The following is a 55,426-nucleotide window of genomic DNA, read 5'->3' as shown; positions in this document are numbered from 1 at the left end:
TCCGCGTTCCGGTCCGAACAGCCCGTCGACGATGACGTCGCCCCAGTAGTGGATCTGGTCGACGAAGATACTGCAGGTGACGCCGAGATCGGCGGCCCGTCGGAGCTGATCGGGCCGGATGGCGCCGACGTGTTCGAGCCGCAACCGATGGTCGTCGCGCGGATTCCGTTGCAGCGCTTGCTCGTAGACGTCGAGGATGGTGTCGATGCCGGCGTCGCCCTGCACGTGGCAGGCCATCGGCCAGCCCAGCGGGAAGTAGGCGTCGACAATTTCGGTGAGCTGTTCGCGCGTGTAGTTGGCATGCCCGCACGATCCCGGCTCGACGCCGATGGTGCGGGTGGCGGCGGTGTCCAGATACGGAAACGACAGATCGATGTTGCCGATCCACGGCGAGCCGTCCACCCAGATCTTGATGCCGACCTGGCGCAGCATGTCGTCGCCGTCGCCCGGCTTGGCGTCGGTGTGCATTTGCGGGTTGGAGATCTCGTAGGTGCGCAGCCGCACCGTCAGCGCGTCGCGCAGCTGCTCGACCAGTGGCCGAAATGCCGGGTCAAAGGCCATCTCCGAGCAAGTGGTGAGCCCGGCGCGGTTGAGCCGGGCGCACTCGGCGAGCAGCATGGCCGGATAGTCGCCCGGCTGGATCGCCGGGCCGACGAGCGGGAACACGGCGCCGGTTTCCTCGGCGGTGCCGTCGAGTTCGCCGTCGGCGTCGCGGCCGTACTTCGCGCCTTTGGGGTCGGGGGTGTCGCGGGTCAGGCCGGCGCCTCGGGCAGCGTGCGAGTTGAAGAACGCCTTGTGCCCGGAGTTGTGCAGGATCACCAGCGGGCCGTCCGGCGCGATGTCGTCGAGCCAGCTCAGCGTCGGCTCCGGAAGCCCGGGTTGCAGCAACGGATCCCAGCCGTTGAGGTAGGCGCCGGCCGGTCCGCGTTTCGCGGCTTCGCGGCGGATGGCGTCGACGACGTCGTCGGCGCTGCGCATGGTGACCGGCCTGATGTCTACGATCCGGTCCGACAGCGCGACGGCCTCCATCAGCGGATGACCGTGTGCCTCAACGAATCCCGGCATAGCGCAGCCGTCACCGATATCGACGGTCCGGGTGGCGGGGCCGACCAGCCCGCTGACATCGGCCCGTGTGCCGACCCCGACGATTCGGCCGTCGGCCACGGCGAGCGCCTCGGCGGTGGGGCGCGCGTCGTCGACGGTCAGCACGGTTCCGGTGATCACCAGGTCAGCGTCGGCCATGCGTGCAGATTAGTGATCCCGCGATGAGAAATGGCGGTTCTGCGAGTCAGCCGTGATGAAACGTTCCCACCGAGAGGAGTTAGCGATGCGCTACATGATGATCATGCGGTCCACCGCCGAGGCGCAGGGAGCCGCCAAGGACGTCCCGTTCGACGAGATCCTGACCGCAATGGGCCGCTACAACGAGTCGCTGATCGAAGCGGGTGTGTTGCTGGCCGGCGAGGGGCTGGCCGGGCAGGACGAAGGCTTCGTCGTCGACTTCAGCTCCGACCCGCCGAACGTTTCCGACGAACCATATCCCGGTGAGCTGTTCAACGGCTTCTGGATCATCGGAGTGGCGTCGAAGGAAGAAGCTGTGGCATGGGCGACCCGCTGCCCGCTGGGGCCGGGCGTGACGCTCGAAGTGCGTCGCGTCCAGGAGGTCGAGGACTTCCCGCAGGACAACGAGTACGTCCAGAAGGAAATCCAGTGGCGCGCTGAACTGGCAAAATAGCCGATTTTCGGGAGGGGCTCGGCTATTTCTGTAACACGTTCTAGTCTTGAGCCCATGAGTGACGAGCTGCTGCGCAATCCCACCCATAACGGTCACCTGTTGGTCGGCGCGTTGAAGCGTCACCGCGACAAGCCCGTGCTGTTCCTCGGCGACACCACGCTGACCGGCGGTCAGATGGCCGACCGGATCAGCCAGTACATCCAGGCCTTCGAGGCGCTGGGCGCCGGCACCGGCGCGGCCGTCGGGCTGCTGTCGCTGAACCGGCCCGAGGTGCTGATGATCATCGGCGCCGGCCAGACGCAGGGCTATCGGCGCACCGCGCTGCATCCGCTCGGTTCGCTCGACGACCACGCCTACGTGCTGTCCGACGCCGGGATCAGCTCGCTGATCATCGACCCCAACCCGATGTTCGTCGAGCGGGCGCTGGGCCTGCTGGACAAGGTGCCGTCGCTCAAGCAGATCCTGACGATCGGCCCAGTCCCCGATCCCCTGAAGGATGTGGGCCGCGACCTGTCGGCGGAGGCGGCCAAGTACGCGCCGCAGCCGTTGGTGGCGGCCGACCTGCCGCCGGACCAGATCATCGGGTTGACCTACACGGGCGGCACGACCGGCAAGCCGAAGGGCGTGATCGGCACCGCGCAGTCGATCTCGACGATGACGATGATCCAGCTCGCCGAATGGGAATGGCCGGAACAGCCGCGGTTTTTGATGATCACTCCGCTGTCGCACGCCGGCGCGGCGTACTTCCTGCCCACGTTGATCAAGGGCGGGGAAATGTATGTGCTGCCCAAGTTCGACCCCGCCGAGGTCCTGAAAACCATTGAGGAGAAGCGGATTACGGCGACGTTCGTGGTGCCGTCGATGCTGTATGCGCTGATGGACCACCCGGATTCGCACACCCGCGACCTGTCGTCGCTGGAGACCGTCTATTACGGTGCGTCCGCGATCAATCCGGTGCGTCTGGCCGAGGCAATCCGCCGGTTCGGCCAGATTTTCGCGCAGAACTACGGGCAGTCCGAAGCGCCGATGGCCATCACCTACCTCGGGAAGAAGGATCACGACGAGAAGCGGCTGACGTCGTGCGGACGCCCGACGCTGTTCGCGCGGGTTGCGCTGCTGGACCTCGACGGCAAACCCGTCAAGCAGGGTGAGGTGGGCGAAATCTGTGTCAGCGGACCGCTTTTGGCGGGCGGCTACTGGAACCTGCCCGAAGCGACAGCCGAGACGTTCCGGGACGGCTGGCTGCACACGGGCGACATGGCCCGCGAGGACGAGGACGGCTACTACTACATCGTCGACCGGGTCAAGGACATGATCGTCACCGGCGGCTTCAACGTGTTCCCCCGCGAGGTGGAGGACGTGGTCGCCGAGCATCCGGCCGTCGCGCAGGTGTGCGTGGTCGGGGCGCCGGACGACAAGTGGGGCGAGGCCGTCACCGCGGTGGTGGTGTTGCGTGCCGACGCGCCGCGCGATGAGGCCGCTGTTGCGGCGATGACCGCCGAGATCCAGGCCGCCGTCAAGGACCGCAAGGGTTCGGTGCAGGCGCCGAAGCGGGTGGTGGTCGTCGACTCCCTGCCGGTTACCGGGCTGGGCAAGCCGGACAAGAAGGCGGTGCGCGCGCAGTTCTGGGAAGGGGCGGGCCGCGCCGTCGGCTGAGCGTGCGGCTGGCCGCACGCTCGCGACCCAACGTGCGGCTGGCCGCACGCTCAGCGGCTTAGCGAGCCACCCCGGCGACCAGTAGGTCGAGCATGCGGGCCGTCTGCTCCGGCGAACCGCTGGCCAGGAAGACGCCGATCAGGCTGGACACCACGTCGTCGGCCCGCACCTCGGCGCGCAAGCTCGCGTCGTCCGCGCCGGCCCGCAACAGCGTCTCGACGGCGCCGACGATGCTGTCGCGGGTTTGGCTGGGTTCCATTGCGCCCGAGGCGAAGATCGCCTGCAGGGACTCGGCCATTCCGCGTTTCGCGGCGACGAAGCTCGCATAGCGGTCCATCCAGCGTCGCAGCGCCGTCTTGGGCGGATGCCGTTCGAGCAGTTGCTCGGCGGCCGCGGCCACCTCAGCGAGCTCAGCGCGGTAAACGGCCTCCACGAGTGCCTCCCGGCTGGGGAAATGGCGGTAGAGCGTGCCGATCCCCACTCCCGCGTCGCGAGCGATCGACTCCAGCGAGACCGAAGCACCGTGCGCGGTGAACGCCGCGGTGGCGGCTTGCAGCAGCCGTTCGCGATTGCGGCGCGCGTCCGACCTTCGGACCAAAGCGGAGGCTCCTCCGTTTCTGCTAGGCTGACGCAAGCGGAGGATCCTCCGCATTTTTCTCCAGTGTTTCACAAGCCAGGGAGCATCATGACCGACAAACCACAGCCCGGCGGTACCGGCCGCATCGGCACGAAGACGGTTGCCCGCATGGGCTACGGCGCCATGCAGTTGGCCGAGGCGCCGTCCGTCGACGACGCGACCGCTGTCCTGCGCCGCGCGATCGAACTCGGCGTCAACCACATCGACACCGCGTCGTTCTACGGCCCCGGCGAGGTGGACCGGCGGATCCGCGCGGCGCTGGCGCCCTACCCCGACGACCTCGTCATCGTCAGCAAGGTCGGTGCGCGCTATACCGGCGAACAACCCATCCCGCTGGCCCCGGCGCAGAAGCCAGCCGAGCTGCGCGCCGCCGTCGAAGAGGACCTGCGCCAGCTCGGCCTCGAGCAGATTCCGGTGGTCAATCTGCGCCGCCTCGATCTCGGTCCGGGTCTGGCCGCCGAGGGCGATCAGATCGTCGACCTCGACGACCAACTCGCAGAGATGATCGCCCTGCGCGACGCGGGCAAGATCGGCGGAATCGGGATCAGCGCCGTGCCGCTCGAGGTCGTGCGACGCGCGCTGCCCGCGGGGATCGTCTGCGTGCAGAACGCCTACAGCCTGCTGGACCGCTCGCAAGAAGCCACGCTCGAGCTGTGTGAGGCCGCCGGCATCGCGTGGGTGCCGTACTTCCCGCTCGGCTCAGCGTTCCCGGGTTTCCCGAAGGTCGCCGACAACTCGGTGGTGGCCGACATCGCCGGCCAGCTGGGCGTTACCGGCGCCCAGGTGGGGTTGGCATGGATCTTGGCGCACGCGCCGAACACGTTGCTGATTCCCGGCACCCGGTCGATCGCCCACCTCGAGGAGAACATCGAAGCGGCGAACGTCACCCTCGACGCCGAAGCGCTCGAAAGGCTCGACGCAGTCGGGACCACCGAACCCCAGCCCCATGGTGTCGAACCCATTCAGAGGTAACGTCGCTGCCTATGGGAAGCGACAGATGCGTCAAACCGCCGTGGTGGCTGAAGCCGGCGGACAAGCTCTTCATCCGCCCGTCACCGGCGTCGGCTTCATGAAACGCTAGCGGGCGTGTGCCCGGTATTCCGGCTGGACCCGGCATAGGAGTTCAAAAACGTTGAGCGACAATTCTTTTGACGCCGACATCTGGCGACCGGTGGACGGGTTCGCCGATCTGACCGATATCACCTACCACCGCCACGCCACCGACGCCACCGTGCGCGTCGCGTTCAACCGGCCCGAAGTGCGCAACGCGTTTCGCCCGCACACCGTCGACGAGCTCTACCGCGCGCTGGACCACGCCCGGATGTCCCCCGACGTCGGCGTGGTGTTGCTGACCGGCAATGGCCCCTCCCCCAAAGACGGCGGGTGGGCGTTCTGCTCCGGCGGCGACCAGCGCATCCGCGGCCGCAGCGGCTACCAGTACGCCTCGGGTGAGACCGCCGACACCGTCGACGCGGCACGCGCCGGGCGACTGCACATCCTCGAGGTGCAACGGCTGATCCGGTTCATGCCCAAGGTCGTGATCTGCCTGGTCAACGGGTGGGCGGCCGGCGGCGGGCACAGCCTGCACGTCGTGTGCGACCTCACGCTGGCCAGCCGCCAGCACGCCCGGTTCAAGCAGACCGACGCCGACGTCGGCAGCTTCGACGGCGGCTACGGCAGTGCGTATTTGGCGCGGCAGGTGGGCCAGAAGTTCGCCCGCGAAATCTTCTTTTTGGGCCGCGAGTACACCGCCGAGCAGATGCATGCGATGGGTGCGGTCAACGCCGTCGTCGACCATGCCGAACTGGAAGCCACGGGTGTGCAATGGGCGGCCGAGATCAACGCGAAATCGCCTCAGGCACAACGGATGTTGAAGTACGCGTTCAACCTGCTCGACGACGGGCTGGTGGGCCAGCAACTGTTCGCCGGCGAAGCCACCCGGCTGGCGTACATGACCGACGAAGCCGTCGAAGGCCGCGATGCCTTCCTGGAGAAGAGGCCGCCCGATTGGAGCCGGTTCCCCCGGTATTTCTGATAACAGCGGGCCCCTAGACTCCCGACGTGAGCAAAAGTCCGCTTCGACGGCTAACCGAGGCCATCGCGCTGGCCGGGATGCGACCACCCATCGCGCCGCAGCTGCGGCTTTACGACCCGTCGGCCAAGCCCGTCGACCTCGACGGCAAGCGGATTTTGCTGACCGGCGCGTCGTCGGGAATCGGCGAGAGCGCCGCGGAAAAGTTCGCCCGGCGAGGCGCCACCGTCGTTGCCGTCGCGCGTCGGGAAGACCTGCTCAACGCGGTGGTGGACCGCATTCAGGCCCAGGGCGGCACCGCTTTGGCGATCCCCTGCGACCTGTCCGACATGGACGCCGTCGACGCCCTGGTCGCCGACGTCGAACAGCGGCTGGGCGGGGTGGACATCCTGATCAACAATGCGGGCCGCTCCATCCGCCGGCCGCTTGCCGAGTCGCTGGAACGCTGGCATGACGTCGAGCGGACGATGGTGCTCAACTACTACTCGCCGCTGCGGCTGATCCGCGGCATCGCGCCCGGCATGCTGGAGCGCGGCGACGGGCACATCATCAACGTCGCGACCTGGGGCGTGTTCAGCGAGGCGTCACCACTGTTCTCGGTGTACAACGCATCCAAGGCTGCGCTGTCGGCGGTGAGCCGGGTCATCGAAACCGAGTGGGGCACAAAGGGAGTGCACTCGACAACGCTGTACTACCCGCTGGTTGCCACGCCGATGATCGCGCCGACCAAGGCCTACGAGGGCATGCCGGCGTTGACGCCGCGCGAGGCCGCCGACTGGATGATCACCGCCGCGCGCAGCCGGCCGGTGCGGATCGCGCCGCGCATGGCCGTCGCCGCCAAAGCGCTGGACACGGTCGGCCCCGGCTGGGCGACCGCGCTGATGAAGCGTCAGCGCATCCAGCCCAGCTCGTGATAGACACGAGCCATGGAAATCCTGGCCAGCCGGATGCTGTTCCGGCCGGCGGACTATGAGCAGTCGCTTTCCTTCTACCGGGACCAGATCGGGCTGGCCATCGCCCGCGAATATGGTGCTGGCACAGTGTTTTACGCCGGGCAGTCGCTGATCGAGCTGGCCGGCCACGGCGCGCCCGACCATCCCGCCGGCCCGTTTCCGGGCGCGCTGTGGCTGCAGGTGCGCGACGTTCGCGCCACCCAAGCAGAACTGGAGGGGCGCGGTGTGCCGATCACGCGGGAGGCCCGCCGCGAACCTTGGGGACTGCATGAGATGCATGTCACTGATCCCGACGGCGTGACCCTCATTTTCGTGCAGATACCGCCGGATCACCCGCTGCGGCGCGACACCCGTGGTGAACGGCGCGCTGCCGAAGGTTAACTGGAAGGTAACATCAGGCGACGAGTCGAAATCCACCCGCGTTTCGCATCACCGTTCGTTAGACACCGCCCGAAGCTAGCCCCAGAATTGGCCCCGTGAACCTTGAGTTGTTCCTACTGATCATCGTCGTGATCACGGCACTCGCTTTCGATTTCACCAACGGGTTCCACGACACCGGCAACGCCATGGCCACGTCGATTGCCAGCGGCGCGCTCTCCCCGAAAGCCGCGGTGACTCTGTCCGCGGTGCTCAATCTGTTCGGGGCCTTCCTGTCCACCGCGGTGGCCGCAACGATCGCCAAAGGTCTGGTGGACGCTCAACTGGTGACGCTGGAACTGGTGTTTGCCGGTCTGGTCGGCGGGATCGTGTGGAACCTGCTGACCTGGCTGCTCGGTATCCCGTCGAGCTCCTCGCACGCCCTGATCGGCGGCATCGTCGGCGCGATGATCGCCGCGGTCGGCGGCCATGGGGTGATCTGGACCGGCGTGGTGTCGCGCGTGGTGATCCCGGCGGTGCTGGCCGCAGCACTGGCCACCGTGGTCGGAGCCGTCGGAACCTGGCTGGTGTACCGAATCACCCGCGGCGTCCCGGAAAAGCGCACCGACCAAAGCTTCCGCCGCGGCCAGATCTTCTCGGCGGGCCTGGTGTCGCTGGCCCACGGCACCAACGACGCGCAGAAGACAATGGGCGTCATCTTCCTGGCGCTGATGTCCTACGGCGCCGTCAGCCGGAGCGCTACCCTGCCGCCGCTGTGGGTGATCGTGTCCTGCGCGGTGGCGATGGCGGCGGGAACCTACTTCGGCGGCTGGCGGATCATCCGCACCCTGGGCAAGGGGCTGGTCGAAGTCAAGCCCCCGCAGGGCATGTCGGCCGAAACCTCCTCTGCTGCAATCATTTTGCTATCCGCACACTTCGGTTATGCGTTGTCGACCACCCAGGTGGTAACCGGGTCCGTGCTGGGCAGCGGCGTCGGCAAACCCGGCGCGGAGGTGCGCTGGGGCGTGGCCGGGCGGATGGCGACCGCGTGGGCGGTGACGCTGCCGTCGGCCGGCGTCGTCGGAGCCCTCACCTACGTGCTGGTGCACAGCATCGGCGGATACCTCGGCGTGATCGTCGGTTTCACGCTGCTATCCGCGGCGGCGCTGGCCATTTGGCTGCAGTCGCGCAAGGTGCGGATCGACCACACCAACGTGAACAGCGACTGGGCGGGCAACCTGACGGCCGGGTTGGAACCGACGGACGGGCGGGTCCCGCACGTCAATGGATCGCTACCGGCCACCGAAACCGTCCCTGCTCCCAGCGTCAACGCGTCATGACTACCTGGTTCAACTACGCTGCCACGCTGAAGATCCTGGTCTTCGGCCTTCTGGTCGGCGCCGCGCTGCCGGCGTTGTTTGCGGTCGGAGTGCGCCTCGGCGCTGTCGGCGCCGGGATCAGCGGCGACGCCACCACCCGAAAGCGCCCGGCAGTGACCGCGCTCAGCTGGACGATCTTCGCGTTGGTGCTGGGCGCGGTGGTTCTCGGCGTACTGTTCATCGCTCGCGACTTCATCGCCTACCACACCGGCTGGTTCATCCTCGGTGCCAAATCCACGTAGCATCGAATCCGTTGGCTACTTGATGCGTGACGGAGGCCCAAAGCCGGGAAGTTGACGCAGTGTGAACAGATTTCTCAACTCGATCGTTGCGTGGTTGCGTGCGGGGTATCCCGACGGGGTCCCGCAGACCGATTACATTCCGCTGCTCGCGCTGCTGTCCCGACGGCTGACCAACGATGAGGTCAAAGCGGTGGCCCACGAGTTGATGCAGCGCGGCGAGTTCGACCAGATCGACATCGGCGTGGTAATCACGCAGTTCACCGATGAGTTGCCGTCTCCGGAAGACGTGGAGCGGGTGCGGGCCCGCTTGGCCGCCAAGGGCTGGCCGTTGGACGACGTCCGCGAGGGTGAGGAGCGCGAATAGCCGTCCTGCGCGCACTCGCCATCCCGCCGGGCGCCGCGGTGCGCACGCTGATGCCCGCGCTGGAAGGTGTTCTGTCCGGCCGTGATTCGGCTTTCGTACCGGTATCCGTTGGCGCTTCGGCGTTGCCGCCGTTGGGGATTGGTGACGATATCGACGACGACGTCGCGCTGGTGGCGACGACGTCGGGCACCACGGGGACACCCAAGGGTGCGTTGCTGACGGCGGACGCGCTGACTGCCAGCGCATCGGCCACCCACGACCGCCTGGGTGGTCCCGGCCGCTGGCTGCTGGCGTTGCCGCCGTATCACATCGCGGGCGTGCAGGTGCTGGTGCGGAGCCTGGTGGCCGGGACGGTTCCGGTGGAGGTCGACGTCTCGTCGGGCTTCGATATCGGTGAGCTGCCTTCTGCCGTAGATCGATTGGGTTCGGGCCGGCGATATGCGTCATTGGTGGCCGCCCAATTGGCCAAGGCGTTGACCGATTCTGCGGCCGTCGAGGCGCTAGCGTCCTTGGATGCCGTGTTGATCGGCGGTGGGCCGGCGCCGCGGCCGGTGCTGGATGCCGCTGTTAGAGCCGGAATTACCGTGGTCCGCACCTATGGGATGAGCGAGACCGCCGGCGGCTGCGTCTATGACGGAGTGCCTCTGACCGGGGTTCGGGTGCGGGTGGAAGCCGACGGGCGCATCGTGATCGGCGGTGCGACGCTGGCGAAGGGTTATCGCAATCCCGTCGAACCTGACCCGTTTGCCGAACCGGGCTGGTTTCGGACGGAAGACATTGGCGTACTTGATGATTCGGGTGTGCTGACGGTGCTGGGCCGAGCCGACGAGGCGATCAGCACCGGCGGGCTGACCGTGTTGCCGCAGCCGGTGGAGGCGGTGCTGCGCACGCATCCCGCAGTGGCCGAGTGTGCAGTGTTCGGGTTGGACGACGATAGGCTAGGTCAGCGGGTTGTCGCGGCTGTGGTGGTCGCTAAGGGTTGCGCCGCACCGACATTGGATGAGTTGCGGGCGTACGTTGCGGGCACGCTGGACGTCACCGCGGCGCCGCGCGAACTGTACATCGTCGAGGTGCTGCCACTGCGCGGCATCGGCAAGGTGGACCGGCAAGCGTTGGCGCGACAGTTCGAGGGCTAACAGCAACAGAGGCCCGGGCACGAGGGCCTGCTAGCCATATTCTTCGGTGAGAAGCTAGCGTAATGCGCGCACGAAAACATCGAGGAGCCTGACATGGTGCACGAGATGCATCCGGAGGTGGCCGCGGCACTGAAGGACGCGCAGTCGCTGATTCAGATAATGGACGACCAGCTGTACAAGATGCGCAGCACGACCTTCACGGGCTGCGACGAATACAAGTCCGTTGAAGTGACCCTGAACGGTCACCATCAGCTACTCAGTGTCGTCATCAGCGATGGCCTCTTGCGGTTGGGCGCGGAGACAGTTGAGCAGCGGCTCAACGAAGCAGTTCGTAACGCCAACAACGCTGCGACCGAATCGATTATGGTCGACCAAGAACGTCTCGAGGACCTGATTGCCGAAGCAGTCAACGACTGGCAATAGCCCTTACGGCAGGGAATTTTCGCGCTGAACGATGACTGTTAATTGGGCGGTCACAGCTTGCGCATGACCACGGCCCGGTAGCTCCAGCCAGCATCAGTGATGGTCTGCTTCAAGATGTTTTTGAAATCCTTCGAGTCGAAGCGGTATCGCTGACCGTCGACCGAGCGCTCGGCCACATCGTGCAATTGACCGTTTTGCCAGCTTTCACGGTAGTAGCGGCCCCCATTCTCGTCCGAGTACCAATCCCCAGCGAAACAGCGATCCTTCGACCGAACTTCGTGGGCCCGAGCATGGAACCGCAGCCGGGTCGAGAAGGTGTCATTGACACCTACCTTGCTTAAGAGGTCCTTCCAGTCTGGATCGCTGGTCTTCCACTCCACCACCAAGTCGACTTTCTCGACGGTACCGTCGCGCACTAGCCAGGGTTCCGCGGGTTGGTTCAGCCGCAGCAGCCGCAGACGAAGTTCTTCTGGGTCGACGGGCGAGACGTCAGGATCGGGCCTGGCGATACCTCGTACACGATCACGAAATCCCATGCGAACTAGTCAACCACAGCACGGGAGTTAGTCCATCTCCACGTGCTCGACTACCTTTACATTCGATCTGAGACAACTTAATTCGTGGCCTTGTTGTCAACCTGCGCATCAAATTTGACGTCATTGCCGTCGACGGCCGTGGTAGTCACGTGGACGCCCAGCTTGCTGCCGCCCACCGTCAGGACGCAATGTTGAGTCGCACCCACCTTGCCCTGGAGCGTCAGCGCGTCGGTGAAGAAGCTTCACCGACGCAAATGTCTGACCCTCGTGCGGCGCCGGGCCAATAGGCTGGCCGGTGGTGAAGATCGGTCGCAGGGAGGCAGTCGCGGCCGCAGTCGGGTTCGTCCTGGTTGCGGCCGCATTCGTGTTGCCGCGGCTGCATTTGGGCATCGTGTCGCGGCGTCATTCAGCGCCCGATCGCTTCGGCTCGCACGCCGGCGCCGCGCCGCTGTTCGGATGGTTCGAGACCCATGTCGGCTGGGGCACCATCCCGGCCATCGTGATCGGGCTGGCCGCGGTGATCTGGGGACCGCTAGTCGCCCAGCGACTGCGATGGCGGCTCCTGACGTGGGCGACCTGGGCGACCGCCTGCGCGTGGGCGTTTTCCCTGGCGATGATCGACGGCTGGCGGCGCGGCTTCGCCGGCCGGCTGACCACCAAAGACGAGTACTTGCACGAAGTTCCCGGCATCACCGATATCCCGCGGGCCGTGCGCACCTTTTCCAGCCGAATCCTTGATTTCCAACCACATTCGTGGACCACCCATGTGTCGGGTCACCCCCCGGGCGCGCTGCTGACGTTCGTCTGGCTGGACCGCATCGGCTTGAGCGGCGGCGCGTGGGCCGGCCTGCTGTGTCTTTTGGTCGGCTCCAGCGCGGCCGCCGCGATCTTGGTCACGCTGCGAGTCGTCGCGGACGAGGCAACCGCGCGCCGAGCCGCACCGTTCGTCGCGGTGGCACCGACCGCAATCTGGATCGCCGTCTCTGCGGACGGATACTTCGCCGGGGTCGCGGCCTGGGGCATCGCGGTGTTGGCCGTCGCGGTGCACGGCGGGGTGCGACGCCCCCGCCTGGTAGCGGCTGCGTCGGGCCTGCTGCTCGGCTGGGCGCTCTTCCTCAACTACGGGCTGACGCTGATGGCGCTGCCGGCGTTGGCGGTCCTGGTGTGCGCTAGCGATTGGCGACCCGCGCTGCGGGCTCTGGGACCAGCCGTGCTGGCGGCGGTGGCGGTGGTCATCGCGTTCGCGGCCGCCGGTTTCTGGTGGTTCGACGGCTATACCCTTGTCCAGCAACGCTATTGGCAGGGCCTCGCCGGCGATCGACCGTTCGACTACTGGAGCTGGGCCAATCTGGCTGCGGCCGCCTGCGCGACAGGCTTGGGCAGCATTGCGGGGCTCGGTCGGGTGCTGGACGGGGCCGCGATCCGTCGACGGTCCGGCATACATCTGCTGATGCTGGCGGTATTGATAGCGATCCTCTGCGCCGACCTGAGCATGCTCAGCAAAGCCGAGACAGAGCGGATCTGGCTGCCGTTCACCGTCTGGCTGACCGCCGCCCCCACGCTGCTACCGCCGCAGTCACGCCTATTGTGGTTGACGCTCAATGTTATTGGCGCGCTGGTGGTGAACAGCCTGATCTACACGAACTGGTAGGGGCCTACAGCCCCGCCGCGCGGGTGGCGCGGGCGAACCGGCTGCTCACCTGGCAGCTTTCTCGTACCACGGGCACGTCGTCGATGACGTCGAAATCGGCCAGCTCCTCTAACAGTGCGACCTTAATTCCGTTGGAATTCAATGCTTTCAACGTGAGTATCCCTGTGTTCGGCTGCGACATGGGAACGTCGCGCAGACACGCGGCGCTCTCCGGTGTGCGCACCCCCAATGCCCACCAGCCGCCGTCGTGGGCGAAACCGAGCACAGCCGGCGATTCGCACAGCTGTCTCCCGCAGTCGACCAGCAACTCGGCGCTCACCTGAGGGGTGTCCATCCCGATCTGCAAGACCGGATAGCCGTCGGCCGCATCCGCGTGCGCATTGGCCAAGCGGTCTGCAAAACTGTTGCCGCGCTGAGGAATAACGGTGAAGGACGTGAGCCGGCTTCGGATCTCGTCGGCGTCGACGGCCTTTTCGAGCTCACCGGTGAACGCCACCACCCGTGCGACGACAGGTGCAGCGGCCACGGCATCAAGGGTGTCGAGCAGTGCGGCGGCAGCGAACTCGGCAGCGACCTGGTCACCGACCGTCGCAGCCAGCCGGGTCTTGGCCCAGCCCGGCACCGGCGCTTTGGCAACCACCAGCAGCGTCACCGGCACGACGCTCACGAGATGGCCTTCCAGAAGTCGAGGATCGCGATCACGCTGCCCCGCAGTGATCCGCTCACCTTCGATTTCCCGCCGGTGCGCGGGCCGTAAGCGACGTCGTGTTCGACGACACGCCAGCCGGCAGCGGCTGCCCGCACCAACAATTCCAGCGGATAGCCCGACCGGCGGTCCGTGATGCCCAGGCTCAGCAGGGCGTCGCGGCGAAACACCCGCATGGGCGCGATGTCATGCACCGGCAAGCCGTGCCGGGTGCGCAGCCGCCAGCTCATCATCACACTGCCCAGCCGCGCGACCCACGGCCAGTGCAATCCGGGCACCGGTCGTCGCCGCCCGACCGCGAGGTCGGCGCCATTGTCGAGGCCGGCGACCAATCGAGGCAGGTCGGCGGGATCCAGGGAGCCGTCGGCGTCGATGACCGCCACAATCGGCGTCGTCGCCGCCAGCACTCCGGCGTGGACGGCGGATCCATATCCCGGTCGCGGCTCGGCGACCACGGTGGCGCCGTGGCGGCGGGCCACCTCGGCGGTGTCGTCGGTGCTGTTGTTGTCGACCACGAGTGCCTGGTAGCCGGCCGGGATGGCCGCCAGCACGTTCGGCAGCGACTCCGCCTCGTTCATACAGGGCAGCACCACCGTGACCGGACCGTCAGGCATGTCGTCTGACCTTAAGGCTTGTCGCACCCTGAGCGCATGGGGTCGGTGAGCAGGACTGGGCCGACCGACAACAGCTTTCGCGTTTCAGTGGCCGAAGCCGCCGAACCCGCCGCCGCCGAATCCGCCGCCGGCGGAGCTAGAGCCGCCACCGATGCCACTGCTGCCGGAACCTCCGCTGCTGGAGCCGGACCCACCGGACCCGAAGCCGCCTGACCCGCCACCGCCACTGCTACCGGAACCGCTACCGCCGGAGCCGAAGCCGCCGCCAGAGCCAGGGTTGCCGGACCCGCCGGAGCTCGTCCCACCCGAACCAGAGCCACCGCCACCGGTGTTGCCGGACCCGCTGCCGCCGCCTGTGCTCCCCGAGCCGCCTGTGCCACCGGACCCGGTGCCGCTCGAGCCACTGCTGCCCGACCCTGAACCGCCGGTGCCGGTGCCGCCACTCCCGCTGCCACCCGGGTTCGTTCCCGGATTGGTACCGGGATTGGTGCCTGGGTTAGTTCCAGGGTTCGTCCCGGGATTCGTCCCCGGATTAGTTCCAGGATTCGTCCCTGGGTTCGTCCCAGGGTTGGTGCCCGGATTAGTACCGGGGTTCGTCCCCGGATTAGTACCGGGGTTCGTCCCAGGATTAGTACCGGGGTTCGTCCCGGGGTTCGTCCCAGGATTCGTCCCCGGGTTCGTCCCCGGATTCGTCCCCGGATTCGTCCCAGGATTAGTGCCGGGGTTCGTCCCCGGATTCGTACCAGGATTGGTTCCCGGGTTCGTCCCAGGATTCGTGCCTGGGTTTGTTCCGGGATTGGTGCCCGGCAGAGGCCCACTGGGCACATTGATCGGCAGCGGAATAGGTATCGGAATCGGCACCGGGTTGAAGCCCGGCGCCGACGGCGCAGCCGGGGCGGGCGGTGGGGGTGCCTGCTCGACGGGCGGAGGAGCAGCCGGCGGCGCGCTGGGCGCCTGCTGCGGCCCCGGACCCGAAACGCCTTGCGGCGAGCCCGGATTGCTGACCGCCGGAGCCTGCACTTGCGGGCTCGCGTTGGGTGACGGCAGCACCGGCATGAAGTTTCCCGGCACGGGCTTCTGTTGCTGCTGCGGCTGTTGCACGGGTGGAGGCTGCGGTTGGCTGGCGGCACTCGGGCGAACACCGATCGTCACTGCGACGGCCAACGCGGCACACCCTGCGACCACGATCCCGCCCACGGTGCTACCCACCAGCAACGCCCGTCCGACCGGCTGAGCGACGACCGCTGTCTCGTCATAGTCCTCGTCGTCGCCGTCGTACTCCATCGGCAGCAGCTCGGAACCGTCGTCGGCCATCGAGTACGCCAGCTGGTGCTCCGCCTCTGGCACTTCTGCCACCGGCTCGTTCATCGTCGGGTCTTCGACCGGAATCGCCGCATCGGTCATGGCCGCCGCGGGAGCAGCCATCGTCGCCTCCTGCGCGGGCATGGCTGCTTGGGTCGCCGGCCCCGCGGCCATCGCCGCCCCCCACGCGACCGTGAGATAAGGGTCGTCGGCCGCGCCCGCGGGCAGAGTCGCGGTGGCGCCCGGGCTGGCGATCAGCGAAGTCGCCGCCTCTGACTCCGGCAGCACGGCGACGTTCTCGACGCCAGAGTCGTCCAGCGCCCGCCGCAGCTCGTCGGCTTGCTGCTGATCCGACCAGCACAACCGAGTGCCGACCAGCCGGTGGTCTTCTGCGGCCAGCAGCCGATGGGTGCCGACCACCGTCTCGGTCAGTTTGTCGACCGCCTCGGAGCCCAGGTCGACGACCGATTCGTCGATCAGGGCGTCGCCGTCGGGTCCCGAGCCGACCAGCGCCAGACGGGCAACCGGACCGCTGACCGCGACGCCCAGAGTTACGTCCATCGCGGCTCTCCTCTCTGACACTGCAGTATCAGCTATTGGGCCGACACCGGGTCAGCGAATAATGCAGACCCAGCCTACGGAAGCGCGCCCCGTGCCGGAACTGGCCGGCACAGGCCACACTGGTGACGACCGACCACGAAGCGCGCACCCTGTCATATCGCGAGGGGAAACTGGTGAGCGACAGCAGCGACGACACAAGTACCGTCCGCCTCGGCGCTGTCCCGCGGAACGACGATCAGCCATCGCGACCCGTGGTGACTCGCAAGACCATTCAGCGCTGGAACATCGGTCGCGACGTGGTCGCGGCGGCTTTGTTGCTCGTCGCGCTCGCTTTGCCGTGGAATCTTTATTTCGGCGTCGGGGTGCCGGCTAGCCGTGGTGGACTGTTCACGGTACTGCTTGTCGTGACAGTGCTTTCGCTGGCATCAGTCGCGGGCTCGTGGCGCATGGATCCGCTGGCCGGTCGGCTGCGTGCCGTATTCAACATCCCGTACCTGCTATTGGTGCTGGGGTTTGTGGTGTTCGATGCGGTCCAGACGGTGCGGTACGGCGGAACTGCCAACGTGCCGGGCGGCGTCGGGCCGGGCGCATGGCTCGGAATCGCCGGTTCGTTGTTGAGCGCTCAACCCCTGATCAGTGCGACGGCCGCCGATAAGGACAGGTTCCGAAGGTGGCTGCGCTCTGCCCGCGTCTTCGGATACGCGTCGGTCGTCGGGGCATTGCTCGCCGTGGTGTTCAACTTGTTCTGGCGGATAAAGGCCGCGCTGCCTACCGGTTCGTCTGGCTTTGGCAAGCAGAATGTCGGGATCATCGCCACCGCGGTCGTGTACGGCGTTGTTGCTCTGGTTGCCGTCGTGGTCGCGTCGCGATGGATTCTTCAGCGCAGCAGGGTATCTCGACTCGCAACCATCGGGCTCGGAGCGTCCACCCTGCTCGCCGGAATCATCGTCTGGATCTTGCCTATCGGCCGCGAGATCGACGCATTCCACGGCATCGCGCAGAACACCTCCACGGCCGGTGTCGGGTTCGCGGGCTATCTGGTGTGGGCGGCAGCCGCCGCGGTGTTCGCGCCGCTGACCTTGCTGCGCATCGCGACGACGGAGCACATCCCCGAGAGCCTGTGGCGTCCGGCAGCACGAAAAGGCTTGCTGCTCATCATCGTATGGTGTGCCGGATCAGTGCTGATGCGCATCACCGACATCGCCGTCTCGGTCAGCTTGAACCTGCCGTACTCGGCGTACGACAGCGCGGCGATGGCCGCGTTCGATCTGGTGACCGCCGTGCTTGCGGTGTGGCTGTACCTCAACCTTGCCAACCTGTCACTTCCCCGGCCCGTGATCTCGTCGCTGTGCGGAGTTCTCTTTGTGCTCAGCGTTTCCCGCATCGTGATAGGCGTCGCATTGGCTCCGCGATATGCGAGTTCGCCTTCTTGGCTGAGCAATCCGGTTTACGGCAACGACCTCGCTCAGCAGATCACCAGCACGTTCGACGTCGTATTGTGCTGCCTGACCCTGTGTATCCTCGCCGTCGTCATCGCCACGGGTCGAGTGGCTCAACAACGCACTGCCCCAACGGAACCCGAGACGGCCCGCCCGGCCACCGGCCGACCGCGAATCTTTCGTGGCGACAACGCTCCCACGCAGCGCCTGTCCCGCCCGCCCAAGATCTACCGGCCCGGGCAACGCTAACCGCGCAGCGGCGCCGACGCGAATTCACGCAGCCCTTGCTGCGGGTCGACGGCCGCGCGGAAGCCCAAAATCTGGGCGGCCCGGGCCGGATCGGCGACGATATGGCGCACGTCGCCACTGCGATACTGGCCGGTGACGACCGGCGACACACCCCCATCGCGCGCGTCGCAGAGCGCCGTCGCGACCTCCAGGATCGAAATAGGCTGGTCCGAACAGACATTCGCGGCGACAAAGCCCTGCCCGTCGAAGGCCATGGCGGCCACGTTGGCGGCCGCCACGTCGTCGACGTGCACGAAATCACGCATTTGGCCGCCGTCCTCGAAAACCGGTGGCGGCTTACCCTTTTCGAGCGCCGACCGGAAAATGGCGGCCACCCCCGAATATGGCGTGTCGCGCGGCATGCCCGGGCCGTAGACGTTGTGGTAGCGCAGCGCGACCACCGAGCCGCCGGTCGACTCCGACCACGCCAGCGCGTAATGCTCCTGCGCGGCCTTGCTGGCCGCGTACAGGCTGCGGGGCCGCAGCGGAGTGTCCTCGTCGACCAGCTGCCAGGCCACCTCACGACCACAGCGCGGGCAACGATGCTCGAAAACCCCGGCATCCAGGTCGGCCCGGCGTCGTGGCTCCGGGTCGACCGGCCCGTGCTCGGCGCAGCGGTAGCGGCCCTGCCCGTAGACCACCATCGACGACGCCAGCACCAGCCGTCGCACACCGGTGGCAAACATCTGCGCCAGCAACACGGCGGTGCCAAAGTCGTTGTGGCTGCCGTACGCCGGGGCGTCGGCGGCGTTCACGCCGGCGCCGACGACGGCGGCCTGATGACAGACCAGGTCCACTCCGGCCAACAGCGGGGCCAGCGCGTCGGCGTCGCGGACGTCCACGCGTTGGCATCCGGGTGGCATCGGCGCATCTGGGCCGTGCGCGGCGGGCAGCAGGGCGTCGACGGCAACGACCTCGTGCCCCGCGGCTTGCAACGCGGCGTGTACTCGCGCGCCGATGAAGCCGGCCGCGCCGGTCAGCAGCACCCTCACGGCAGGTCGAACGGCAAGCTGACGCCGGTGTGTGACTGGCAGTCGGTACAGGTGTGCTCGGCGGCAACCTGGCCGATCGCCTCGTGCACCAGCTTTTTGAACGGCTCGATGTTCTTCTCGAATTCGCCGAACACGTCGACGGCCGTCACTCCCGTCCCCGCCTCGATCCCGGCGTCCAGGTCGGTCACCAAAGCGATTGAGGCATAACACATGTCGAGTTCGCGAGCGAGTACCGCTTCGGGATAACCGGTCATGTTGATCAGCCTGAACCCGGCGGCGGCGTACCACTGGCTTTCCGCACGGGTGGAAAACCGCGGGCCCTGGATCACCACCATGGTGCCGCCGTCGACCACGCCGGGCAGGCCGGTGACCGCGGCCCGCAAAGCCGGGCAGTACGGATCGGCAAAGGCGGCGTGCGCCCCGCCGGATTCGAAGTAGGTGTCGGCGCGGCCGTGGGTGCGATCCACCAGCTGGTCGGGCACCACAATCGAGCCGGGCCCGAGATCGGGCGTCAGGCTGCCGACCGCGCACGGCCCGAACACCCGGCGCACGCCCAACGCGCGCAGCGCCCACATGTTGGCCCGGTACGGAACAGTGTGCGCCGAATACTGATGCTGAGCGCCATGACGGGGCAGAAAGGCGACCTCATGCTCGCCGACGACGCCGACCGTCACCGGGGCGCTCGGCTCGCCGAACGGGGTGTCCAGGTTGATGGTGCGCGCGTCCGCCCCGAAAAAGGTGTAGAAGCCGCTGCCGCCGATCACTCCGAGCATTCGTTCATTCTGGTACAGCGCATGGAACGATCGAGCCATGGCTAGCTTTCAGCAGTGGATCGCCGGGGCCCGGCCGCGCACGTTGCCCAATGCGGTGGCGCCGGTCATCGCGGGCACCGGCGCCGCGGCCTGGATGCACGCCGCCGTCTGGTGGAAGGCGCTGCTGGCGCTGTCGGTGGCATGCGCGTTCATCGTCGGTGTCAACTTCGCCAACGACTACTCCGACGGCATCCGGGGCACCGACGACGACCGGGCCGGCCCGGTGCGGCTGGTGGGTTCGCGACTGGCCACCCCGCGCTCGGTTCTGACGGTGGCCGTGGTGAGCCTGAGCGTCGGCGCGGCGGCCGGGCTGGCATTGGCCTTGACCAGCGCGCCGTGGCTTATCGCCGTCGGCGCGGGGTGCATCGCCGGGGCCTGGCTGTACACCGGTGGGTCAAAACCCTACGGGTATGCGGGTTTTGGTGAACTGGCGGTGTTCGTCTACTTCGGCCTGATCGCCGTGCTGGGCACCCAATACACGCAGGCTTTGCGGGTGGACTGGGTGGGCCTGGTGCTGGCGGTGGCGACGGGTGCGCTGTCGTCGGCGGTGTTGGTGGCCAACAACCTTCGCGACATCCCGACCGACGCGCAGTCCGGCAAGATCACGCTGGCGGTACGGCTGGGTGATGCACGGACGCGGTTTTTGTACCAGGGCCTGCTGGCACTCGCCGCAGTGCTGACACTGCTACTCATGTTGGCGACGCCGTGGTGCGCCGCGGGATTGGTGGCAACGCCCTTGGCGCTGCGCGGTGCGCGGCCGGTGCGGTCCGGCTGCACAGGCCCCGAGTTGATCCCAGTGCTGCGGGACACCGGGCTGACGATGCTGGTGTGGTCGATCGCGGTGGCGGTAGCTCTGGCGGTGTGACGGTCAGGCCACTTTGTCGAGCAGCGCGACGACGGCGGCTCGTAGTTGCGCGGTGTAGACGTGTTCGGTGATCAGATCGATCGCCGCCCTGTCGCCGCCCCGCAGCAATCCCAGCAGCAGATGCTCGCAGCGGATCTCTCTGTCCTTGTGCGCCAAGGCTTCTCGTAGTGCGAGCTCCACCGCTTTCTTCGCCGCGCGGGTGAACGGAACGTGACCGCGGCGGCGTCGGCGCCGACCGGATCGGGACAGAGCGTGGTCGAATGCGTCGGCTCCGAAGGTGCGGGCGACGCTGTCGCGAACGGCCTGCAGGTCGATGCCGATGGCACGCAAAGCTTCGGCGTCCTCGTCGAACGACGCCCCGGACGTCGACGACGTCTCGACCAGCCGGGCACGCACCACATCGGCGGTCACGCCGTAGCCGCTCAGCACCGCCGACAGGTCATCCCGCGCGGCTTGCAGGAGTCCGAGAAGTAGGTGCTGCGTACCGATTTCGCTATCTCCGAGCTCGCGCGCCTCCTCGTGGGCGAAAACCATTGCGACTCGCGCATCGCGGGTGAACCGCTCGAAAACCATTAGGTCATCTCCTCCGGTTGTACTTCTGGTGCACGGCCTGCCGGCTCACCCCGAGTGCTTCGGCGATGGCCTGCCAACTCCAGCCCTGCTCACGGGCATTCGCGACGTGGATGGCCTCCAACCGCTCCTGCAGTCGCTGCAGCGCTCGCACGGCCCGTAATCCGACGGCCGGGTCGGCGCTGGCTGCCACGTCGGCGGTCGGGATCGACGACAGATCAGCGGTGTCACTCACGGTTGTCAATATAGGTTGACACCGCCATGCCGTCAAGCAATGTTGACGGCCCCTGGATGGACCGAGTGTGCATTCAGGTTTTCGAGTGTGCGCTCACGGCGCAGCTCATCGGCGTGTCGTCGCCCAGGACGCACACTCGACGCCGAGGCGCGCGTCAGTCCTCCGGCGGAGTCTCGCCGCGCAGCCGGGCTCGCAGTTGCTCGCGGTCGCGGCGTCGTCGCTCGGTGGCCGCCTCGATCCCGGCGGTGGCGCGGCGGCGCAGCGGGCTGAACAACCAGATGCCAAGCGGCATCGCGATGACCAATGCGAACAAGGCGGCGACAACAATGGGAAACTCCCGCACCCCGAGCAGCCGCGCCACCCCGTAGATCGCGGCAGTCAGGGCGACCGCAAGAGTAAGCCGGGCCGCCCCGTAGAGCAGAACGTCGACCGCGGCGCGACCAGCGGGGCTTCGACCAACCGGCACGGTGTGAGCCTACGGTGCGCGTATATTCGGACGCAGGAGGTGTCGAGTGCTCTACCTGCTCCTCGTCTTGGTTTTGGGGACGCTGATCTATCTTGGCTGGCGGGCCGCGCGTTCGCAGATGAACCGCCCGAAGACTCGCGTCATCGGACCAGACGACGATCCGGAGTTCCTGTGGCGGCTAGGCCGCGGCGATAACAACCCGCGTTAGATAAAGCCGGTGTTGCGCCGGTCGTCGCTCGGAAACCCGTCGGCCACAACGGCTGCCAACTCGATCAGCGCTTCTCGTGTCTCGCGCTTCAACCGCTCCAGGCTGATTTCCGCGCCCTCCTCCAGATGCGGGTCGAACGGGATCAACCGCACGGCGCGGCAGCGCCGCGAGAAGTGATCGACGACCTTTTGCATGTCGACCTTGCCTGAGCGCGGCCGCACCGCGTTGATCACCGCGATCGAATTGCGCACCTGATCCTCGTGGCCGTGCGCGTCCAGCCAGTCCAGCGTCGCCGACGCGCTGCGGGCGCCGTCGATCGATCCCGAGCTGACCACCACCAGCGTGTCGGCCTTGGCCAGCACCGCCGACATCGCCGAGTGCAGCAACCCGGTGCCGCAGTCGGTGAGCACCAGGCCGTAATAGCGCTCCAGGATTTCCAGCGTGCGGGTGTAGTCCTCGGCGCTGAACGCGTCGGACATCGCCGGGTCGCTTTCGGAGGCCAGCACCTCCAGCCGGCTCGGGCCCTGCGAGGTGTAGCTGCGCACGTCGCTGTAGCGCTGGATGCCCTCGGCGTCGCGCAGCAAATGCCGCACGGTGGCCGGCGTCTCCAACGGCACCTTCTGGCTCAGCGTGCCGCGGTCGGGGTTGGCGTCGACGGCGATCACCCGATCGCCGCGGATGGACGCGAAGGTGGCGCCCAGCGTGGCGGTGATCGTGGTCTTGCCGACCCCGCCCTTCAGCGACAGCATCGCAATCCGGTAGCAGCCCCGCAGCGGTCGGTTGGCCTGCATGATCAGGTCGTTGTAGCGGTTGACCCGCGGGCTTTCGCCGACGTTGATCAGCTGGCCGGACAGGATGTAGAGCCATTTGCGCCAGCCCTCCGACGGCGGCGGTTTGACCTGCCGCAACAGGGTGCTGGTGGACAGTTCCGGGTACGGCGACGGCGGGTGGTGCACCGCACCCTGGCGATAGGGCGCGTCCGCTCGCTGTGCGCCGTAGAAACCGGTGCCGTATGGCGGCGAGTCGACGACTCGCGGCAGTCCCTTGGCCGGGGTGGCCGCCCAGGCACGCGGCTCGACGCGGGTGGGCGGCGCCAGCCCGCCGACGGTCTCGTTCTCGGCGAAGCGGCGTTCGGTGCGGAACCCGGCGAACGCCTTGGTCTCGGCGTTGCTGGTCCTGGCGTCCGGCTCACCGGGGTGCGGCTGTGGCGGCAGTTCCGTCGTCGGATGGTCTTCAGGACCGCGAGACGCCCCAGCTCCCTGGCCCGGATGCTCAGACACGTGCACTTCCCCTCGTTGCAGTACTCGGGTCGTTTGTCGATGAACGATCGCCCTGGTCAGCCCACACCCGCATATGAATGCAGGCCCACAGTCACCAGGTTAACGAAGAACAGATTGAAGACCATGGCCACGAAGCCGACCACGTTGATCCAGGCGGCTTTGCGGTCGCGCCAGCCCGCCGTCGACCTGGCATGCAGGTAAGCGGCGTACACCACCCAGGCGATGAACGCCACAGTTTCCTTGGGGTCCCAGCCCCAGTAGCGGCCCCACGCTTCCTCGGCCCAGATGGCGCCGAATATCACCCCGAAGCCGAAGACCGGGAAGCCGAAGATGGTCGTCCGGTAGGCGATGCGGTCCAGGGTTTGCGCATCGGGAAGCCGCTGCACGATCCGGCCGACCGGAGTGTCGGCGTCGGCCAGGCGGGAGGTTTTCAGCAAGAACAAGATGCTGGCCACGCCGGCCACCAGGAACACGCCGGAGCCGAGGCTGACCACCGAGACATGTATCGGCAGCCAGTAGGACTGCAGCGCCGGCATCACCGGCGCTGCGTTGGCGTAAAGCCAGCGCCCCGAGACCGTCAGCAGGATCAGCACGGGCAGCAGCAGGAACACCCACAGCGGGCGATATTGCGGGCGGCGCAGGGTGACCGCGCCGGCGACCAGCCCGCAGAAGCAGGTCAGGTTGATGAACTCGTACATGTTGCCCCACGGCACCCGCGCGGTGGCCAGGCCGCGCAGCACGATGCACGCCAGCAGCATCGCGATCCCGACGTAGACCAGCGCCAGGCCGGCCCGCCCGACACGTTCGTCGAACGGGCGCCGCGGGACCTCGTGCACGACGCCGGGTGTGGCGCTGTCGGCGGCAACTCCGGCGCTGACCAGTTCCCGGTCGGGGCGGCGGCTGCGGGTGTAGGCGAGTTCGACGGCCAGCAGCAGCAGCGCCACCACCAGCACCACCACCGCCGACGTGAACGCCCAATCGGACGTGCGCGCCAACCCCAGGTGGATATGGGTGGTGTTCATCGGACGCTCAACTCCCTCCGGTCGCCCGCATCGAACCCGGCCAGCAAGCGGCTGGTCAGGCGTTCGAATTCGTCGCCCCAGCCGGAATTGTCGGTGCGGGCCAGGCCGCCCAGCTCGACGTTCACCGTACCGTCGTCAGCGGGCACGATCCTCGCCCAGACCCGTCGTCGTCGCACCAACAGGGACACCAGCAACCCGGCCATCATCGTGATCGCGGAGACCAGCACCCAGACCTGTCCGGGGTCGTGGGAGACCTGCAGGTTGACGAACGGCACGGCGCCGTCGAAGCGCACGGTGGTGCCGTCGTCGAGGCGGACCTGGTCGCCGGCGCGCAGATTGACCCGCTTGGCCTTCGTCAGCCGGTGCTGCTCGATCAGCCGGGGATCCAGGGTGTACAGCGACTGCGGCCGGCCGGTGTCCAGCCCGGTGTCGCCCTGGTAGATGTCGACGGCCACCGCGGGCGCGTTCAGGGCGGGGAAGCTCGACGACAGCAATGTGCCGTCGAGTTGCTCGGTGGGCGCGAGCAGTCCCTGGATGGCGATCTGGTGTTTGCGACGCTGGCCGGGGTCGGGATAGCTGCCGGCCGGCGGGTCGATGCGGGCCACGCCCGACGACAGCAGGGTCTGCGGGTTGTCGGGCCGCCACTGCACGGTCGACGCGCGGGTCTGCCCGTCGGGGAAGGTCACCGTGAACGTCGGGGCGTAGCCGTGGCCCTGCAGATACACCCGGTCGCCACCGGTGCGCAGCGGGTGGTTGACCTCCAGCCGGTAGGGCCGCCAGCTGTCGGTCGTCAGATCGCGCCCGGTCTGGTAGTCGATGTTGGCCGAGAACGACGTGGCCTGCCCGGACGGCAGGTAGTGCGCGTCAAAGTTGTTGACGCGGATACAGATTGGGTGCAGCGAGGTGCCGTCGACGGTGTTGCCGGCGCGGAACGAGTCGAACGCGGCCGGCGACGCCGAGCAGAAGCCGGGGCCGCCGTCGGCGATGACGATCACGTTGCCCTCGTAGCCGAACATCTTGCCGACGGCCACCGCGAGCAGCAGGCCAAGCAGGGCGAAATGGAATGCCAGGTTGCCGAATTCGCGCAGATAGCCCTTTTCGGCGGACACCTCGACGGTGTCGCCGTGCCGGCGCGTCACGGTGCGCCAGCCGCGCAGCCGGTGGGTGATCGTGGTCGCCAGCTCGTCGAGGTCGGCGGCGATCGTGGCCTCTGCGTGCTTGGGCAGCCGGGCCAGGTTGCGCGGGGCGGCAACAGGTTGGGCGCGCAGGCTTTTCGCGTGCTCGACCATCCGCGGCGTCAGGCAGCCGACCAGCGAGACGAACAGCAGCACGTAGATCGCGGTGAACCAGAAGCTGCCGAACACGCCGAACGCCTGCACCGCGTCCAGCCACGGCCCGATCACCGGATGGGCGGCCAGGTAGTCGTCGACCTTGCCGGCGTTGAGGCTGCGTTGCGGCAAAAGCGCGCCGGGGATCGCGCCGAGCGCCAGCAGGAACAGCAGCACCAGCGCGGTGCCCATCGACGTCAGCGCCCGCCAGGTGTTGCGTGCTGTGGCGAGCAGACGCAGAATCGCACGGCGCAGTCCCCGCGCGTGCGATTCTGCGTCTGCTCGCGGGGACACTAGACCGGCAGCCTTACGTCCGAGACGAACGCGTCGCGCAGCCACGACACGAAGTCGTTCCACACGCCGGTCAGCAGCGCCAGCCCGACGGCGATCAGCAGCACGCCGCCGACGATCTGCAGCGCCCGGGTGTGCCGGCGCAGCCAGCCCAGCCCGGCCACCGCCGACGCCGATCCAAAGGCCAAGAGCACGAACGGAACTCCCAGCCCCAGGCAATAGGCGATCACCAGTAGGATGCCGCGCGCCACGCTCGCGCCGTCGGTGGCCGAGGCGACGGTGATCACCCCCGTCAGCGTCGGCCCCAGGCACGGCGTCCAGCCCAGCGCGAACACCGCGCCCAGCAGGGGCGCGCCCGCCACCGTCGACAACTGCCGCGGCGTGAACCGGGCCTGGCGCTGCAGCGCGGGGATGAACCCGACGAACACCAGCCCCATCACGATCGTCAGTGCCCCGCCGACCCGTTGCAGCACAAGCTGATTCGTGATCAGCGTGGTGGTCATGCCGAGCACCGCGACGGTGCCGAGCACGAACACCGCGGTGAACCCGGCCACGAACAATGCAGCCGACCCAGCCACCCGCCAGCGCGCCGCGTGCGCCTGCCGTTCGTCGACGCCGACGACCGCCGCCAGATACGACAGGTAGCCGGGCACCAGCGGCACCACGCACGGCGACGCGAACGACACCAGCCCCGCGAGCACGCACGCCCCCAGCGCCACCAACAGCGGTCCGGCGGCGGCGATTTCGGTGAACCCGCTGCTCATTGCGGTCCCGGCGGCGCCTGGTCCTCGGAGGCGAGCCGCTGCACGACCGGCTGCAGGTCCTCGGCGAGCAGCTCCCGCAGGAACACCGCGGCGACGCGGTGCCGGCGGTCGAGCACCACCGTCGACGGGATCACCGTGGTGGGGTATTTGCCGCCGAACGCGATCATCGTGCGCATCGCCGGGTCGTAGATGGACGGGAACGTCACGTGGCGGTCGGTGACGAAGTCCTGCGCGGCCTGACGGTTGTTGTCGCGCACGTCGATACCGAGGAACGCCACCCCGTCGGCACGGGTGGCGTCGTAAACCCGTTGCAGCTGGGCGATTTCGGTCCGGCAAGGCCCGCACCACTGCCCCCACACGTTGATCACGACGACCTTGCCGGGAAAGTCGTCGACCGACCGCGTGCGGGCGGGATCCATCAGGTCCGGCCCGGCCAGGGGCCCGGGTCGGCCGCGGTGGTCGGGCGGGTCGTAGAAGATGTCGGTCTTTCCGCCCGGCGCGACGAACTCGAAGGTGCCGCCCTGCGCGACGGCGTCGTCGCCGTGAGAGCAGCCGGCCAGCAGCCCGGCCAGCACCGCGCCGAGGATCGCCAGCCGGCGCATGTCAACAGCCGCCCGGCATTGAATACTGCACGTCGACCAGCCGGTCGCCGTCGTAGACCAGCGAAGTCACCGAGCCCACCGCGCATTGCCGCCGGGTGGGCCAGTGCCAGAGCCGTCGGCCGGTCAGGTGCAGGCGCAGCGTCCAGATCGGCAGCTGGTGGCTGACGCACACGGCTTCGTGGCCGGCGGCCCGGGCCCGCGCCTTGTCGACCGCGGTACTCATCCGGGCCGCGATCTGGGCATACGGCTCGCCCCACGATGGAGTGAACGGGTTGCGCAGGTGCCACCACACCCGCGGGTCGCGCCAGGCGCCGTCGCCGGGCGAAACACCGCGGCCCTGCAGGATGTTGGTCGATTCGATCAGGTCGGGATCGGTGTCCACCGGCAGGTCGTGGCGGGCGGCGATCGGCGCGGCGGTCTCCTGCGCACGCTGCAACGGCGAGGCGATCACCGCAACGACGTCGCGGTCGGCCAGCGCGTCGGCCACCGCCTGGGCCTGCCGAATTCCCTTGTCGGACAGCTTGAATCCGGGCAGACGACCGTAGAGCACGCCGTCGGGGTTGTACACCTCGCCGTGGCGCACCAGGTGAATTCGGGTTTCTTCGGCCATCAGGGTTTCGACTCCTTGGCGGCCGCCGCGGCCGCGGGTAGTGCGTCGGCGATCCGGTCGAACGCGGCGTCGTCGAGCGCGGCCGAGACGAACCACGCCTCGAACGCGCTGCACGGCGGGTAGACACCGGCGTCGAGCAGAGCATGGAAGAACGGCGGGTAGCGCCAGGTGTCGCTGGCGCGGGCCGTCGCGAAGTCGGTCACCGGCTCGCCGGCGAATAACACCGACAGCATGTTGCCGGCTCGCGGAATCTGGTGTGCCACACCGGCATCCGTGAGCGAATCGGAAAGCAGCGCCGCCAGCCGGTCGGCGTTGGCGTCCAGCGCCGCGTAGACGGCGTCGTCGGCCGCCCGCAACGTGGCCAATCCCGCGGCCACCGCCACCGGATTACCCGACAGCGTGCCGGCCTGATACACCGGGCCCAGCGGCGCCAGCCGCTCCATCACCTCGGCCCGCCCGCCGAACGCCGCGGCCGGCAGCCCGCCGCTCATCACCTTGCCGAACGTGAACAGGTCCGCGTCCACCGGATCGATTCCGTACCAACCGCTTCGGCTGACACGGAAACCGGTCATCACCTCGTCGACGATCAGCAGCGCGCCGTATTCAGCGGTCACCTGTCGCAGCGCGGCGTTGTAGCCGGGCGCTGGCGGGACGACACCCATGTTGCCGGGGCTGGCCTCGGTAATCACCGCGGCGATCTGGTCGCCGAACCGGGCGAACGCCTCCCGCACCGCGTCAATGTCGTTGTAGGGCAACACAATTGTGTCAGCCGCAGTGGCGCCGGTGACACCTGGCGACGACGGCAGGCCCAGCGTCGCGACCCCGGAACCGGCGTCAGCCAATAAAGCGTCGACGTGGCCGTGGTAGCAGCCGGAGAACTTGACGATCTTGGCGCGCCCGGTGTACCCGCGGGCCAGCCGCACCGCGCTCATCGTGGCCTCGGTGCCGGAGTTCACCAGCCGGATCCGGTCCACCGGTGCCACCCGGTCGATGATCGCAGCGGCCAACTCGGTCTCCGCGGGCGTCGGCGCCCCGAACGAGACGCCGAAGGCCGCCGCGTGCTGCACGGCGTCGACCACCGCAGGGTGGGCGTGGCCCAGGATCATCGGGCCCCACGAGCAGACCAGGTCGACGTAGCGGTTGCCGTCGGCGTCGGTGAGCCAGTACCCGCTCGCCTCGGTGATGAAGCGCGGCGTGCCACCCACGGCCTTGAAGGCCCGCACCGGGGAGTTCACCCCGCCGGGGATGACGGCGCAGGCGTCGTCGAACAGCTTCGCCGAAGCTGACGTCTGGGCGGATCCACGCATGCCCACCAGTGTCCCAGCTGCGACAAAACCGTCGACTACAGGGTGTAGTTCTGGGCCGACGGGGTTGAGTTGGGCCAGCCGCGGCGGGTTGGATGACTACATGCAACTACCGCAACGGCTCGCCCAGTTCAATCGGCACGTCACCAACCCGATCCAGCGAATGTGGGCCGGCTGGCTCCCCGGCTTCGGCATCCTCGAGCACGTCGGGCGGCGCTCCGGCACGCCGTATCGCACCCCGCTGAATGTGTTCAGCGCCACCATCGACGGAAAACCCGGCGTGGCGATCCTGCTGACCTACGGCCCGGACCGTGACTGGCTGAAGAACCTCAACGCGGCCGGCGGCGGGCGGCTACGCCGCAACGGGAAAACCTTCGGCGTCACCCAGCCGCGCACGGTCACCAAGGAAGAAGCGGCCCCCTACATCAGCGGCCGGTCGCGGGCCCTGTTCGGCAGGCTGCCGTTCGAGCAGGCGGTTCTGCTCACCAAGACCGATTAGCGTGCTGTTCTCCCGAGCGCACGCCCGGTTCAACCGCCGCGTGACCAATCGCATCGTGTTGCCGATTTCCGGCTGGATGCCGATGTGGTCGGTCGTCGAGCACGTCGGGCGTCGTTCCGGGAAGACCTACCGCACGCCGGTATCGGCGTTCCGCACCCGCGACGGCGGCGTCGCCGTCTTGCTCCCGTACCGGCCGGACCGTGACTGGGTGAAGAATCTGCAGGCGGCAGGTGGCGGTCGAGTCAAGCTGTACGGCAAGACTTTTGACGTCACCGACCCCCGGATTGTCCCGACCGGGCAGGCCGCCGATTTGGTGAAGGCACCCTGGCGGCAATTGCTGGAGATGTCGCGCGTCGAGTCGACGCTGCTGCTCGCCCGCGCCGGCTGAAGCGGGTACTCATGGCGAGAGGGAGGCGACGATGACCGAAACGGGACGAGAGCAACGCCTGGCTCAGCGCATCGAGGAGCTCTACGCCAACGACCCGCAGTTCCGTGCCGCGGCGCCGGTACCGCAGGTGACCGCCGCCGCGCATCAGGCGGGCCTGCGGCCCTGGCAGGTGGTCGAGGAGTACCTCACCGGTTACGCGGACCGGCCGGCGCTCGGACAGCGCTCGCGCGAGCTGGTAAGCCAGGACGCCCCCGGACGTGCCACGGCGAGGCTGCTGCCCGGTTTCGAGACCGTCACCTATCAGCGACTGCGCCAACGGGTTGAGGCGCTCTCCAGCGTGTGGGACTCGAGCCTGCCGGGTGGTTTCAAGCCCGGCGACTTCGTGGCCGTCCTGGGCTTCACCAGCATCGGCTACGCGATCATCTACCTGACCTGCATCCGGCTCGGTGCGGTGTTCGTGCCGCTGCAAACCAGCTCCACCGCCCAGCAGTTGAAACCGATTGCCGCCGAGACCGAACCGCGAGTTTTCGCTGCCAGCATCGAGTCGCTGGACACCGCGGTCGACGTGGTGATCGACACGCCGTCGGTCGAGCGGCTGGTGGTGTTCGACTACTTCAACTACGACCACGAGCAGCGCGCCAAGTATCAGGACGCGTGTGAACGGCTGGCCGCCGCCGGCCGCGAGCTGGACGTGACGCCGTTGTTGCCGGAACTGGAGTCCGGCCGCAAGCTACCGGTAATCCCGCCATTCATCCCGCCGGCCGGCGAGAACCCGCTGGCCACACTGATTTACACGTCGGGCAGCACCGGCACCCCGAAGGGGGCGATGTACACCGCGGACATGGTGACCCGCCTCTGGCAGCGTCCACACAGCCCGTCGCTGGACATCGGCAAGCAGATTCCGGCCATCCATCTGCAGTACATGCCGCTCTCTCACGTGTACGGGCTGGAGTGGCTGATCGCCACGTTGGCGTCCGGCGGGATCGGCTACTTCGCCGCCAAGAGCGACATGTCGACGCTGTTCGACGACATCGCGCTGGTCCGTCCCACCGCACTGAACCTGGTCCCGCGGGTGTGCGACTTGATCTACCGGCGCTACCGCAAAGAACTCGACATCCGGTCGGCCACCGACGACAGCTCGGCGGCAGACGAGGTGAAAGCCGAACTGCGCCAAGACTTTCTCGGCGGCCGAGTGGTGTCGGCGATGTGCGGCAGCGCGCCGCTGTCCAAACAGATGCACGCGTTCATGGAGTCGCTGCTCGACGTCACCGTCGCCGACGGCTACGGCGCCACCGAAACCGGCGGCGGAATCATGCGCAACGGCATCATCCGTCGCCCACCGGTCACCGAGTACAAGCTCGTCGACGTGCCGGAGCTGGGCTACTTCACCACCGACAAACCGCACCCGCGCGGCGAGCTCTACGTCAAGGCAAGCAACGTCATCCCCGGCTACTTCAAGCATCCCGAGCTCTCGGCCCAGATCTTCGACGACGACGGCTTCTACAAGACCGGCGACATCATGGAGGAACTCGAGCCGGATCGCCTGAAGTATCTGGATCGCCGCAACAACGTCATCAAGCTGTCCCAGGGCGAGTTCGTGGCGGTGTCCCAGCTCGAGGCGGTCTATGCCGCCAGCCCCTACATCCGGCAGATCTATCTCCACGGCAGCAGCGACCAGCCGTTCCTGCTGGCGGTGGTGGTACCCAACGACGACGCGGTCGGTGACGGCGACGCACGGGCGCTGATCGCCGACTCGCTGCAGCAGATCGCCGCCGAAAACCATTTGCAGCCCTACGAGATTCCGCGCGACTTTCTGCTGGAGCCGGAGCGGTTCACTCGCGACAACGGGCTGTTGTCGGGGGTCGGCAAGCTGCTGCGGCCGGCGCTGCGCGCCCGATACGGCGAACGGCTCGACGCGCTGTACGCCGACATCGCAGCCGGGCAGGAAAACCAGATCGACGAGCTGCGGGCCGCGGCCGCCGAACTGCCGACCATCGACACGGTACGGCGCGCCGCCGTCGCCACCCTGGGCCTGGAGGCCACCGGGGAGGGCATGCCCGCTGACGCGAAATTCGTTGAGCTGGGCGGTGATTCGCTATCCGCATTCTCGTTCGGATCGCTGCTGGAGCAGATCTACCACGTCGACGTTCCGGTGCAGACCATTGTCAGCCCCACCGCGACGCTGGCCACCATCGCCCGCTACATCGACGGCGAGCGCGACGCTGCCTCGACGCGACCCACGTTCGCCTCAGTGCACGGCCGTGGTGCGACGGCGGCCCGCGCCACCGATCTGGCCCTGGAGAAGTTCATCGACGCCGACACTTTGGCTGCGGCGCCGGGCCTTTCGGTCGCCGGCGGTCCAGCCAAGACCGTGCTGCTGACCGGCGCCAACGGCTACCTGGGCCGATTCCTGTGCCTGGACTGGCTGGAACGGCTCGCCGAGACGGGCGGCACGCTGATCTGCATCGTGCGCGGCGCCGACCCCGTCGCTGCGCGGCAGCGCATCGAGGCCGCCATCGACACCGGCGATGCCGGGTTGTCGGCGCACTTTCGCACTTTGGCCACCGACCATCTCGAGGTGCTGTCCGGAGACCTCGGGGCGGCGAACCTGGGCGTCGACAGCGAGACGTGGGACCGGCTCGCGGAGTCGGTGGATCTGATTGTGCACGCCGCGGCGATGGTCAACCACGTGCTGCCCTACAGCCAGCTGTTCGGCCCGAACGTGGTGGGCACCGCCGAGATCATCAAGCTGGCAATCACCAAGCGGCTCAAGCCCGTTAGCTACCTGTCGACGGTCGCGGTGACGGCGCTGCCCGACGGCAGCTTCATCGGCGAGGACGTCGACGTGCGCGAGGCATCGCCGTCGCGCTCGCTGGGTGCCGCCTACGCCAGCGGGTATGCGACCAGCAAGTGGGCCGGCGAGGTTCTGCTGCGCGAGGCGAACGACCTGTGCGGTCTGCCGGTGGCGGTGTTCCGCTCGGACATGATCCTGGCGCACAGCCGCTATGCCGGTCAGGTCAACGGGACCGACATGTTCACCCGGCTGGTCCTGAGCCTGCTCGCGACCGGGATCGCGCCGCGCTCCTTCTACCAGCTCGACGCCGACGGTAACCGGCAACGGGCCCACTATGACGGGCTGCCAGCCGATTTCACTTCCGAGGCGATCACCACGCTCGGCAGTCAGGCCACCGACGGCTGCCGCACCTACAACGTGCTCAACACCCACGACGACGGCATCTCGTTGGACACCTTCGTCGACTGGCTGGTCGCCGACGGTCAGAAGATCGAGCGGATCGACGACTACGGCGAGTGGCTCGCGCGATTCGAGGCGGCGATGAAGGCGCTGCCGGAGAACCAGCGGAAGAACTCGGTGCTGCCGCTGCTCAGCGCCTACGCGCGGCCGGTGGCCCCCACGTCCGGCAGCCACCTACCTGCCGAGAAGTTCCGCGCCGCAGTGCAATCCGCGGGCATCGGCGCCGACAACGACGTGCCGCATTTGACCGAAGCGTTGATCGGCAAATATGTGACCGATCTGCGCCAGTTGGGCCTGCTGGAGAGCGCGGGCGCGCACGTGGCCTGAGGCGCATAATGCACGCCATGGACCCGACCTTCTACCGCAGCGCCGCCGACGCCATCGCGGCGCCGCCGGAGAAGCTGGCATATGTGGTGGCGTTCGACCGCAAGGCCGAGCGGCCGGACGCGCTCACCGTGATCGACGTCGACCCGGCGTCGGGCAGCTATGGGCGAGTCGTGGGGTGGGCGGACCTGCCGACCCGCGGCGACGAGCTGCACCATTTCGGCTGGAACGCGTGCAGCAGCGCGTTCGCGCACGCCGGGCATCACCCCGACGGGCTGCAGCGGCGATTCCTGCTGCTACCCGGCCTGCGGTCGTCGCGGATCCACGTCTTCGACACACACCCCGACCCGGCGCAACCGACGCTGGTGCGCTCGATCGACGCCGCCGAGCTGTCCGCGAAGGCGGGCTACTCCCGGCCGCACACCCTGCACTGCGGGCCGGACGGAATCTTCTTGTCCTGCTTGGGAAGCGGGAACGGTGACGAAGGTCCGGGCGGCATCGCGCTGCTCGATCACGACAGCTTCGACGTACTGCGCGCCTGGGAAACCGACCACGGCCCGCAGTACATGTCCTACGACGCATGGTGGCACCTCGGGCAGAACACGCTGATCACCAGCGAGTGGGGCACCCCGTCGATGATCGAGAACGGGCTGCAGCCGGATCTGCTGCTCGCCCATAAGTACGGCCATAGCATGCACTTCTGGGATCTCGCGGAGGGCCGCCACCTGCAGGCCGTCGACCTCGGCGAGCAGCATCAGATGGTGCTGGAGCTGCGGCCGTCCCACGACCCGCAGGCCACCTGGGGGTTCGTGGGTGTGGTGATCAGCACCGAGGATTTGTCGGCGTCGGTGTGGCGCTGGCACCGCGACGGCGACCGCTGGACCGCCGACAAGGTCATCACCATCCCGGCCGAGCCCGCCGAGGCCGGCGCGCTGCCGCCGGCGCTGCAGCCGTTCGGGGCGGTACCACCGCTGCTTTCCGACATCAACCTTTCGGTCGACGACCGCTTCTTGTATGCCGCGTGTTGGGGCACCGGGGATCTGAAGCAGTACGACGTGTCCGACCCGGCGCACCCGGTCCAGACCGGCTCGGTGCGGCTGGGCGGAATCACCGGCCGGGTGGCGCACCCGGCAGCGCCGTCGCAGTCGCTGGCCGGCGGCTCGCAGATGGTCGAGGTGAGCCGCGACGGCAAGCGGGTGTACATGACGAATTCGCTCTACGGGTCGTGGGACGACCAGTTCTATCCGGACGGCGTGGGCGCTTGGATGGCGAAGCTGGACACCGACCCGGACGCCGGCGGCGGGCTGCACATCGACGAGCGGTTCTTCCCGCACGGCGAGGACTTTCGGGGCTTACGCGTGCATCAGGTGCGGTTGCAGGGCGGGGACGCCTCGTCGGATTCGTACTGCTACCGCTGACGGCGGTCAGCTGGCCGTTGATTCTGCGTCCGCCACGACAAAGTGCGAGAAGACCCGGTGGTACACGCAGAGTCAACGTCGAGGGGTACCTGCGGGCTCGCGTGACACCACGTGGGTGACCGGGATCGGGTACGTCGAGCGGGCCTTGTCGACGAGCCCGAGCCGCAGCCAGGAGGACCGGCCTTCGGCGATCACCAGTTGATCCGGCCGGAAACTGCGCACGGCGTGGGCCAGCGCACGCAGAGGCCGGTAGTCGCCGAGCTCGCCCTCGGCGTGCAGGCCCATGTCTCGCATCGAGGACAAGATGCTGTCCAGTCGCTGTTGGGCGGCCTGCAGCGTCGCGTCGAAAACATAGACGGGGCCGGTGTTTTCGGCTTGTCCGGTGTCGACGGGGCTGGCCGGCACGCAGACGAAGTAGTCGGCCCGGGCCGTGGCGTCGACGCGGCGCAGCACGTCGAAAAGTTCACTGCCGGCGACGTTCTTGTTGGCCAGCACCAGCACGCGGGTCGCCTTGCCCGTCGGCCGCGGCTCAGCGCCGGCTTCGGCCGGGCCGCGCCACCATTTCGGCACGAAGTACAGCGCCAGCACCACCGCCCAGGACAGCAGGCTCAAGAACAGCTGGGTGCGTGCCTCGTGCTCGAACACCATTTGCACGAGCACGGCGACAATCCCGGCCAGCGTCAGAATCGACAGCGCCGGAAAGCCCCACATCTTCACCCGCAGCCGCTCCGGCGGTGTCCTGCGGCGCAACACAATCTGGGACAGCGCGATCAACAGATAGACGAACAGCACGATCGCGCCCGAGGACTTCAGCAGGAAGACGAACACGCTTCCCGGCGCGACCCACGCCATCACCACACACAAAAAGCCCACCACCGACGCGCCGAGGATGGCGTTGTAGGGCACTCCGCGGCGGCTGACCTTGACGAATTGGACCGGCGCCTCGTGACGTGCGGCCAGCACGAACAACATTCGCGACGCGGTGTAGAGCCCGGAGTTCAAACACGACAGCACCGCGGTGAGCACCACCGCGTTCATGATGTGGCCGGCCGCGGGGACTCCCATCGTCTTCAGTGCGGCGACGTAGGGCGATGCGCCGAGCTCGACGGAGTTCCACGGCACGATCACCGCGAGCAAGAACACCGAGCCGACGTAGAACACCAGGATGCGGGCGACCACCGACCTGGTGGCGCGCCGCACCGCACGTTCGGGGTTGTCGGTTTCCGCGGCGGCGATCGTGGCGACCTCGGCGCCGACCATCGCCGAGATGACCACCGCGACGGCGCCGAACACCGTGGCGATCCCGTGCGGGAAGAACCCGCCGTGCGAAACGAGGTTGCCGAAGCCCGAACCGCGGTGCGGCCACAACCCGGCCACGAACAGCGACCCGACGGCGAGGAAGACCATGATCGTCGCGACTTTGATTCCGGCGAACCAGAATTCGAACTCCCCGAATGACGACACTGAGAACAGGTTCGTCGCCGTCATCGTGACCATCAGGATCAGCGACAGCACCCACAGCGGCGCGTGAAACCAGTAGGTGATCACCCGGCCGCCGGCCACCGCCTCGAAACCGACGACGATCACCCAGAAATACCAGTACAGCCAGCCCACCGAGAAGCCCGCCCAGTCGCCGAGGGCGTCGCGGGCATAGTCGGCGAACGATCCGGTCGCCGGGTTGGCGGAGGCCATCTCCCCGAGCATCCGCATCACCAGGACGATCAGCAGGCCGCACAGTGCGTAGGTGAGAAATGCCGCGGGCCCGGTCTCGCCGATGACGACACCGGAGCCGACGAACAACCCGGCGCCGATCACCCCGCCGATCGCGATCATGTTGAGCTGCCGTTGCGACAGGCCTTGGCGCAGCTTGGTGGTCGTGCTCATGCGGCCCTCCTGCGTCAGCAGCATGAGCGGACGCTACACCGCTTACACCGGCACCGCGCGCAACACGGCGGGCAGGCTGGGCAGGAAGTGCTCGGTGGCGAAGGCGCGCAGGTCGTCGGCGGTGGCCAGCGGTTGGCGGCTGGGCAACAGCAGGATCATCGCGGCGTAGCGCAGGATCGTCTCGGCCAGTTCGTCGACCGCCGGCTCGCCGATGCGTTCGGCGAACCCGTCGGGGAAGATCACTCGCAGCGCGGCGGCCATCCGCTCGACCGCCGCGCCCCAATGCTGCTGCGCCAGTTCGAGCATCAGCCCGGGCTCGTCGGCGAGCATCCGGGTCAGCACCCGGTGCTGGCGAAACCGCATGATCGACAGCGCGAATGCCTCGACGTAGTAATTCGACTGCGGGCGGCGGTTTTTCAACTCCGCAGCGATGTCGGCAAACAGCGCCGCGTTCTCCCGGTCGATGACGGCGGCCACCAGCTCGTCGCGGTTGGCGAAGCGGCGGTAGATCGTGGTGCGGCTGACCCGGGCGCGGCGGGCTACGTCGTCGAGCGCGACCCGCCGGAAGCCGTGCCGCTCGAACTCGACGACGGCGGCGTCGAGGATGGCGCGGGTGGCGGGGTCAGGCCCGGGCGTATCCGGCACGAGCAAACCTGTTGTAGCGCAACCGCATCGGCAGATGATCCCATAGCCAGTTGACCGGCCGTGAGCGCCATACCGCGGCGAAGCGCTGGTAGCGACGCTCCTGGCGCTCGCTCCACGGCAGGTTCAGCAGGGTGCGGGCCTGCGGTGGCAGGCCGCCCGTCGTCAGGAACGCCGCGACCGGGTTGAACACCGGCGACACCAGCCGCCACACCAGCGGCGGAACGCCTTTGGGGCACGGGAATCCCTTGGTGACATATCCGACGCCGTATTTGGCGGTCTTGTGCGGGACCACGACGTTGTCGAGCATGTCGTTCCAGTACTTTTCGAACTCCGCGTAGTCGGCGGGCATCGCCCGGTCGCTGACTCCGTAGCGGCGATACCAGGTCTTCGACTCGAGGTAGATCTGCTCCTTTTCGGCGCCGGTGAGGCGTTTGACGAACGTGTCGGCGAAGTACAGCACCTGCTCGACGAAAGTGGCGTGCGCCCAGTAGTAGGTCTCCGGGTCCAGGGCGTGGTAGCGCTGCCCGCCCGGCATGCGGCCCTTGATCTCGTGGTGGAAGTCGCGTACCTGCTGGCCCGGATGGTCGGCGTCGGCGCCGTAGACGGTCATGAAGATCGGCGGCAGCGAGCGCTTGACGCGGGCGGCGGTGTCGGAGAAGAACACCGAGTGGTCCAGGACGCCCTGCCCCAGCTCGGCGAGCATGTTCTGCAGCACCGCCGGCCGCGGCCCGATCAAAAACATGCGGTTGTCGCCGAAGTAGCGCCAAACCAGTGACTCCGGACCCAGCGGCAGCGCGTCGACGTCGAGGTGCGTCTCGGACAGCTCAGTCATGTGGCACAGTGTTACACATTCTGAACTTTGTACCAACACCGGGGCTGTCGGCCGGCCGCACCCAAATAACGAAACGATTACGGCGAGTGTTAAAATCGGCGGATGCCTTCGCAAATCTATCGAATTCAGTTTCCCCCGGCGAATTCCGAACGACTTGCCCAAGACGAAGTCCTGTTCAAACTGATCGAAGATGGCAAGCCCCGGCGGTTACGTTTTCACGATTACGCGGAAATTTACAAACGTCCGGGACTCTACGAGGAATTGTTCTACGGTCGGCTTCGGTGCAATTCGCCCGGAAAGGTGATGGAACTACTGGAGCGGGCCCTGCACACCGCCCGCGAGCCGCTCACCGAGTTGCGGGTGCTGGATCTGGGCGCCGGCAACGGCATGATGGGCGACGAGCTCAAGCAGGAGGGCATCGCTCGGCTGGTCGGCGTCGACATCGTCCCGGAGGCGCGTGATGCCGCCTACCGCGACCGGCCCACCGTGTACGACGCCTACTACGTCGCGGATCTGGGTGATCTCGACCCGGGCCTGCGCGACGAACTCTCGGAGTGGAGCTTCGACTGCCTGACGTGCGTCGCGGCGCTGGGGTTCGGCGATATTCCGCCGCGTGCGTTTTTCAATGCGTTACGACTCATCCAGACCCGCGGCTGGCTCGCTTTCAATATCAAGCAGTCGTTTCTGGACGCCGACGAGCAGACCGGCTTTTCGCGATTAGTGCGAGCGCTTATTTTCTCGAAATACCTCGACATCTACCATCTGGAGCTTTACCGTCACCGGCTTTCCATGGAAGGCACTCAGCTGTTCTATTACGCGCTGGTCGGCCGGTTGACCGCGCCGCTGCCCGGCGACTTCCTGGAAACTCACGGCATCGAGGACTGAGCCGTTACCAGGCTGTTGCCGGATAGGTGAAGCGCCGAGACCTGCCGCGCGCGTCTGCTTGGCATGATGCGCTGGTGAAATCCCTGAGCCGCCGCGACGCGTTGCATCTGGGTATCGCCGGGGCGGTGGGTATAGGTACGGCGGGGTTGTCGGCGCTGGGCGCCCTGCTCGACCCACCGAAGCCCCATGCGTCGCCCGACCCGGGACCGGCAGCGGCGGCAAGCCCACTACCGACCCGCGAGTCCGGCTCGTTCGTCTCCGCGGCCCGCGGCGGCGTCGAGACGAAATGGATCATCGCCCGACCGCCGGGCACAACCGGCGTCTTACGACCGGTGATCGCCCTGCACGGGATGGACAGCGACGCCGCCGGCGTGATGAGCCTCGGCGTCGACGACGCCCTGGCACGGCTGACCGCATCCGGCCGGCCGCCCTTCGCGGTGGTGGCCGTCGACGGCGGCAACAACTTCTGGCGCCGACGGACCTCCGGGCAGGACTCCGGCGCAATGGTGTTGAACGAGCTGATTCCGATGCTGGCCACCAAAAACATCGACACCTCTCGGGTGGCCTTCATGGGCTGGTCGATGGGCGGTTACGGCGCCCTGCTGTTGGGCTCGCGTCTGGGTCAGGCGCGCACCGCGGCGATCTGCGCAATCAGCCCGGCGCTGTACATGACGTACTGGGGTGCCCCGCACGACGCCTTCGACAGCCTCGACGACTGGCGCAAGAGCTCGGCGATGAACCTGATACCGCAGCTGGCGGGCATCCCGCTGCGTGTCGATTGCGGCACCGGCGACGGCTTCTACGTCGCGACGCGGCAATTCGTCAACGAGTTACCCACGCCACCGGCCGGCGGGTTCTACCCGGGCGGGCACGACGCGGACTTCTGGCGCCAGCACCTGCCGGACGAGCTTGCCTGGCTGGACTCCTGAGTGCTTAGCACTGCGTTCGGGGCACCGAGCCGAATATACTCCACCAGTACAGTCTCGTGCCCGTAGGCGCAGTCTCGCCCGCCCGGAATTAGATCTGGCCGGGGCCACCGGTGTTGATGGGGTTCATCGGACTGGCGGGATTCTCAGGGCTGTCCGGATTCAACGGGCTATTGATGTTGGCCGGATTAGTAAGGCTATTGGGGCCATAGGGACCGATATTGCAAACGGCGCTCGCGTTCGCCATGCAATCGGCCGGGTTGAACGGGTCGGGGTCGGCAGGATCGGCGCCCGCCGGGACGACCGCCGCAACGGCAGGCGCGGCGACTAAAGCACCCACGACCGCCGCCTTCGCAACACCGCGAAGAACCCTGGAAAACCGTAGAGAACTCACTGAATTCCTCCCTAAACCCGTCGGCCGGCTATTGGAGCCCAGTAGCCGCGACACTACACGGGCAATTCGATTCCATCGCACAATTCCGACCGTCAGCGGGCGAATCGCCGCAGCCGCAAGCTGTTTGCCACCACGAGCACCGACGAGCAGGCCATCGCCGCCCCGGCGATCATCGGGTTGAGCACACCCAGCGCCGCCAGCGGGATGGCCGCCACGTTGTAGCCGAACGCCCAGAACAGGTTGGTCCGGATCGTCTGCAGCGTGCGGGCCGACAGCCGCAGCGCTGTCGGCACCGTGCGCAGGTCGCCGCGCACCAGCGTCAGGTCGCCCGCCTCGATCGCGGCGTCGGTGCCGGTGCCCATCGCCATACCGATGTCGGCGGTGGCCAGCGCCACCGAGTCGTTCACGCCGTCGCCAACCATCGCCACCCGAAGGCCTTGTGCCTGCAGGCTTTTGACGGCGTCCGCTTTGTCGGTCGGTAGCACTTCGGCGATCACGTCCGCCGGGTCGATGCCGACCTCGGCGGCGACCCGGTGCGCGACCGCGGCGTTGTCGCCGGTGAGCAGCACCGGCCGGATGCCCATGGCTCGCAGTTGCGAAATCGCTTGTGCGCTGGTCGGTTTCACGGCGTCGACCAGCCGGATGACGCCGCGCACCCGATCGCCCCAGATGACCTCGACGCTGGTGCGCCCGTCGGACTGTCCGGCCTTGACCACGCTCACGGTCACGCCGTCGACGTCGCCGCTGACCCCGGTGCCCGGATCGTTGACGAAGTTCGCGACCGGCCCCACGTTTGCGGCGGCGGCCACGATCGCCGCGGCGACCGGATGCTCGGACGCCGATTCGACCGCGGCGGCGCGGGCCAGCACGGTGTCGGCGTCCTCTCCCGCGGCGGGCTCGACCGCGTCGACGGTCATCACCCCGGTGGTGACGGTTCCGGTCTTGTCCAGCACGACGGTGTCGATGCCGTGCACGGCCTCGAGCACCTGCGGGTCCTTGATCAGGATGCCCAACTGCGCGCCGCACCCGGTGCCGACCAGGATGGCGGTCGGCGTGGCCAGGCCCAGCGCACACGGGCAGGCGATGATCAGCACCGCGACCGCCGCGGTGAACGCCGCGGCGGGCTCCCCGGCCAGCAGCCAGCCGGCCAGCGTCGCTGCGGCGATCGCCAGCACGGCGGGCACGAACACCGCCGAGACCCGGTCGGCGAGCCGCTGGACGGATGCCCTGCCGTTTTGGGCGTCGGCCACCAGCTTGGCCATCCGGGCCAGCTGCGTGTCGGCGCCCACCTTGACCGCGCGGACCAGCACGCGGCCGTAGGTATTCACGGCGCCGCCCAGCACGTCGTCGCCCGGACCGACGTCGACGGGCACCGGCTCGCCGGTCAGCGCCGAGGTGTCCAGCGCGGAGGCGCCCTCGACGACGACGCCGTCGGTGGCCACCCGCTCGCCGGGCCGGACCACGACCACGTCACCGACGTGCAGCTCGGCCACCGGCACCCGCACCTCGGCGCCGTCGCGCAGCACGGCGGCGTCCTTGGCGCCCAGCCTCAGCAGCGCCCGCAGCGCCGCGCCGGCCGCACGTTTGGCGCGCGACTCGGCGTACCGGCCGGCCAGCAGGAACACCGTCACGGCCGCTGCGACCTCGAAATACAGGCGGCCGCTGCCGGTGAGCACCGCAGCCGCCGACCACAGGTAGGCGGCCAGCGTGCCCAGCGACACCAGGGTGTCCATCGTCGACGCGCCGTGCCGGGCGCCGGCCAGTGCCGCCCGGTGGAACGGGTAGCCGGCCCAGGCCACGATCGGCGTCGTCAACGCCAGAACCAGCCACTGCCAGCCGGGGAACTGCCATCCCGTCACCATCGACAGCGCGACGACCGGAATCGCCAGCGCCGCAGAGCCGATCAACCGGGCCGGCAGCGCAGCTGCGGGGACGTCGTCGGCGGCTGGGTCGCGACTGACGGACGCCTGGTAGCCGGCCGACTCCACCGCGCGGATCAGGTCACGGGCCGACACCGTGGGGCCGTGCTCGACGTGGGCGCGTTCGACCGCGAAATTCACGGTCGCGCGCACACCGTCGAGCTCATTGAGGCCTCGCTCGACCCGCGCCGCGCACGACGCGCAGCTCATGCCGCGCAGCTCGAGGTCGGTGGTAGGCATGTCTCGGTTCTACCCCGACGGGCTGGCGGTCTTTCGGGCCCGTCGCAGGTTGGCCAAGCCGACCACCGCCAGCACGCCCGCCAGCGTCGCCAGAAGCAGGGTCAGCAGCAGCAACGGCGGGTCGTAGACGACCGACGTGGTGACCGGCTGGCCGTCGAGCACCGGCGCGACGGACACGGTGGAACGCACCTGCGACCACGCCGCCGCACAGCCGAACACCGAAACGCAGGCCAGTGCGAGTTCGACGACGGCCCGGCTACCGGGGCTCACCGGCGCCACCGTCGTCGTCGACCTCGGCCGGCCCGACCCGCTCCTCGACCAGCGGGGTCAGCGCCGCCCGCAGCGCCTTGTGCCGTCGCGCCCAGGCCTGCGCGGTGCGTCCGTGGGTGAGCCGCAGTCCAATGCCGACCCGGCCCTTCGGAACCCCGACCAGCTCGCCGAGCGCGCGGGCCGATTGCCAACGCGCCGATTCCTGTTCGGTGGCCTGCGGGTGCCCGGCCTCCGGGAAGACGCGCACAATCTCGGCCACCTTGATGGTCTCGGTGCCCTGACGCAGGGTGTACGGGGTCAGCTCGACCGAGGTGTGGATGCGTGCCGCCTTCACCTGCAACGCCACGAACCCGGACACCAGCACCAGAAACACCGCCGGGACCAGCGGCTGCCAGCCGTAGCCGCTGGAATGTTCGATCAGCAGCATGGCGCCCGCCGCCAGCGGGCCGGTCAGCACCCAGTACCAGCTGGCCCCGGGCTCGCGGAACAACGGGGTTTGCTTGGTGTCGGTGTCTGTGGTCACTGAAGGAAAGCCTAACGGGCGCTTACCTGGTGAAGTAGGCGTGGGCGTCGCTGCGGTGCAGCAGGAACATGCCGCCGGCGATCAGCACGCAGCCGACGATCCCGGTGACCGCGCAGATCACCGCGGCCAGCGGCGGCCAGTCCACGCTGAACAGACGGGTGCCGACGTAGACGACTGCGGCGATGCCGCCGCCGGTCAACACTGTGCGGGCCCAGCGATACCCCGCCCGCATCAGGAACAAAAACGTCACCACGATCGCGCACACCACCGCCGCGAACAGCCCGGATGCGGCGTAGACGATCGGCGAGCCGTGACCGTGCCGGGAGGCGACCAAGTCCACCACGTAGCCGATCACCATCAGCGGCAACGCCGCCAGCCACAGCCAAAACCCGGTGTCGACGTCCACGGGCCGGGTCTGCGGCTCCTGCGACTGCGGGGGTTCCGGCGGGCCAGGCGGGCCGGGCGGTCCCGGCGGCGAACCCGGCCAGCTCGGCGGTCCACTCACGACAGCCAGCCGGCCGCCTCGGCGGCCCAATAGGTCAGCACGATGTCGGCGCCGGCGCGCCGGATGCCGGTCAGCGACTCCAGCACCGCGGCGCTGCGATCGATCCAGCCGTTGGCCGCGGCGGCCGAGATCATCGCGTACTCCCCCGACACCTGGTAGGCCGCGACCGGGACCGGCGAGAGGTCCGAGGCGGCTGCCACGATGTCCAGGTAGCCCATCGCGGGTTTGACCATCACGATGTCGGCGCCCTCGTCGAGATCCAGCTGCACCTCGCGCAGCGCCTCGCGGGCGTTGCCGGGCTCCTGCTGATAGGTGCGGCGGTCACCGGACAGGCTGGAGCTCACCGCCTCGCGGAACGGCCCGTAGAACGCCGACGCGAACTTGGCGGCGTACGCCAGGATCACCACGTCGGTGTGACCGGCGGCGTCCAGGCCGTCGCGGATGGCCCCGACCTGCCCGTCCATCATTCCGCTCGGCCCTACCACCTGGGCTCCTGAATCCGCTTGCGCCACAGCAAGTTCCACATAACGGGTCAGTGTAGCGTCGTTGTCGACGCGGCCGCGTTCGTCGAGCACGCCGCAGTGCCCGTGGTCGGTGAACTCGTCGAGGCAGGTGTCGGCCATTAGCACGGTGGCCTCACCGAGATCCTTGGCCAAATCCCGCAGCGCGACGTTGAGGATGCCGTCCGGGTCGGAGCCGATCGTGCCCGCGGCGTCCTTGTCCTCGTCGCGAGGCACGCCGAACAGCATCAGCCCGCCCACGCCGGCTTCCACCGCCTCGGCGGCGGCAGCGCGCAGCGAGTCGCGGGTGTGCTGGTACACGCCCGGCATAGAAGGGATGGGGCGAGCGTCCGTTATGCCGTCGGCGACGAACATCGGCAACACCAAATGCCTTGGCTCCAGCGAGGTTTGCGCCACCAGGCGGCGCATCACCGGAGTCGAGCGAAGCCGACGCGGACGCTGCCGGGGATAGGCACCGCTCATTTGCCACCGCGAGCGTGCGCAGAATGCCAGCTTCGACGGCGTGTCGACGGACGAACACGCACGCTCGGCTGCATGAAGGCCATTAACGCCTGCGGCTCTTCTTACGCGGCGGCGGGAGCGCGCCCTCGGCGCGCAGCCGGGCGGCGTGCTCGGCCAGCGCCTCGATCAGCGGGCCCACCGCGGCGGTCTCGGGCTGCACGTCGACGCGCAGACCGAATTCCGCAGCGGTCTCAGCGGTTTTCGGACCGATACAGGCGACGATAGTCCGGGCGTGCGGCTTGCCGGCGATGCCGACCAGGTTGCGCACCGTCGAGCTCGACGTGAAGCACACCGCGTCGAAACCACCGGTCTTGATCATTTCGCGGGTTTCCGCCGGCGGCGGGGCTGCCCGCACCGTCCGGTAGGCGGTGACATCCTCGATCTCCCAACCTCTTTCGCGAAGCCCCTCGGCCAGCGTCTCGGTGGCGATGTCGGCCCGCGGCAGCAGCACCCGGTTCACCGGGTCGAAAACGCTGTCGTAGGGCGGGAATTCGTCCAGCAGCCCCAGCGAGGACTGCTCGCCCGACGGCACCAGCTCGGGGCTGATCCCGAACGCGCGGACCCGGTCGGCCGTCGCCTCGCCCACACATGCGATCTTCACGCCGGAGAATGCGCGAGCGTCGAGGCCGAACTCGCCGAACTTCTCCCACACCGCGCGCACCGCGTTCGTGGAAGTGAACACCACCCACTGGTAGCGCCCGTCGACCAGACCCTTGACCGCGCGCTCCATCTGCGCGGGGCTGCGCGGCGGCTCGACGGCGATGGTGGGCACCTCGATCGGCAGCGCGCCGTGCGCGGTCAGCCGCTCGCTCATCTCACCGGCCTGGTCCTTGGTCCGGGGCACCAGCACGGTCCAGCCGTACAGGGCGCGGCTCTCCCACCAGTTCAGCTTGGCCCGGTTGGCCACGGTCTTGCCGATCGTCACCACCACGGCGCCGGTCAGCGGACCGGCGGGGTCGGCGGCGCCCAGCGGCGCGCCGTCGGTCAGCGTGCCCAGCGTCGACTCCACCGAACGCTGCGCGCAGGTGGTACCGGAGCCGGTCACCACGCACGGGGTGGACTCGGTCAGCCCGTATTCGATCAGCGTGCGCGCCGCGTCGGCCACGTGAGATGCGGTGGCCTGCAGGATCAGCGGCCCGGGTGCGGCGGCCAAAGCTGCCCAATCCACATGTGGGTCGCGGACGTCGGCCACGGTGTGCGACGAGCCCAGCGGCAACCCGGCATACGCCGGTACGGCGGAGCTCGGCGCCAGCCCGGGCACGATCTCGAAGTGCAGGTGGCTGCGCGCCACTGCGTTGACCTCGGTGATGACCGCGTCCACCGACAGCGGGTCACCGGCCACCAGCCGCACCACGTCATGGCCCGAACGCGCCTCTGCTGTCAGGGTTTTGGCCACCTCGGCCGGATCACCGAGAGCGGGCCGGATGTCGGGCCCAACGGAGACCACCGCGGCGGCGGCGGGATCGTCGGAGGCACCCTCGGGTGCGTCGGGGCCCGGCTCGGCGGGGGCGGGGCCGGACACCGGCGGCAGGTCCTTGCCGATCAGCGCCAGCACGCCCTCGGGCACGTCAGGGTCGGTGAACACCAGGGCGGCATTGGCCAGCGCCGTCGCGGCCCGCGTCGTCAGCAGACCCGGGTCCCCAGGGCCAGAGCCCACAAACGTGATGCGGCCCGGCTTCGGCTTACGCCCTCGCCCGCCTATTTGACGAGTCATCCGCTATTCCTCCTCGCGCGGGATTTCACCGCGCCCCCGACATGAGTTCCCGTGCGCCCAGCGCGAACAGCTCCTCGGCCACCGAGAGCCCGAGCTCCCGTGCCCGATCCGGACTGCCGATGCCGGATGCGCGGATCACATCGGATCCGTCCAGCGCCGCCACGCAGCTGCGCAGCGACAGCTCCTCGAAGACGCGGCCGTCCTCGTCGATGGACTCGACCACCTCGGCGATCGCACCCACCGGCGCGGAGCAACCCGCCTCCAGTTCGGCGAGCAGGGCACGCTCGGCGGTGACGGCCGCGCGGGTATCGGCGTCGTCGAGCTCCGCCAACAGTGCCGCCAGGCCGGTGTCCCCGGCGCGGCACTCCACGGCCAGCGCCCCCTGAGCCGGTGCCGGCAACATCTGGACCGGCCCCAGCGTCTCGGTGACGGCGTCGAGCCGGCCCAGCCGGGCCAAACCCGCCCTGGCCACCACGATCGCGTCGAGATCACCGCTGCTTACCCTGTTCAACCTGGTATCTAGGTTGCCTCTTAGGGGGCGGATTTCCAAACCGAGACCCAGTGCTCTAAGCTGTGCGGCCCGCCGCGGCGACGAGGTGCCCACCACCGAGCCCGTCGGCAACTCCGCCAGCACCAGCCCGTCGCGAGCCACCACGGCGTCTCGCGGGTCTTCACGGGGCGGTATCGCCGCCACGGTGAACCGCGGATCGTCGGCCGTCGGCAAATCTTTGTGCGAGTGCACGGCGGCGTCCACCGTGCCCTCCAAGATGGCCTCCCGCAACGCCGCGGTGAACACCCCGACACCGATGCTGGCGATCGGATCGGTCGAGCGGTCCCCCTCGGTGCTGATCGTGACCAGCTCGGCGGGATGGCCATTGGCAGCCAAGGCATCGCGGACGCCACCGGCCTGAGTGGTGGCCAAGAGGCTGCCCCGCGTGCCAATCCGGATCACGTCGGCCAAGCGGCTACTCGCCCGAATCGGCTGTGACCGTAGGCAATTCGCCTGCGGTGGCGACGGCGTCGACGGCCGTCTGGTCGAGTTCGAACAGCTCGCGCAGCGCCTCGGCGTAGCTGTCGCCGCCGGGCGCGCTGGCCAACTGTTTGATCCGCACGGTTGGCGCGTGCAAAAGCTTGTCCACCACGCGGCGCACGGTGCGGGCCACCTCGTCGCGCTGGGCGGCCTCGAGGCCCGGCAGCCGGTTCTCCAGCCGCAGCAACTCCGCTTCGACGACGTCGGCGGCGCGCTGGCGCAGCGCGGTCACCGTCGGGGTCACCTCGGCCATCCGCTGACCGGCCAGGTAGGTGGCGACCTCGGCGGCGACGATGTGGCGCGCGGCTTCGGCGTCGGCGGCCGCGGCCCGGGCCGACGGTTCCCGTTGGATGCGGTCCATGTCGACGACCCAGACGCCGGGCAGGCCGGCCACCGCGGGGTCGACGTCGCGCGGCATGCCCAGGTCGCAGATCACCAGCGGCTGGGTGGTTTCGTCGCGGCGGGCGGCCGCCAGCGCGTGGTGCACGTCGGCCAGCGACACCACTGGGCGCACGGCGCCCGTGCAGCTGACGACGACGTCCGCGTCGGCCAGCGCCGCCGGAAGCCGGTCCAGGGCCCAGGCTTCCGCTTGGACGCCGGATTCGCGGACCTTGCGGGCCAGCCGCTGCGCCCGCGGCAGCGACCGGTTGACGACGTGGATGTGCTGCACGCCGGCGCGGGTCAGATGCGCCGCAGCCAGCGCGCCCATCGCTCCGGCGCCGATCACCGCGGCGGTCTTGCCTTCGAGGCCAGTTTGACCCAGCTTTTTACCGGCCATGCCGAGCGCCACGGACACCACCGATGCGCCGGCGGCGTCGATCGCGGTCTCGGTGTGCACCCGCTTGCCCACCGCCAGCGCGCGCTGAGCCAGCTCGTGCAAAACCCGCCCGACGGTGCGGTTGGCCTCGGCGGTGGCGTAGGCGCGGCGCACCTGGCCCAGCACCTGCCGTTCGCCGAGCACCGCCGAATCCAAACCGCTGGCCACCGCGAACAGATGCTCGACGGCGGCCTCGCTGTAGCGCACGTAGGCGTATTTGGTCAGGTCGCCCAGCGACATTCCGGAATGCTCGGAGAGCACCTGCCCGATGACCGACAGGCCGCCGTGGAAGGCGTCGACCACGGCGTAGACCTCGACCCGGTTGCAGGTGGACAGCACCATGGCCTCGGTGACCAGCGGCGACTGCAACACCTGGTCGATGATTTTGATCTGGTCGGACTCGTCGGTGGACAGCTGTTCCAGAACGGAAACCGGCGCGCTGCGGTGGGACACCCCGAAGAGCAGGACGCTCACGGCTGAATCACCTGGCCTGCTCCCTTGCTTTCACCAGTGAACGAACTGACATCCACGGTAGTCGTTCGGCTGGTGGGCTACCAAATTTCCGGTCAGCCCCGTCGACCGTCAGAAGGATAGGTCCGCGCGCAGCCGCTCCTCGTCGACCTCCCAGTAGCTGTGCTCGCGGCCGTCGAGCAAAACCACCGGCAGCCTGTCGCCGAATTCCGCCCGCAGGGCGGGATTCCCGGCGGCCGCGGCGGCGTCGACGTCGGTGGCCGACAGGTCGAACCCCAATTCCTCGGCCAGCCCGGCCAGTTGGGCGTAGGCGCGCTCACAGATGCTGCACCCGTCGCGAGTCAGCAGCTGCACCTGCGGGCGGTCCACGACCCCAGTGTGCAGCAGTTGCCGGATAGTGTTGTGGCGTGATGGCTTTTGCCGACTCGGGCCGCGAGCAGCCCGGTCGCTTCGACCTCCAGGCGCTGGCGTCCAACGCCAGCGCCGAGCGCGCGCTCGACGGCCTGCAAGAGGATGCCGTACCCAGCCCCGAGCAGCCGCCGGTCGACCTGACCGCGGCCGCGTTTTTCGACGTGGACAACACGCTGGTGCAGGGTTCGTCGCTGGTGCATTTCGGCCGCGGCCTGGCGGCCCGCAAATACTTCACCTACCGCGACGTGGTCGGATTCATTTACGCGCAGGCCAAGTTTCAGCTCATCGGCCGCGAGAACAGCAACGACGTCGCCGCGGGCCGGCGCAAGGCGCTGGCGTTCATCGAAGGCCGGTCGACGGCCGAGCTGATAGCGCTCGGCGAGGAGATCTACGACGAGATCATCGCCGACAAGATCTGGACGGGCACTCGCGAGCTGGCGCAGATGCACCTCGACGCGGGCCAGCAGGTGTGGCTGGTCACAGCTACGCCCTACGAGCTGGCGGTGACGATCGCGCGTCGGCTGGGCCTGACGGGGGCGCTGGGCACGGTGGCCGAATCGGTCGACGGGGTGTTCACCGGCCGGCTGGTCGGCGACCTTCTACACGGCACCGGCAAGGCCCACGCGGTGCGGTCGCTGGCAATCCGGGAGGGGCTGAACCTGCGACGCTGCACGGCCTATTCAGACAGCTATAACGACGTGCCGATGTTGTCGCTGGTCGGCACCGCGGTCGCGATCAACCCCGACGCCCGGCTGCGCGCCCTGGCCCGCGAGCGGGGCTGGGAGATCCGCGACTTTCGGACCGCGCGCAAGGCCGCCCGCATCGGGGTGCCGTCCGCGCTGGCCTTGGGCGCGGCGGGCGGGGCCCTGGCGGCGGCCGTGTCGCGTCGCCACGAGCGCGGATAGCGCGAGGGGCGCACCGACCGCATGGACCCCGTGTCGCGTCGCCATGAGCGCGGATAGGTCGCCACGAGCGCGGATAGCGCCCGACGGCAATTCCGCTGATAAGCTGCGCCGCTGAGCACCCATACGAGCGGAGAGCAACGCATGTCAGTGCCCGAAGGCGCCCAAGATCTCATCGGGACGCACTACCGGTTCCCGGATCACTTCGACGTCGGACGCGAAAAGATCCGCGAGTTCGCGCGGTCGGTCAAGGACGACCACCCCCTGCACTTCGACGAGGCCGCCGCCGCCGAGGCCGGTTACCCGGCGCTGGTGGCGTCGCTGACGTTCCTGGCGGTCGCCGGGCGGCGCGTACAGCTGGACGTCTTCACCAAGTTCGACATCCCGATCAACCTCGCGCGGGTGCTGCACCGCGACCAGAAGTTCATCTACCACCGGCCGATCCTTGCCGGCGACCGGCTTTTCTTCGACACTTACCTGGACTCGGTCATCGAGTCCCACAGCACTGTGATCGCCGAGATCCGCAGCGAGGTCACCGACGCCGACGGCAATCCCGTGATCACCAGCATCGTCACAATGCTCGGGGAGTCGACGCATCCGGAGGCCGATGCGGAGGCGACGATCGCGGCCATCGCATCCATTCGAGGCGGGGCCCCGCTAGCCGCCGCCATGCAATCAGGGAGCCAAGACCAGTGAGTAACAATCTCACGCCGCACTTCGAGGACGTCCAGTCGCATTACGACCTGTCCGACGACTTCTACCGGCTGTTCCTCGACCCGTCGCAGACCTACAGCTGCGCATACTTCGAGCGCGACGACATGACGCTGGAAGAGGCACAACTCGCCAAGGTGGATCTGTCTCTCGGCAAGCTCGGGCTGGAGCCCGGTATGACGCTGCTCGACGTCGGCTGCGGCTGGGGCGCCACGTTGCGGCGCGCGATCGAAAAGTACGACGTGAACGTCATCGGCCTGACTCTGTCCAAGAATCAGGCTGCCCACGTGCAGAAGTCGTTCGACGAGATGGACAGTCCACGATCCAAAGAGGTGCGGCTGCAGGGTTGGGAGCAGTTCGGTGAGCCGGTGGACCGCATCGTGTCGATCGGCGCGTTCGAGCACTTCGGCCGGGACCGCTACGACGACTTCTTCGCGATGGCCTACCGGGTCCTGCCGGCCGGCGGGGTGATGATGCTGCACACCATCATCAAGCCCAGCGACGAGGAGTTCGCCGCCCGGGGGCTACCGCTGACGATGAGCAAGCTGCGGTTCTTCAAGTTCATCATGGACGAGATCTTCCCCGGCGGGGATCTGCCGCAGGCATGTGTGGTCGAGGAGCATGCGGCCAAGGCCGGCTTCACGCTCACCAAGAAGCAGCCGCTGCGCCTGCACTACGCCCGCACGCTGGATATCTGGGCCAAGAACCTGGAATCCCACAAGGACGAGGCCATCGCGATCCAGTCGCAGGAGGTCTACGACCGCTACATGAAGTACCTGACCGGTTGCGCCGACCTGTTCCGCGAGGGCTACACCGACGTCTGCCAGTTCACCTTGGTCAAGCCGTAGCCCAGCGAGCAGACGCAGAATCGCATTCCCGGCGCCGTGCGCATGCGATTTTGCGTTCCCCTACCTGCGGTGTGGGCCCAGCTCGCCGTGAAAACTCAGCCGAAGAACACGTTGCGGCGACCGGCCAACAGCCGATACAGCGTCTGCTGGATGGTCTCGCGGACCTGATCGGTCAGCTCGAAGGTGACCATCGGGTCGTCGGCGTCGGCAACGTCGTAGTCGGCGGTCGCGATCGGCTCGCCAAAAGCGATGTGCCACTTCGACGGTAGCGGCACCAGCCCCGCCGCGCCGGCCAGCGGGAAGAGCGGGGTGACCGGGAAGTACGGCAGGCCGAACAGCCGCGCCAGCAACTTGACGTCGGCCACCATCGGGTAGATCTCCTCGGAGCCGACGATCGAACACGGCACGATCGGCGCCTTGGTGCGCAACGCCGCCGACACGAACCCGCCGCGGCCGAACCGCTGCAGCTTGTAGCGGTCCTTGAACTTCTTGCCGAGGCCCTTGTAGCCCTCCGGGAACACCGCGGTGAGCTCACCGGAGGCCAGCAGCCGGTGTGCGTCGGTGGCGCAGGCCATGGTGTGGCCGGCCTTGCGGGCGGTTTCGCCGATCACCGGCAGGTCGAACACCATGTCGGCGGCCAGCAGCCGCAAGTCGCGATGCGCAGGATGCTCGTCGTGCACGGCCACCGAGGCCATCAGCCCGTCGAACGGCAGCACCCCGGCGTGGTTGGCCACGACCAATGCCGCGCCGCTGTCCGGCAGGTTCTCGATACCGCTGACCTCGACCCGGAACCACGACCTGAAGAAGAATCTCAGCAAAGGCCGCACGATGGCGTCGTTGAAGTGTGGGTCGAACCCGAACTCGTCGACGCTGTAGTCGCCGGTGATGCGCTGACGGATGAATTCGGCAACGGCACCGACGCGCTGCGCGAGGTCGCTGCCGGAGGTTTCGGTTTCCTGTTTGGCGCCGGCGACGCGACGGTGATGGTCGATCTCGCGGACGACTGCCGCGATCTGCTCGGCTGATGCCCGCCCCCCGGGATCCGACAACAGCGACGGATGCCGACGCGACGCCTGCGTCCGTTGACCCGCCCGCCGCTGCGCGGCTGCACGACTCGGATTCGTGTGCAGCGGAATGACTTTCGCCTTCGGCTCACCCGCCACGATATTTACTTCCCCCAAACCGATGGAATTGGGTTCCAGTTGCCAAAGCGCTGCGCTGCTGCCACGGCCCGACCCTCCAAGGAGAGTACCAACTCCGGTTTGATAATGGGAGTCAAACCTCGACCACGCACGTAGTCATCAAAGGCTTCGGCCGTCGTCCATTTCGGTTGGTAGCCGAGTTGGACACGCATCCGTGTTGTGTCCATTACCCGGCCGTAACTGAGGTAGTCGAGTTGCTCGCGGTTGATTTCGGTATAGCGGTTAGCCCGTCTCAGCGAATCGAGAATCCATAGCCCGAATCCGGGTACCGGCAGCGGGATTCGGCCCGCCCGCCGGATCGCCTGCGACAGCATGATGATCCCGTCGGCACCGATGTTGAACGTGCCGGGCTTACCGGCCATCGCGGCGCGCTCCAGCGCGCCCAACGCATCCTGCTCGTGCAGCAGCTGCAGGCGAGCGTCGCGCCCGACGACGGTGGGGACCAGCGGCCCGGCCAGATAACGCGACAGCGTGGTGTCCATCGCGGGCCCGATCATGTTGGCCAGCCGCAGAATTGTCACCGAGATGTCCGGCCGTCGGCGGCCCAGGCCGCGCACATAGCCCTCAATGTCGAGGCTGTCCTTGGGGAAACCCTCGCGGAAGGGCCGACGGCTGCTGCTGTCCTCGGTGAACATCACCGGGTCGTGCGGGCTGGACCCGTAGACCTCCGACGTGGACTTCAGTACCACGCGGCGCACCGACGGCGCCTTCTGGCAGGCCGCGAACAACTGCATCGCGCCCATGACGTTGATTTCCTTCAGCGCCGCGCCGCCGCCGGAGCGCGGCGCAAACGACGCCGCGGCCGCGTGCACCACGGTGTCGACATCGCCGTTTCGAATCACCTTGGCGATAAAGGGGTTGCGGATGTCGGCGCGGACGAATTCGGCGCGGCCCATCCGGCGCAGCATGTCCTTGCTGGGCGCAATCGCGTCCACCGCGATGACCCGGTTGATCAACGGGTTCTGCGCCAGCCGGGCGGTCAGGTAGCCGCCCAGAAAGCGGCAGGCGCCAGTCACCAATACGACTTTGGGATAGTGCACGGTGTCGCTGGTACCGCCCGACGAATCCACTCCGACAGCCTAGCGGCCCGGCGCTAAGACGGCGTTACCAGACCGTGACGACCGGCGTCTTACTTTCCGAGTTTTCTGCGCTGCACCCGGGTGCGGCGAAGCAGCTTGCGGTGCTTCTTCTTCGACATCCTCTTGCGCCGCTTCTTGATTACTGAGCCCATAACCCCGCTATCCCTATGGCCGTGCAACAACCCGCACACTCTACCTGGGCGACCGCACGCAACGGAAAAGCGCCGACCGTGCACCTAGGGCGGCAACGCGCACGCCTGAGCGCATGCTCGAAGCGGTGACCGGCTAGCCGGCGTCGAAGTAGGAGCTCTCCAGCATGTCGTGCACGGCCTTGGCGTGTACCCGGAAAGACCGCCCGACGCGGACCGCGGGCAGTTCACCGTTGTGAACCAGCCGGTAGACCGTCATCTTGCTGACGCGCATCAGCGCCGCCACTTCGGCCACAGTCAGAAATTGAGTCCTGGGCTGCTGGCCGTCGGGGGAACCGCTGTCCCGCGCCGATTTTCCGCCAGCTGAATCTCGTGCCGATGGCCCGTTCATAGACGTCATCGCAACCCAATCCGTCAGGCACGCGCAGTCCCAGCGGCTTCCCCTCCGCTGGCACCCACACGTGCATACACACAGGAGAATAGCGGTACTAGTGGGGTTACTGCGACGGGTGGTAGGAATTCAGGGAAAATTTATGAATTACTCTGATGTGATTCTTAGCTGCTCAGAGCGGGTTTTCGCGGCCCGGACGGCCTCGTCGACGGCGCTGCGCAAACCCCCGCGCTCGAGTTCCCGCAGCGCAGCAGCGGTGGTGCCGCCCGGCGAGGTAACCGTGGCCCGCAGCCGCGCCGCCGTCGTGTCCACGCCGAGGTCGGGTGCAATGCCGCCGGCGGGTGCCCGGTCCTGCTCCATCCGCTCCAGCAGCATCGCAGCCGACCCCGCCATCGTCTGGGCCACCAGCTCGGT

60 protein-coding genes (2 of these 60 running past the window's edge) are annotated in these 55,426 nt (G+C 68.1%); 24 read left to right on the top strand and 36 right to left on the bottom strand.

All coding sequences use genetic code 11. The features are described 5' to 3' along the window. On the bottom strand, positions 1 to 1,242 hold the 5' portion of the coding sequence (locus AWC14_RS23995; RefSeq protein ID WP_045384971.1) for an amidohydrolase. The gene continues 363 nt to the left of window position 1, outside the view; 1,242 of the gene's 1,605 nt are visible here — the first part of the coding sequence; it begins with the start codon at positions 1,240 to 1,242; its stop codon lies beyond the left edge, outside the window. A gap of 85 nt (positions 1,243 to 1,327) precedes the next feature. Here AWC14_RS23995 and AWC14_RS23990 point away from each other — a divergent pair, with 85 nt between their 5' ends. Further along, complete coding sequence (locus AWC14_RS23990) at positions 1,328 to 1,735, top strand: YciI family protein (protein WP_045384974.1); 408 nt, start codon at positions 1,328 to 1,330, stop codon at positions 1,733 to 1,735. A gap of 54 nt (positions 1,736 to 1,789) precedes the next feature. Continuing rightward, complete coding sequence (gene fadD8, locus AWC14_RS23985; RefSeq protein WP_045384978.1) at positions 1,790 to 3,391, top strand: fatty-acid--CoA ligase FadD8; 1,602 nt, start codon at positions 1,790 to 1,792, stop codon at positions 3,389 to 3,391. Positions 3,392 to 3,449: 58 nt separating this feature from the next. On the opposite strand, the gene AWC14_RS23980 is transcribed toward fadD8, so the two are convergent. Next, complete coding sequence (locus AWC14_RS23980) at positions 3,450 to 3,989, bottom strand: TetR/AcrR family transcriptional regulator (protein WP_045384980.1); 540 nt, start codon at positions 3,987 to 3,989, stop codon at positions 3,450 to 3,452. Positions 3,990 to 4,076: 87 nt separating this feature from the next. Between AWC14_RS23980 and AWC14_RS23975 the strand changes: the two genes are divergently transcribed. From AWC14_RS23975 to AWC14_RS23935, 9 genes are all read left to right on the top strand, one after another. After that, positions 4,077 to 5,000: an aldo/keto reductase gene (locus AWC14_RS23975; RefSeq protein ID WP_045385009.1), complete on the top strand. Its 924-nt coding sequence runs from the start codon at positions 4,077 to 4,079 to the stop codon at positions 4,998 to 5,000. A gap of 160 nt (positions 5,001 to 5,160) precedes the next feature. Continuing rightward, entirely contained in the window at positions 5,161 to 6,063 is a 903-nt protein-coding gene (locus tag AWC14_RS23970; protein ID WP_045384983.1) for a 1,4-dihydroxy-2-naphthoyl-CoA synthase, read from the top strand. 26 nt (positions 6,064 to 6,089) lie between these two features. Next, positions 6,090 to 6,974, top strand: a complete 885-nt coding sequence (locus tag AWC14_RS23965) for an SDR family oxidoreductase (RefSeq protein WP_045384985.1) — start codon at positions 6,090 to 6,092, stop codon at positions 6,972 to 6,974. 12 nt (positions 6,975 to 6,986) lie between these two features. Continuing rightward, positions 6,987 to 7,394, top strand: coding sequence for a VOC family protein (locus AWC14_RS23960; RefSeq protein ID WP_045384988.1), 408 nt, complete (start codon positions 6,987 to 6,989; stop codon positions 7,392 to 7,394). 95 nt (positions 7,395 to 7,489) lie between these two features. Further along, complete coding sequence (locus AWC14_RS23955; protein WP_045384991.1) at positions 7,490 to 8,710, top strand: inorganic phosphate transporter; 1,221 nt, start codon at positions 7,490 to 7,492, stop codon at positions 8,708 to 8,710. Beyond that, a complete protein-coding gene (locus tag AWC14_RS23950) occupies positions 8,707 to 8,991 on the top strand; it encodes a hypothetical protein (protein ID WP_045384994.1) in 285 nt (94 codons plus the stop codon). Before AWC14_RS23955 ends, AWC14_RS23950 begins: the two co-directional genes overlap by 4 nt. Positions 8,992 to 9,052: 61 nt before the next feature. Further along, positions 9,053 to 9,355 carry a DUF3349 domain-containing protein gene (locus AWC14_RS23945; protein WP_045384996.1) on the top strand — a complete coding sequence of 101 codons (303 nt, stop codon included), beginning with the start codon at positions 9,053 to 9,055 and terminating at the stop codon, positions 9,353 to 9,355. A gap of 50 nt (positions 9,356 to 9,405) precedes the next feature. Beyond that, positions 9,406 to 10,491, top strand: a complete 1,086-nt coding sequence (gene menE / locus AWC14_RS23940) for an o-succinylbenzoate--CoA ligase (RefSeq protein ID WP_045385011.1) — start codon at positions 9,406 to 9,408, stop codon at positions 10,489 to 10,491. A gap of 93 nt (positions 10,492 to 10,584) precedes the next feature. Next, positions 10,585 to 10,914 carry a YbaB/EbfC family nucleoid-associated protein gene (locus AWC14_RS23935; protein WP_045384999.1) on the top strand — a complete coding sequence of 110 codons (330 nt, stop codon included), beginning with the start codon at positions 10,585 to 10,587 and terminating at the stop codon, positions 10,912 to 10,914. Between the two features lie 50 nt (positions 10,915 to 10,964). Here the strand turns inward: AWC14_RS23935 and AWC14_RS23930 are convergent, their stop codons facing one another. Continuing rightward, positions 10,965 to 11,450, bottom strand: coding sequence for a hypothetical protein (locus AWC14_RS23930; protein ID WP_057003078.1), 486 nt, complete (start codon positions 11,448 to 11,450; stop codon positions 10,965 to 10,967). Between the two features lie 298 nt (positions 11,451 to 11,748). On the opposite strand from AWC14_RS23930, the gene AWC14_RS23925 reads away from it, so the two are divergent. Beyond that, positions 11,749 to 13,101 carry a hypothetical protein gene (locus AWC14_RS23925; protein ID WP_045385014.1) on the top strand — a complete coding sequence of 451 codons (1,353 nt, stop codon included), beginning with the start codon at positions 11,749 to 11,751 and terminating at the stop codon, positions 13,099 to 13,101. 4 nt (positions 13,102 to 13,105) lie between these two features. Here AWC14_RS23925 and AWC14_RS23920 read toward each other — a convergent pair whose 3' ends face one another. From AWC14_RS23920 to AWC14_RS23910, 3 genes are all read right to left on the bottom strand, one after another. Further along, entirely contained in the window at positions 13,106 to 13,768 is a 663-nt protein-coding gene (locus AWC14_RS23920) for a TIGR04282 family arsenosugar biosynthesis glycosyltransferase (RefSeq protein WP_045385004.1), read from the bottom strand. Continuing rightward, a complete protein-coding gene (locus AWC14_RS23915) occupies positions 13,765 to 14,421 on the bottom strand; it encodes a glycosyltransferase family 2 protein (protein ID WP_045385006.1) in 657 nt (218 codons plus the stop codon). The genes AWC14_RS23920 and AWC14_RS23915 overlap by 4 nt, the downstream gene beginning before the upstream one ends. Before the next feature lie 84 nt (positions 14,422 to 14,505). Next, positions 14,506 to 16,284: a DUF7159 family protein gene (locus tag AWC14_RS23910; RefSeq protein WP_057003077.1), complete on the bottom strand. Its 1,779-nt coding sequence runs from the start codon at positions 16,282 to 16,284 to the stop codon at positions 14,506 to 14,508. Between the two features lie 251 nt (positions 16,285 to 16,535). Here AWC14_RS23910 and AWC14_RS23905 point away from each other — a divergent pair, with 251 nt between their 5' ends. Continuing rightward, a complete protein-coding gene (locus AWC14_RS23905; protein ID WP_249026343.1) occupies positions 16,536 to 17,972 on the top strand; it encodes a DUF7937 domain-containing protein in 1,437 nt (478 codons plus the stop codon). On the opposite strand, the gene AWC14_RS23900 is transcribed toward AWC14_RS23905, so the two are convergent. Both AWC14_RS23900 and AWC14_RS23895 read right to left on the bottom strand, forming a co-directional pair. Beyond that, complete coding sequence (locus AWC14_RS23900; RefSeq protein WP_045383869.1) at positions 17,969 to 19,003, bottom strand: NAD-dependent epimerase/dehydratase family protein; 1,035 nt, start codon at positions 19,001 to 19,003, stop codon at positions 17,969 to 17,971. The genes AWC14_RS23905 and AWC14_RS23900 overlap by 4 nt on opposite strands. Further along, a complete protein-coding gene (locus tag AWC14_RS23895) occupies positions 19,000 to 19,776 on the bottom strand; it encodes an S-methyl-5'-thioadenosine phosphorylase (protein WP_045383906.1) in 777 nt (258 codons plus the stop codon). The genes AWC14_RS23900 and AWC14_RS23895 overlap by 4 nt, the downstream gene beginning before the upstream one ends. Positions 19,777 to 19,813: 37 nt before the next feature. Between AWC14_RS23895 and AWC14_RS23890 the strand changes: the two genes are divergently transcribed. Beyond that, positions 19,814 to 20,680, top strand: coding sequence for a 1,4-dihydroxy-2-naphthoate polyprenyltransferase (locus AWC14_RS23890; protein WP_045383866.1), 867 nt, complete (start codon positions 19,814 to 19,816; stop codon positions 20,678 to 20,680). Between the two features lie 3 nt (positions 20,681 to 20,683). Here the strand turns inward: AWC14_RS23890 and AWC14_RS23885 are convergent, their stop codons facing one another. From AWC14_RS23885 to AWC14_RS23875, 3 genes are all read right to left on the bottom strand, one after another. Beyond that, positions 20,684 to 21,253, bottom strand: a complete 570-nt coding sequence (locus tag AWC14_RS23885) for a Clp protease N-terminal domain-containing protein (RefSeq protein WP_057003076.1) — start codon at positions 21,251 to 21,253, stop codon at positions 20,684 to 20,686. A gap of 4 nt (positions 21,254 to 21,257) precedes the next feature. Further along, a complete protein-coding gene (locus AWC14_RS23880) occupies positions 21,258 to 21,485 on the bottom strand; it encodes a helix-turn-helix domain-containing protein (RefSeq protein ID WP_428839003.1) in 228 nt (75 codons plus the stop codon). 154 nt (positions 21,486 to 21,639) lie between these two features. Next, the gene (locus AWC14_RS23875; protein ID WP_045383863.1) at positions 21,640 to 21,951 is read right to left on the bottom strand and encodes a DUF4229 domain-containing protein; all 312 of its coding nucleotides are present in this window, start codon (positions 21,949 to 21,951) and stop codon (positions 21,640 to 21,642) included. A gap of 46 nt (positions 21,952 to 21,997) precedes the next feature. On the opposite strand from AWC14_RS23875, the gene AWC14_RS28410 reads away from it, so the two are divergent. Continuing rightward, a complete protein-coding gene (locus AWC14_RS28410; protein WP_142281813.1) occupies positions 21,998 to 22,159 on the top strand; it encodes a hypothetical protein in 162 nt (53 codons plus the stop codon). Here the strand turns inward: AWC14_RS28410 and AWC14_RS23870 are convergent. The 7 genes from AWC14_RS23870 to hemL all read right to left on the bottom strand — a co-directional run bounded on the left by AWC14_RS23870 (position 22,156) and on the right by hemL (position 29,363). After that, positions 22,156 to 23,445, bottom strand: a complete 1,290-nt coding sequence (locus tag AWC14_RS23870) for a MinD/ParA family ATP-binding protein (protein WP_045383860.1) — start codon at positions 23,443 to 23,445, stop codon at positions 22,156 to 22,158. The two genes, AWC14_RS28410 and AWC14_RS23870, sit on opposite strands and share 4 nt — an antisense overlap. 50 nt (positions 23,446 to 23,495) lie before the next feature. Next, positions 23,496 to 24,461 carry a c-type cytochrome biogenesis protein CcsB gene (ccsB, locus tag AWC14_RS23865; protein ID WP_057003075.1) on the bottom strand — a complete coding sequence of 322 codons (966 nt, stop codon included), beginning with the start codon at positions 24,459 to 24,461 and terminating at the stop codon, positions 23,496 to 23,498. After that, positions 24,458 to 25,981 carry a cytochrome c biogenesis protein ResB gene (resB, locus tag AWC14_RS23860; RefSeq protein WP_142281818.1) on the bottom strand — a complete coding sequence of 508 codons (1,524 nt, stop codon included), beginning with the start codon at positions 25,979 to 25,981 and terminating at the stop codon, positions 24,458 to 24,460. The genes ccsB and resB overlap by 4 nt, the downstream gene beginning before the upstream one ends. Positions 25,982 to 26,082: 101 nt before the next feature. Continuing rightward, the gene (locus AWC14_RS23855; RefSeq protein ID WP_045383855.1) at positions 26,083 to 26,844 is read right to left on the bottom strand and encodes a cytochrome c biogenesis CcdA family protein; all 762 of its coding nucleotides are present in this window, start codon (positions 26,842 to 26,844) and stop codon (positions 26,083 to 26,085) included. Further along, a complete protein-coding gene (locus tag AWC14_RS23850; protein WP_045383852.1) occupies positions 26,841 to 27,446 on the bottom strand; it encodes a TlpA disulfide reductase family protein in 606 nt (201 codons plus the stop codon). Before AWC14_RS23850 ends, AWC14_RS23855 begins: the two co-directional genes overlap by 4 nt. Before the next feature lies 1 nt (position 27,447). Next, entirely contained in the window at positions 27,448 to 28,056 is a 609-nt protein-coding gene (locus AWC14_RS23845; RefSeq protein WP_045383849.1) for a histidine phosphatase family protein, read from the bottom strand. Further along, positions 28,056 to 29,363 (bottom strand): glutamate-1-semialdehyde 2,1-aminomutase, encoded by a 1,308-nt coding sequence (hemL, locus tag AWC14_RS23840; protein WP_045383844.1) that lies wholly within the window; start codon positions 29,361 to 29,363, stop codon positions 28,056 to 28,058. Before hemL ends, AWC14_RS23845 begins: the two co-directional genes overlap by 1 nt. A gap of 100 nt (positions 29,364 to 29,463) precedes the next feature. On the opposite strand from hemL, the gene AWC14_RS23835 reads away from it, so the two are divergent. From AWC14_RS23835 to AWC14_RS23820, 4 genes are all read left to right on the top strand, one after another. Further along, a complete protein-coding gene (locus tag AWC14_RS23835) occupies positions 29,464 to 29,859 on the top strand; it encodes a nitroreductase family deazaflavin-dependent oxidoreductase (RefSeq protein ID WP_045383899.1) in 396 nt (131 codons plus the stop codon). Positions 29,860 to 29,935: 76 nt separating this feature from the next. Then, on the top strand, positions 29,936 to 30,247 hold the full coding sequence (locus AWC14_RS23830; protein ID WP_081968308.1) for a nitroreductase family deazaflavin-dependent oxidoreductase: 312 nt from the start codon (positions 29,936 to 29,938) through the stop codon (positions 30,245 to 30,247). Between the two features lie 31 nt (positions 30,248 to 30,278). Continuing rightward, complete coding sequence (gene car, locus AWC14_RS23825) at positions 30,279 to 33,827, top strand: carboxylic acid reductase (protein WP_045383840.1); 3,549 nt, start codon at positions 30,279 to 30,281, stop codon at positions 33,825 to 33,827. Between the two features lie 8 nt (positions 33,828 to 33,835). Continuing rightward, positions 33,836 to 35,242, top strand: a complete 1,407-nt coding sequence (locus AWC14_RS23820; RefSeq protein ID WP_045383838.1) for a selenium-binding protein SBP56-related protein — start codon at positions 33,836 to 33,838, stop codon at positions 35,240 to 35,242. Positions 35,243 to 35,314: 72 nt separating this feature from the next. Here AWC14_RS23820 and AWC14_RS23815 read toward each other — a convergent pair whose 3' ends face one another. The 3 genes from AWC14_RS23815 to AWC14_RS23805 are packed head-to-tail and all read right to left on the bottom strand — an operon-like array spanning position 35,315 to position 38,603. After that, on the bottom strand, positions 35,315 to 37,126 hold the full coding sequence (locus AWC14_RS23815) for an amino acid permease (protein ID WP_045383896.1): 1,812 nt from the start codon (positions 37,124 to 37,126) through the stop codon (positions 35,315 to 35,317). A gap of 42 nt (positions 37,127 to 37,168) precedes the next feature. After that, complete coding sequence (locus AWC14_RS23810; RefSeq protein WP_045383834.1) at positions 37,169 to 37,771, bottom strand: TetR/AcrR family transcriptional regulator; 603 nt, start codon at positions 37,769 to 37,771, stop codon at positions 37,169 to 37,171. Further along, on the bottom strand, positions 37,749 to 38,603 hold the full coding sequence (locus AWC14_RS23805; protein WP_045383831.1) for an oxygenase MpaB family protein: 855 nt from the start codon (positions 38,601 to 38,603) through the stop codon (positions 37,749 to 37,751). Before AWC14_RS23805 ends, AWC14_RS23810 begins: the two co-directional genes overlap by 23 nt. 102 nt (positions 38,604 to 38,705) lie before the next feature. On the opposite strand from AWC14_RS23805, the gene AWC14_RS23800 reads away from it, so the two are divergent. Continuing rightward, positions 38,706 to 39,488 (top strand): class I SAM-dependent DNA methyltransferase, encoded by a 783-nt coding sequence (locus AWC14_RS23800; RefSeq protein WP_045383828.1) that lies wholly within the window; start codon positions 38,706 to 38,708, stop codon positions 39,486 to 39,488. Positions 39,489 to 39,562: 74 nt separating this feature from the next. Continuing rightward, the gene (locus AWC14_RS23795; protein WP_081968307.1) at positions 39,563 to 40,417 is read left to right on the top strand and encodes an alpha/beta hydrolase; all 855 of its coding nucleotides are present in this window, start codon (positions 39,563 to 39,565) and stop codon (positions 40,415 to 40,417) included. A gap of 88 nt (positions 40,418 to 40,505) precedes the next feature. Here the strand turns inward: AWC14_RS23795 and AWC14_RS23790 are convergent, their stop codons facing one another. The 10 genes from AWC14_RS23790 to AWC14_RS23745 all read right to left on the bottom strand — a co-directional run bounded on the left by AWC14_RS23790 (position 40,506) and on the right by AWC14_RS23745 (position 49,688). Then, positions 40,506 to 40,754: a hypothetical protein gene (locus AWC14_RS23790; RefSeq protein ID WP_081968303.1), complete on the bottom strand. Its 249-nt coding sequence runs from the start codon at positions 40,752 to 40,754 to the stop codon at positions 40,506 to 40,508. A 146-nt stretch (positions 40,755 to 40,900) separates the two neighbouring features. Continuing rightward, a complete protein-coding gene (locus AWC14_RS23785) occupies positions 40,901 to 42,967 on the bottom strand; it encodes a heavy metal translocating P-type ATPase (RefSeq protein WP_045383821.1) in 2,067 nt (688 codons plus the stop codon). Between the two features lie 9 nt (positions 42,968 to 42,976). Beyond that, a complete protein-coding gene (locus tag AWC14_RS23780) occupies positions 42,977 to 43,237 on the bottom strand; it encodes a hypothetical protein (protein WP_045383818.1) in 261 nt (86 codons plus the stop codon). After that, positions 43,224 to 43,760: a hypothetical protein gene (locus AWC14_RS23775; protein ID WP_045383815.1), complete on the bottom strand. Its 537-nt coding sequence runs from the start codon at positions 43,758 to 43,760 to the stop codon at positions 43,224 to 43,226. Before AWC14_RS23775 ends, AWC14_RS23780 begins: the two co-directional genes overlap by 14 nt. 22 nt (positions 43,761 to 43,782) lie before the next feature. Further along, positions 43,783 to 44,265 carry a hypothetical protein gene (locus tag AWC14_RS23770; RefSeq protein WP_428839002.1) on the bottom strand — a complete coding sequence of 161 codons (483 nt, stop codon included), beginning with the start codon at positions 44,263 to 44,265 and terminating at the stop codon, positions 43,783 to 43,785. Further along, complete coding sequence (gene hemB / locus AWC14_RS23765) at positions 44,262 to 45,248, bottom strand: porphobilinogen synthase (RefSeq protein WP_045383811.1); 987 nt, start codon at positions 45,246 to 45,248, stop codon at positions 44,262 to 44,264. The genes AWC14_RS23770 and hemB overlap by 4 nt, the downstream gene beginning before the upstream one ends. Before the next feature lie 82 nt (positions 45,249 to 45,330). Then, positions 45,331 to 47,001, bottom strand: a complete 1,671-nt coding sequence (locus AWC14_RS23760) for a bifunctional uroporphyrinogen-III C-methyltransferase/uroporphyrinogen-III synthase (RefSeq protein WP_057003074.1) — start codon at positions 46,999 to 47,001, stop codon at positions 45,331 to 45,333. Positions 47,002 to 47,026: 25 nt separating this feature from the next. Continuing rightward, the gene (gene hemC, locus AWC14_RS23755) at positions 47,027 to 47,953 is read right to left on the bottom strand and encodes a hydroxymethylbilane synthase (RefSeq protein ID WP_045383893.1); all 927 of its coding nucleotides are present in this window, start codon (positions 47,951 to 47,953) and stop codon (positions 47,027 to 47,029) included. A 13-nt stretch (positions 47,954 to 47,966) separates the two neighbouring features. Further along, on the bottom strand, positions 47,967 to 49,322 hold the full coding sequence (locus AWC14_RS23750; protein ID WP_045383805.1) for a glutamyl-tRNA reductase: 1,356 nt from the start codon (positions 49,320 to 49,322) through the stop codon (positions 47,967 to 47,969). Positions 49,323 to 49,430: 108 nt separating this feature from the next. Next, positions 49,431 to 49,688: a glutaredoxin family protein gene (locus tag AWC14_RS23745; protein WP_235216022.1), complete on the bottom strand. Its 258-nt coding sequence runs from the start codon at positions 49,686 to 49,688 to the stop codon at positions 49,431 to 49,433. Between the two features lie 41 nt (positions 49,689 to 49,729). Between AWC14_RS23745 and AWC14_RS23740 the strand changes: the two genes are divergently transcribed. The 3 genes from AWC14_RS23740 (at position 49,730) to AWC14_RS23730 (ending at position 52,191) form a co-directional block, all read left to right on the top strand. Beyond that, the gene (locus AWC14_RS23740) at positions 49,730 to 50,635 is read left to right on the top strand and encodes an HAD family hydrolase (RefSeq protein ID WP_045383802.1); all 906 of its coding nucleotides are present in this window, start codon (positions 49,730 to 49,732) and stop codon (positions 50,633 to 50,635) included. A gap of 141 nt (positions 50,636 to 50,776) precedes the next feature. Beyond that, positions 50,777 to 51,328, top strand: a complete 552-nt coding sequence (locus tag AWC14_RS23735) for an FAS1-like dehydratase domain-containing protein (protein WP_045383799.1) — start codon at positions 50,777 to 50,779, stop codon at positions 51,326 to 51,328. Next, positions 51,325 to 52,191 carry a cyclopropane mycolic acid synthase family methyltransferase gene (locus AWC14_RS23730; protein ID WP_169716316.1) on the top strand — a complete coding sequence of 289 codons (867 nt, stop codon included), beginning with the start codon at positions 51,325 to 51,327 and terminating at the stop codon, positions 52,189 to 52,191. The genes AWC14_RS23735 and AWC14_RS23730 overlap by 4 nt, the downstream gene beginning before the upstream one ends. 95 nt (positions 52,192 to 52,286) lie before the next feature. Here the strand turns inward: AWC14_RS23730 and AWC14_RS23725 are convergent, their stop codons facing one another. The 5 genes from AWC14_RS23725 to proC form a co-directional block, all read right to left on the bottom strand. Then, the gene (locus AWC14_RS23725) at positions 52,287 to 53,354 is read right to left on the bottom strand and encodes a lysophospholipid acyltransferase family protein (protein ID WP_045383795.1); all 1,068 of its coding nucleotides are present in this window, start codon (positions 53,352 to 53,354) and stop codon (positions 52,287 to 52,289) included. 5 nt (positions 53,355 to 53,359) lie between these two features. Beyond that, the gene (locus AWC14_RS23720; RefSeq protein WP_045383793.1) at positions 53,360 to 54,463 is read right to left on the bottom strand and encodes an SDR family oxidoreductase; all 1,104 of its coding nucleotides are present in this window, start codon (positions 54,461 to 54,463) and stop codon (positions 53,360 to 53,362) included. 59 nt (positions 54,464 to 54,522) lie between these two features. Beyond that, positions 54,523 to 54,624, bottom strand: a complete 102-nt coding sequence (locus AWC14_RS23715) for a 30S ribosomal protein bS22 (protein ID WP_003402602.1) — start codon at positions 54,622 to 54,624, stop codon at positions 54,523 to 54,525. A gap of 133 nt (positions 54,625 to 54,757) precedes the next feature. Continuing rightward, positions 54,758 to 55,021: a helix-turn-helix domain-containing protein gene (locus tag AWC14_RS23710; RefSeq protein ID WP_045383791.1), complete on the bottom strand. Its 264-nt coding sequence runs from the start codon at positions 55,019 to 55,021 to the stop codon at positions 54,758 to 54,760. Between the two features lie 138 nt (positions 55,022 to 55,159). Then, a protein-coding gene (gene proC / locus AWC14_RS23705) for a pyrroline-5-carboxylate reductase (RefSeq protein WP_193393786.1) crosses the window boundary here: on the bottom strand, positions 55,160 to 55,426 show its final stretch. 609 nt of this gene lie beyond the right edge of the window; the window shows 267 of its 876 coding nt (coding positions 610-876); its start codon lies beyond the right edge, outside the window; it ends in the stop codon at positions 55,160 to 55,162.

Origin of the sequence: Mycobacterium kyorinense, assembly GCF_002101735.1 — a bacterium.
Classification (GTDB): Bacteria; Actinomycetota; Actinomycetes; order Mycobacteriales; family Mycobacteriaceae; genus Mycobacterium; species Mycobacterium kyorinense.
Note: the sequence above shows the minus strand (reverse complement) of the source record. Positions and strands in the feature narration are given on the sequence as shown.

Excerpts from the sequence above, each read along its gene's own strand:
- AWC14_RS23990 (WP_045384974.1), top strand. The coding sequence starts at position 1,328 with ATGCGCTACATGATGATCATGCGGTCCACCGCCGAGGCGCAGGGAGCC.
- fadD8 (WP_045384978.1), top strand. The coding sequence starts at position 1,790 with ATGAGTGACGAGCTGCTGCGCAATCCCACCCATAACGGTCACCTGTTG.
- AWC14_RS23975 (WP_045385009.1), top strand. The coding sequence starts at position 4,077 with ATGACCGACAAACCACAGCCCGGCGGTACCGGCCGCATCGGCACGAAG.
- AWC14_RS23960 (WP_045384988.1), top strand. The coding sequence starts at position 6,987 with ATGGAAATCCTGGCCAGCCGGATGCTGTTCCGGCCGGCGGACTATGAG.
- AWC14_RS23950 (WP_045384994.1), top strand. The coding sequence starts at position 8,707 with ATGACTACCTGGTTCAACTACGCTGCCACGCTGAAGATCCTGGTCTTC.
- menE (WP_045385011.1), top strand. The coding sequence starts at position 9,406 with ATGCCCGCGCTGGAAGGTGTTCTGTCCGGCCGTGATTCGGCTTTCGTA.
- AWC14_RS23935 (WP_045384999.1), top strand. The coding sequence starts at position 10,585 with ATGGTGCACGAGATGCATCCGGAGGTGGCCGCGGCACTGAAGGACGCG.
- AWC14_RS23930 (WP_057003078.1), bottom strand. The coding sequence starts at position 11,450 with ATGGGATTTCGTGATCGTGTACGAGGTATCGCCAGGCCCGATCCTGAC.
- AWC14_RS23915 (WP_045385006.1), bottom strand. The coding sequence starts at position 14,421 with ATGCCTGACGGTCCGGTCACGGTGGTGCTGCCCTGTATGAACGAGGCG.
- AWC14_RS23910 (WP_057003077.1), bottom strand. The coding sequence starts at position 16,284 with ATGGACGTAACTCTGGGCGTCGCGGTCAGCGGTCCGGTTGCCCGTCTG.
- AWC14_RS23895 (WP_045383906.1), bottom strand. The coding sequence starts at position 19,776 with ATGCTCGGAGTGATCGGCGGCAGCGGCTTCTACACCTTTTTCGGGGCG.
- AWC14_RS23890 (WP_045383866.1), top strand. The coding sequence starts at position 19,814 with ATGGCTAGCTTTCAGCAGTGGATCGCCGGGGCCCGGCCGCGCACGTTG.
- AWC14_RS23885 (WP_057003076.1), bottom strand. The coding sequence starts at position 21,253 with ATGGTTTTCGAGCGGTTCACCCGCGATGCGCGAGTCGCAATGGTTTTC.
- ccsB (WP_057003075.1), bottom strand. The coding sequence starts at position 24,461 with ATGAACACCACCCATATCCACCTGGGGTTGGCGCGCACGTCCGATTGG.
- resB (WP_142281818.1), bottom strand. The coding sequence starts at position 25,981 with ATGGGCACCGCGCTGGTGCTGCTGTTCCTGCTGGCGCTCGGCGCGATC.
- AWC14_RS23855 (WP_045383855.1), bottom strand. The coding sequence starts at position 26,844 with ATGAGCAGCGGGTTCACCGAAATCGCCGCCGCCGGACCGCTGTTGGTG.
- AWC14_RS23850 (WP_045383852.1), bottom strand. The coding sequence starts at position 27,446 with ATGCGCCGGCTGGCGATCCTCGGCGCGGTGCTGGCCGGGCTGCTGGCC.
- AWC14_RS23845 (WP_045383849.1), bottom strand. The coding sequence starts at position 28,056 with ATGGCCGAAGAAACCCGAATTCACCTGGTGCGCCACGGCGAGGTGTAC.
- hemL (WP_045383844.1), bottom strand. The coding sequence starts at position 29,363 with ATGCGTGGATCCGCCCAGACGTCAGCTTCGGCGAAGCTGTTCGACGAC.
- AWC14_RS23835 (WP_045383899.1), top strand. The coding sequence starts at position 29,464 with ATGCAACTACCGCAACGGCTCGCCCAGTTCAATCGGCACGTCACCAAC.
- AWC14_RS23830 (WP_081968308.1), top strand. The coding sequence starts at position 29,936 with ATGCCGATGTGGTCGGTCGTCGAGCACGTCGGGCGTCGTTCCGGGAAG.
- car (WP_045383840.1), top strand. The coding sequence starts at position 30,279 with ATGACCGAAACGGGACGAGAGCAACGCCTGGCTCAGCGCATCGAGGAG.
- AWC14_RS23820 (WP_045383838.1), top strand. The coding sequence starts at position 33,836 with ATGCACGCCATGGACCCGACCTTCTACCGCAGCGCCGCCGACGCCATC.
- AWC14_RS23815 (WP_045383896.1), bottom strand. The coding sequence starts at position 37,126 with ATGAGCACGACCACCAAGCTGCGCCAAGGCCTGTCGCAACGGCAGCTC.
- AWC14_RS23805 (WP_045383831.1), bottom strand. The coding sequence starts at position 38,603 with ATGACTGAGCTGTCCGAGACGCACCTCGACGTCGACGCGCTGCCGCTG.
- AWC14_RS23800 (WP_045383828.1), top strand. The coding sequence starts at position 38,706 with ATGCCTTCGCAAATCTATCGAATTCAGTTTCCCCCGGCGAATTCCGAA.
- AWC14_RS23785 (WP_045383821.1), bottom strand. The coding sequence starts at position 42,967 with ATGCCTACCACCGACCTCGAGCTGCGCGGCATGAGCTGCGCGTCGTGC.
- hemB (WP_045383811.1), bottom strand. The coding sequence starts at position 45,248 with ATGAGCGGTGCCTATCCCCGGCAGCGTCCGCGTCGGCTTCGCTCGACT.
- AWC14_RS23760 (WP_057003074.1), bottom strand. The coding sequence starts at position 47,001 with ATGACTCGTCAAATAGGCGGGCGAGGGCGTAAGCCGAAGCCGGGCCGC.
- AWC14_RS23740 (WP_045383802.1), top strand. The coding sequence starts at position 49,730 with ATGGCTTTTGCCGACTCGGGCCGCGAGCAGCCCGGTCGCTTCGACCTC.
- AWC14_RS23735 (WP_045383799.1), top strand. The coding sequence starts at position 50,777 with ATGTCAGTGCCCGAAGGCGCCCAAGATCTCATCGGGACGCACTACCGG.
- AWC14_RS23715 (WP_003402602.1), bottom strand. The coding sequence starts at position 54,624 with ATGGGCTCAGTAATCAAGAAGCGGCGCAAGAGGATGTCGAAGAAGAAG.
- AWC14_RS23710 (WP_045383791.1), bottom strand. The coding sequence starts at position 55,021 with ATGACGTCTATGAACGGGCCATCGGCACGAGATTCAGCTGGCGGAAAA.